Source organism: Burkholderia sp. 10_S31 (assembly GCF_056930375.1).
The window spans coordinates 3,615,772-3,672,031 of the sequence record NZ_JBXOWK010000003.1; the positions used below are offsets into that span (position 1 = coordinate 3,615,772).

Consider the following 56,260-nt stretch of genomic DNA (forward strand, 5'->3'; position numbering starts at 1 on the left):
CGAGCGGGATTTCGTCAGCTACCCGGGATTGCGACTGGAGAACTGGCTGAACGATTAGTGCCGGATGTTGGGGCCGACGGTAATGCGGGGTAAATCGATATCCCGCATTACCGTCGGGTCCCGCATCAGCACTCGACGATATTCACGGCCAGCCCGCCGCGCGACGTTTCCTTGTACTTCGTCTTCATGTCGGCGCCCGTCTCGCGCATCGTCTTGATCACCGAGTCGAGCGACACGTAGTGTGAACCGTCGCCGCGCAGCGCCATGCGCGCCGCATTGACGGCCTTCACCGATGCCATCGCGTTGCGCTCGATGCACGGGATCTGCACCATCCCGCCGACCGGGTCGCAGGTGAGGCCGAGGTTGTGCTCCATCCCGATCTCGGCCGCGTTCTCGACCTGGTGCGGCGTGCCGCCGAGCACGGCCGCGAGCGCGCCGGCCGCCATCGAGCACGCGACGCCCACTTCGCCCTGGCAGCCCACTTCCGCGCCCGAAATCGATGCGTTGAGCTTGTACAGAATGCCGATCGCGGCAGCCGTCAGCAGGAAGTCGATCACACCCTGTTCATTCGCGCCCGGCGTGAAGCGCGTGTAGTAGTGCAGCACGGCGGGGATGATGCCGGCCGCGCCGTTGGTCGGCGCGGTGACGACGCGCCCGCCTGCCGCGTTTTCCTCGTTGACCGCGATCGCATACAGGTTGATCCAGTCGACCATCGACAGCGGATCCTGCAGCGCCCGTTCGGGGTCGCCGGTCAGTGCGCGATACAGCTGCGGCGCGCGGCGCTTCACCTGGAACGGGCCGGGCAGGTTGCCGTCGGCCTCCGGGTTGCCGATCCCGCAGCCGCGCGACACGCACGACTGCATCACGGCCCAGATCTTCAGCAGCCCGTCGCGCGTCTGTTCCTCGGTGTGCCACGCGCGCTCGTTTTCCCACATCAGCCGGGCGATCGACTTGCCGGTCGACTCGGTCAGCGCGAGCAGCTCGGCGCCGGTGCGAAACGGATGCGTCATCTGCTCGGCCGCGCTCAGCACCTTCGTGTTCGGCGCGCCGGCCGTCACGACGAAGCCGCCGCCGACCGACAGGTAGGTGCGCTCGACCAGCACCGCGCCATTTGCGTCGGACGCGCGCAGCTTCATCCCGTTCGGGTGCTCGGGCAGCGCCTGCCGGTAGAACGCGATGTTCTCCTTCAGCACGAACGGCACCGGATGCGTGCCGAGCAGCGCGAGCTTCTTCGATTGGCGGACGTTTTCGAGCCGCGCGTCGATCGTATCGGGATCGACGGTGTCGGGCGCGTCGCCGAGCAGCCCGAGCATCACGCCGCGGTCGGTGCCGTGGCCCTTGCCGGTCGCGCCGAGCGAGCCGTACAGCTCGACCTTCACGTTGGCCGTCGCGTCGAGCAGCCCGTCGCGCTCGAGGCCCTGGACGAACATCAGCGCCGCGCGCATCGGTCCGACCGTATGCGAACTGGACGGACCGATGCCGATCTTGAAGAGGTCAAACACGCTGACTGCCATTTCGATTCCTGCCTTGCTTTAAGAATAGTGCTAGCGCGCCTGCAATGGCAGGCACGCGGCCAGCCATGCGGGCGGCATGACGGATAGCTGCCGCGCGACGCGGGCATAGCGCCCGTCGAGCCGCGCGGCCAGATGAAAGAGTTCGGTGGCGTTTTTCGGGTCCCACTGCCCCGTGTAGCCCGGCAGGCCGGCCTCGCGGCGCTTCGCGTCGAACGGCACCGGCGAATTCACGAATTCCTCGTGTGTTTTCTCGCCGAGCGCGTACGGCACGAGCCAGTCGAGCGCGGCGGCGAGCGTCGCGCCGTTCGCGCCCCGTTCGCGCAGCCAGTTGCGGTTGAAGCGGCGCGCGGCGAGCGCGGCCGTCACCAGCGGCTGCAGGTCGTACACCGCGTAGTGCAGCGCATCGCGCTCGTCGAAATCCCAGGTCTTGCCGTCCGGGCCGATGTTGTCGGCGAGATGCTCGACGAACAGCCGCTGCGCGGCGTTCATCATCTTGCGGTCGCCGAGCGTGAACGCGGACAGCGCGATCAGCTTGATCCGGTGGCTCTGCCAGTTGTTGCGCCACGTGCCGGTGAGCGGACGCTTCTGCGCGTCGATCTGCGCGACATAGCCGGCACCGAGCTTCGCAATGAACGCCGCGGTTGCGTTGCGCGTCTTGACCGGCAGCGCGCTCGCCGTCATGTCGTACGCGATGATCAGGCTGTCGAAGCGCGTCTCGTCGATCGGGTTGAAGCTCGGCTGGTAGGTCGAGACCCACGCGGACAGGAAGCGGTCGACGAGCTGCAGGTAGCGCGGCGCATTCGTCACGCGCCACGCGAGCGCGGCGTCGCGCATCAGCTCCATGTCCTTCAGCGCGTCGGCGCTCTGGTCGTAGATGCCTTCGTGCGGCAGCGTGCCCTCGGTGTGCACGCGCGCCATCGCTTTCGGCTGCTCGCCGATGCGCGCGTCGACGCTGCGGATCAGCGCCTGCACGCCCGGCTCGGCCTGCGTCGTCTCGCTCGCCTGCAACGCGGGCGCCGCGCAGAAATTCATCGCGGCGCGCGCACTGCCGGCCGTGCCGAGACCGGCGGCGGCAAGCGACAGCGACGCGACGAGCAGCGGCACGAAGCGGCGCGTGCGCGGCCGCTCCTGCGTTGCACCATGGCCCGGAAACATCGGACGCACCATGCGGAACTCCTTGATTGGCTGGATCGCGTGTGATGTTAGCCGGATTGGCGGACGAACGTGAACCGGATGGCCGGGCGGCGAATGCAAAAACCGCACGCAACCGGCGGTTGCGTGCGGTTCGGTCACGATCGGACTCCGGTGCGCGGCGCGCGTTATGCGTATTCCGACATCGGCACGCACGAGCAGAACAGATTGCGGTCGCCATAGGCGTTGTCCGCACGGCCGACCGGCGGCCAGTACTTGTTCGTGCCGAGCGACGCGACCGGGTACGCAGCCTGCTCGCGCGAGTACGCGTGCGGCCATTCGTTCGCGGTGACGACGGCTGCCGTGTGCGGCGCGTGACGCAGCGGGTTGTCCTCGCGGTCGGCGCGGCCTTCCTCGACCGCGCGGATTTCGTCGCGGATCGCGATCATCGCGGCGATGAAGCGGTCGAGTTCTTCCTGCGATTCCGATTCGGTCGGCTCGACCATCAGCGTGCCCGGCACCGGGAAGCTCATCGTCGGCGCGTGGAAGCCATAGTCCATCAGGCGCTTCGCGACGTCGTCGACGCTGATGCCGCTCGTTTCCTTGAGCGGACGCAGGTCGAGAATGCACTCGTGCGCGACCAGCCCGCCCGGGCCCGAATACAGCACCGGGTAGTGCGGTGCGAGGCGCTTCGCGATGTAGTTCGCGTTGAGGATCGCGGTTTCGGTGGCGGCGGTCAGGTTCTTCGCGCCCATCATCGCGATGTACATCCACGAGATCGGCAGGATCGACGCCGAGCCGTACGGGGCAGCCGACACCGCGCCGATGCCGTCTTCCGCGCGCGCGTAGCCGCTCGAACGCTGGTTCGGCAGGAACTTCGCGAGGTGCGCGCCGACCGCGACCGGGCCGACGCCCGGGCCGCCGCCGCCGTGCGGGATGCAGAAGGTCTTGTGCAGGTTCAGGTGCGACACGTCGCCGCCGAACTGGCCCGGCGCGGTCAGGCCGACCATCGCGTTCATGTTCGCGCCGTCGACGTACACCTGGCCGCCGTGCGCGTGGACGATCTCGCAGATCTCGCGGACGTTCTGCTCGAACACGCCGTGCGTCGACGGATACGTGATCATGATCGCCGCGAGGTCGTTCGCGTGCTGCTCGGCCTTCGCCTTCAGATCGGCGATGTCGACGTTGCCTTGTGCGTCGCACGCGACGACCACGACCTTCATGCCGGCCATGTGCGCGGACGCCGGGTTCGTGCCGTGCGCGGATGCCGGGATCAGGCACACGTCGCGATGCGCTTCGCCACGGGATGCGTGGTACGCGTGGATGATCAGCAGGCCCGCGTACTCGCCCTGCGAGCCGGCGTTCGGCTGCAGCGACACGGCCGCGTAGCCGGTAGCCGCGACGAGCATCTGCTCGAGCTGGTCGATCATTTCGCGGTAGCCGACCGTCTGCTCGGCCGGCGCGAACGGGTGGATGCCGCCGAACTCGGGCCACGTGACCGGCAGCATTTCCGACGTCGCGTTCAGCTTCATCGTGCACGAGCCGAGCGGGATCATCGAGCGGTCGAGCGCGAGATCCTTGTCCGACAGGCTGCGCAGGTAGCGCAGCATTTCGGTTTCGGAGTGGTGGCGGTTGAACACGTGGTGCGTCAGGTACGCGCTCGTGCGCTCGAGGCCGGCCGGCAGCGCGGCGACGCCGGCGAGGCCCGCGTCCAGCGCGTCGACGCCCGGCGCGGTGCCGCCCGCGGCCTGCGCGAACACGGCGAGGAGATCGGCGAGGTCGTCGCGGGTCGTCGTTTCGTCGACCGACACGCCGACTTGCGTGTCGCTCACGCGGCGCAGGTTGATGCGCTTGGCCTTCGCGAATTCATGGACCTGCGCGGTGCGCGTGCCGGTGTCGATCGTCAGCGTGTCGAAGAACGTGTCGTTGACGGTCGCGAAGCCGAGCTGCTTCACGCCGGCGGCGAGGAGCGCCGCGATGCGGTTCACGCGCAGCGCGATCGTCTTCAGGCCATGCGGGCCGTGGTAGACCGCGTACATGCTCGCCATGATCGCGAGCAGCGCCTGCGCGGTACACACGTTCGATGTCGCCTTCTCGCGGCGGATGTGCTGTTCGCGCGTCTGCAGCGCGAGGCGCAGCGCGGGCTTGCCCTGCGCGTCGACGGTCACGCCGACGAGGCGGCCCGGCATCTGGCGCTTGAATTCGTCGCGCACGGCCATGTAGGCGGCGTGCGGGCCGCCGAAGCCCATCGGCACACCGAAGCGCTGCGTGTTGCCGACCGCGACGTCCGCGCCCCATTCGCCGGGCGGCGTCAGTACGGTCAGCGCGAGCAGGTCCGCCGCGACGACGACATGGCCGCCGGCCGCGTGGATCGCTTCGGTGAGCGCGCGGTAGTCGCGCACGTCGCCGTTGACGCCCGGATATTGCAGCAGCACGCCGAACGCGTTGGCCTGCGCGGCGTCGGCCGCCGGGCCCGTCTTGACCTCGATGCCGATCGGCAGCGCGCGGGTGCGGATCACTTCGAGCGTCTGCGGCAGCACGTCGTCGGCGACGTAGAACACGTTCGACGCCGGCTTGCCGGTGCGCTGCAGCAGCGTCATCGCTTCGGCCGCGGCGGTGGCTTCATCGAGCAGCGACGCGTTCGAGATCGCGAGGCCCGTGAGGTCGGCGACCATCTGCTGGAAGTTCAGGAGCGCCTCGAGGCGACCCTGGGAAATTTCGGGCTGGTACGGCGTGTAGGCCGTGTACCACGCCGGGTTTTCGAGCACGTTGCGCAGGATTACGGCCGGCGTGTGCGAGTCGTAATAGCCCTGGCCGATATACGAGCGGAACACCTGGTTCTTGTCCGCGAGAACACGCAGTGCGGCGAGGGCTTCGGCCTCGCTCTTCGGCTGCGCGAACGGGCCGAACGGCAGCGTTTCGGCGCGGCGGATCGAGGCCGGGATCACGGCGTCGATCAGCGCGGCGCGCGATGCGAAGCCGAGCGTGTCGAGCATGGCCTGCTGGCTGGCGGCATCGGGGCCGATGTGGCGTTCTGCGAACGCGTCGTGCGTTTCGAGCGCGGCGAGCGAGAGGGGCGTGCGGTTCATCAGGCGGTCCGGGTGTTCGAGCTTCATGGCGTGACTCTGGTCCCGCGCGGAGCCGGCTGGCCGGCCGCGCGCGGTTCGGGTAAGAAAAATTAGTCGATCAGCTTGCTGTATGCGTCGGCGTCGATCAGCTTGTCGGTCGATGCACCGGCCGCGAGCTTGATCTTGAAGAGCCACGTGCCGTATGCATCGCTGTTCACTTCTTCCGGCGAGTCGGCGGCTTCTTCGTTGATGGCGACGACCTCGCCGGACACCGGCGAGTAGATGTCGGATGCCGCCTTCACCGATTCGACGACGCCGACCGCGTCGCCCGCATTCACCGACTTGCCGACTTGCGGCAGTTCGAGGAAGACGATGTCGCCGAGCGTGCTCTGCGCGTGATCGGTGATGCCGACCGTCAGCGTGCCGTCGGCTTCGGTGCGGATCCACTCGTGTTCGTCGGTGTACTTCAGATCGGCCGGGACGTTGCTCATCGGATGCTCCTGGATAAAAGGTGTGTTCGTTATGCTGGCGCGCCGCCGGGCGCGCCGGGTGTGGTTACGCCGGGCGCCATTTCCCGGCTTTCCGGGAGGCGGCCTCCCGGCCGCTTCTCGGTCGTTACGCAGCGAGGACCTTGCCGTTGCGCACGAACGGCAGTTTTACCACGCGCGCGGGAAGTTGCTTGTCTCGAATCTGCACATGAATGGTGTCGCCGATCTGCACAGTCGCTGGCACGCGAGCGAACGCGATCGATTCCTGCATCGACGGCGAGAACGTGCCGCTCGTGATTTCGCCTTCGCCGTGCGGCGTGACGACCTTCTGGTGTGCGCGCAGCACGCCGCCCGCCTTGCCGTTTTCCTTCTGCAGGATCAGGCCGACGAATGCGGCGCGGGTGCCGTTTGCCTCGAGTGCGGCGCGGCCGACGAAGTCGCGCGGCGTCGACAGGTCGACCGTCCACGCGAGGCCCGCGTCGAGCGGGGACACGGTCTCGTCCATGTCCTGGCCGTACAGGTTCATGCCGGCCTCGAGGCGCAGCGTGTCGCGCGCGCCGAGCCCGCACGGGCGCACGCCGTTTTGCTGCAGCGCGGTCCACAGCGCTTCGACGTGCACGGCCGGGACGATCACCTCGAAGCCGTCTTCGCCGGTGTAGCCGGTGCGCGCGACGGTGAGATCGCCGAACGGCGTGCCGGCGACCGGCGCGGCGTTGAACGGCTTCAGTTCGCTGGTCGCGGCGCGCGCGGCCGGCACCGTCGTCCAGACCTTTTCACGGGCGTTCGGGCCTTGAACGGCGACGATCGCGAAATCGCGGCGCGGTGCGATGGTCAGGCCGTAGCCGCCTTGTTCGTTGAGCTGGTTGAACCACGCGATGTCCTTCTCGGCCGTGCCGGCGTTGACGACGACGCGGAAGAAGTCTTCGGTGAAGTAATAGACGATCAGGTCGTCGATGACGCCGCCCTGCGGATTGAGCAGGCACGAGTAGAGCGCCTTGCCGGGGGTCTTGAGCTTGCCGACGCTGTTCGCGATCGCGTGCTCGAAGAACGCGCGCACGCGGCTGCCGGTGAAATCGACGACACACATGTGCGACACGTCGAACATGCCGGCGTCGGTGCGCACGGCTTCGTGTTCTTCGATCTGCGAGCCGTAGTTGACGGGCATGTCCCAGCCGCCGAAGTCGACCATGCGGGCATTGAGCGCGCGGTGCGCGGCGTTGAGCGGGGTGTGATTCAGTGCAGTCATCGAGGCCTCAGGCAAGGCGCTTGCGCGCGGGTCAGAACGGCCATGTGCCGAGCGTCGCGGCCGCAGGCCTGCGAAACGATCCGGTACATGCCCCTCTGTCCTCGATACCTGAGAGATTGCGCTGCAGGCAAGGCCGGCGAACGCGCGCCCCTTCGGTGGGCAGCTTGCCCGCGCCGCATGGGCGCAACGGGCTACTGCCGCTCTCCAGAGTGCGGGGAGTGCGGCCCGCGCAATGCGCGGAACGGGATTCCCCGACGCGGTCGGTCCTTTTGCCTGAGAGTTTGCGGGTGTGCCCCTTCGGCGGCGCGACCGGCGTTGCTAGCTACGCGGTCACACGCTCTCCCGACGCGTGCGGGCGACTGTACGCGAGCGGGTGGGCGTTGTCAATTTGAGCAAAAGAATGTCGTTTCGCGACAAGCGGCGGCGCGGGGTGCAGCCGCTTTTGCCGGCACCCGCGGGCGCCGGCGTTGCCGGCATTACTCGCCGATCGCGCGCGCGGCCGTGTCGAGTTCCTGGTTCAGCACGCGCTGCTCGTCGCCGGACAGGCCGCCGTTGTGCTGGGCCGACATGTCGCTCGCTTCCTGGCGGATCACGTCGAGGCGATGGTGCAGCTGCGCGCCGTACGGCGGCGGGTAGTAGCCGCCGTTGACGCGCGCGTCGATCCGGCGGTGCAGGTTGTCGATCCGGCCCTGGACCTCCTGCAGACGGTCGTTCGCGACGACCTGCGGATTCGGCCGCGGCGGGGGCGGCGGCACCTGTCGGGCCGGCCGCTGCGGCTGCACGACACAGGCCGCGAGCGAGGAAACCAGGACGCAGCATGCCGCTGCGCGAATCAACCGTTGCATCACATTCTCCTGACGGTTTGGTGTCGGATCGACTTTTTGAGAAACGCGTCAGACCGGACGAACGCTGACTTTCGTTCCCGCACTATTTGTAACGGAATGTTCGGGGCCGTGCCGCCGAGGCGGCTGACGCATGGCCGTTGCCGGCGTGCGGCGCGGCGCGGGATGGCGGCGGCCGGGTCGGCACCGACCCGGCTGGCGGGCCGTCAGACGATGCGGCGCACGAATGGTACCCGGCGGCCTTCATGTTCGCTCTGCGCGGCAAGCTCGATGATCGTCATCACGTCGACGGCGTCCTGCGGCGTGACCGGGAACGGCGCGCCGTCGTGGACCGACGCGGCGAGCGCGCGGTAGAACTCCGCATACTGGCCGTCGAGCGTCGGTACCGGCCGCTCGACCTCGACGTCGCCGTCGAGCGTGCGCAGTACGCCGGGCGGGTTGCCGCCGCCGAACTCGACATGGTCGGGCGTGAGGCCGGCCTTCAACTGGTCTTCCTGCGTGTCGAGCCCGAACTTCTGGTAGCTGCCGCGCGTGCCGTGCAGCGTGAAGCGCGCGGGCTCGATCGCCGACAGTGCGCTCGCGTGCAGCGCGACGTCCTTGTCCGGATAGCCGAGCAGCAGGTGCACGAAATCGGGCGCCGTGCCGTTGTCGCGGCGCGTCTTGACCGTCGCGCTGACCGTTTCCGGCAGCCCGAACAGCGCGAGCGCCTGGTCGATCAGGTGCGGGCCGAGGTCGAGCAGCAGGCCGCCGCCGCGTGCGGGCTCCTCGCGCCAGCGCGTGCGCGGGGTCGGGCGGAAGCGGTCGAAGTGCGACGCGAAATAGGTGAGCCGGCCGAGTTCGCCGGATTCGACGATGCGCCGCACGGTGAGGAAGTCGCCGTCCCAGCGGCGGTTGTGGAACGGCGCGAACAGGCGGCTGCGCGCGTTCGCGAGCCGCGCGAGCGCGAGCGCTTCGTCGGCGGTGAGCGTGACGGGCTTGTCGACGACGACGTGGCGGCCGGCTTCGAGCACCTGGCGCGCGAGCGTGAAGTGCGTGTCGTTCGGCGTGGCGATCACCACGCAGTCGATGTCGTCGAGACCGAGCAGCGCATCGAGATCGGGGACGATGCGCGCGCCCGGATACGCGGCGCGCGCACGATCGGGCTGCCCCGTCGCGATCGCGGCGACCTCGGTGCGACCGCTCGTGGCGATCACGGGCGCGTGGAATGTCGCGCCGGCGAAACCGAAACCCATCAAACCAATCCTGAGCAATGACGACATGGCAATCCCTGGCTGCGTACGAAACGAAAGGATGGCGCGCCGTGGAGGCGCGAGGACGACCGGCTATTTTGGCATGGCGCGGCGGCCCGCACCGGCGCGTTCGGCAAAATGCACGGCCGGGCACGGCGCACGCGCGGTTGCAGCCGGCGTTTGGCGCGGCACTGGCGTGCACTGCGCGCGGCCGACCGCGGAACCGGTGCTGCCGCGCCGACGAGGGTCCATTGTGGCCGATCGGGCCGTGGATGGGGCCGGATTGGCCGATCGGACAGGGGGGCGAAACGGCGGCCTGCCCGCGCGGCCCCGCCCGGCGGGGCTCCCGAAAAGCGCGCCGCCGACGTGTTAACATGCGCGTCCTGCCCGTGTGTCCGCCTGCATCCCAGGCCTGCCGCGTGCGGCATCCTCCCGGCGTTCCGCCGTCAACCGCAACATCATCCGCCATCATGTCCGCAGGCCTCAACCCCGCTCAGAACGAAGCGGTGCGCTACCTCGACGGTCCCTGCCTCGTGCTCGCCGGCGCGGGCAGCGGCAAGACCCGCGTGATCACGCAGAAGATCGCGCACCTGATCGAAGCGAAAGGCTTCGAGCCGCGCCATATCGCGGCCGTCACGTTCACGAACAAGGCCGCCGCCGAAATGCGCGAGCGCGTGTCGAAGCTGCTGGAGGGCAAGACGCTCACCACGCCCGGCAAGGAAGGCCGCAAGGTGCCCGTCAACCAGCTCACCGTGTGCACGTTCCACTCGCTCGGCGTGCAGATCCTGCGCCAGGAAGCCGAGCACGTCGGCCTGAAGCCGCAGTTCTCGATCATGGATTCGGACGACTGCTTCGGGATGATCCAGGAGCAGATCGGCACCACCGACAAGGGCCTGATCCGCAAGATCCAGAGCACCATTTCGTTGTGGAAGAACGGCCTGATCATGCCCGAGGAGGCGATGACGATCGCGGCCAACGAGGACGAGCACCAGGCGGCGCTGGTCTACCGCAACTACGTCGCGACGCTGCATGCGTACCAGGCGGTCGACTTCGACGACCTGATCCGCCTGCCGGCCGAGCTGTTCGAAAAGAACGAGCAGGTGCGCGACCGCTGGCAGAACAAGCTGCGCTACCTGCTGATCGACGAATACCAGGACACCAACGCGTGCCAGTACGAACTGGTGAAGCTGCTCGCAGGCAAGCGCGCCGCGTTCACGGCGGTCGGCGACGACGACCAGGCGATCTACGGCTGGCGCGGCGCGACGCTCGAGAATCTCGCGCAGCTCGGCAAGGATTTCCCGAACCTGCACTTGATCAAGCTCGAGCAGAACTACCGGTCGACGGTGCGGATCCTGACCGCCGCGAACAACGTGATCGCGAACAACCCGAAGCTGTTCGAGAAGAAGCTGTGGTCCGAGCACGGGATGGGCGATTCGATCACCGTCACGCCGTGCAACGACGAGGAGCACGAAGCCGAATCGGTCGTGTTCCGGCTGTCCGCGCACAAGTTCGAGCGGCGCGCGCAGTTCCGCGACTACGCGATCCTGTATCGCGGCAACTTCCAGGCGCGGATCTTCGAGCAGGTGCTGCGGCGCGAGCGGATCCCGTACGTGCTGTCGGGCGGCCAGTCGTTCTTCGACAAGGCCGAGATCAAGGACCTGTGCGCGTACCTGCGCCTGATCGCGAACGCCGACGACGATCCCGCGTTCATCCGCGCGGTCACGACGCCGCGCCGCGGGATCGGCAACACGACGCTGGAAGCGCTCGGCTCGTTCGCGGGCCAGGCGAAGGTGTCGCTGTTCGAGGCCGTGTACATGGGCGGGATCGAGGCGCGGCTGTCCGCGCGCCAGGTCGAGCCGCTGCGCATGTTCTGCGACTTCATCCAGCGGCTGACCGATCGCGCGGACAAGGAGCCCGCGACCGTCGTGCTCGACGACATGATGGAAGCGATCCACTACGAGGCCTACCTGTACGACGCGTTCGACGAGCGGCAGGCGCAGTCGAAGTGGCAGAACGTGCTCGAATTCCTCGAATGGCTGAAGCGCAAGGGCACCAAGCCCGAGACGGAGGCTGTCGACGGCGAGGCGGAAGGCTTCCACAACGCGGACGGGCTGGCGGACACCGGCAAGAACCTGCTCGGCCTGATCCAGACCGTCGCGCTGATGTCGATGCTCGAAGGCAAGGATGAGGATCCGGATGCCGTGCGGCTGTCGACCGTCCATGCGTCGAAGGGGCTCGAGTATCCGCACGTGTTCCTGGTCGGCGTCGAGGAGGGCATCATGCCGCACCGCGGCGGTTCCGAGGACGACGGCCCGATCGACAGCGAGCGGATCGAGGAGGAGCGCCGGCTGATGTACGTCGCGATCACGCGCGCGCAGCGCAGCCTGCACCTGAACTGGTGCAAGAAGCGCAAGCGGGCGAGAGAGACGGTCGTGTGCGAGGCGTCGCGCTTCATCCCCGAGATGGGCCTCGACGAAGCGCCGCCGCCGACGCCGGAGGAAGCGCCGATGACGCCGAAGGACCGGCTCGCGAGCCTGAAGGCGTTGCTGCAGAAGTGACGTGTGGCGGTGTTGCCGGGCGGTCGTCGAGTCGGACGACGCTTCGGCGGCCCGGTGATGATGGCGATCCGGCAGGCGGCCGTCGTCGCGAGGTTCGACACGATTCGGCAAAACGAAACCCCCGCGAGGCATGCGCAGCGCGGGGGTTTTTTACGGGCCGACGGCGGTGTGGCCGATAGCTGTTTGCGTTACTTCGCCGCGTTGACCATGTAGTCGACGGCGGCCTTCACGTCGGCATCCGACGCGTTCGACCCGCCCTTCGGCGGCATCGCGCCCTTGCCGTGCAGCGCGTAGTTGTAGACCGTGTCCATCGAGTCCTTCAGGCGCGGCGCCCAGTCTTCCTTGCTGCCGAACTTCGGCGCGCCGAGCACGCCGGCTGCGTGGCAGGCCTGGCAGACTTGCGTGTACAGCGCCTTGCCGGCCGATGCGGCGTCGGCGCTCGTCGGCGCGGCCGCGGGCTTTTCGCCGGCCTTCGGGATCGCGGCGATCGCGGCCTGCGCGGCGGCGATCTGCGCGCTCGCGGCATCGGCCGCGCCCGACGCGCCTGCCGCACCGCTTGCGGCCTGCTGCGCGTTGGCGGCCGGCGCCGCCGGTTCGGGGAAGTTCGCGCCGTCGTTGTTCGCCATGTAGACGATTGCGCGGGCGATCTCGTAGTCGCTGACATCGTCGGGGCTCGTGCCGCCGCGCGGCGGCATCGCGCCCTTGCCCGACAGCGCCGTCTTCAGCAGCGTGTCGAAGCCCTGCGAGATGCGCGGCGCCCAGTCGTCCTTGTTGCCGAACTTCGGCGCGCCCGCGGCACCCGTGCCGTGACAGGTCACGCACACGGCCTTGTAGACTTCCTCGCCGGTCTTGTACGTGCGGGGCGCGTTGGCGTCCTTCACGTCGACCTTGGCGAGCGGTGCGATGCGCGCGGCGACCTGTTCGTCGGAGAGCGCGTCCGTGCCCGCGCCCGAACGGAACGCGTGGTTGGCATAGGTGGCAAACAGGACGATCAGGGCGATCGGGATCGCGAACGACGCGATGATGACGGCAATCAGCTGCCCGGGGGTTTTGACGGGAGATTCGTGGGGTGCTTCGCTCATGCTTGCCTCGTCTCCATGAATAGGAATTGTGAGCGCGGTGCAACGGCAAAATGGCAGTCCAATGAAGCACGGACGATTATAGACGGAACGTTTACATCACGGCGAGCGGTGCGATGGCGCGTGTTTACCCGCACGAATCGTGGCCTGACGGGGTTTCGGCGGGCAAGGTGGACGCGTCAGGGGAAACCGGGTATCCTTGCCGTCTTGCCAATGGTGGGCGGCCGGTTTGTTGGGGTCGGTTCACTGTCATACGCGCCCGTAGCTCAATGGATAGAGTACTGCCCTCCGAAGGCAGGGGTTGCTGGTTCGATCCCAGCCGGGCGCGCCAAATGGCCTGATTCCAGGCACCGAATTTCCCGATCCGTTTTCTGAATTCGCTGAAGCGTCGCGTTGCGCAGTCGGCCGTTTACCGCGCCGCTTCGCTGCCGCGTCGTTATGCGAGAATCCCCCGCAACGACAACTCCAAGCGTCGATCGCGGCGGCCGTCCGCGCATCGCGCCGATTCTCACGATGGCAGCCAACCCGTCTCTCCCGGCCGCAGGCAATGCCCGCGCGCTGACCGACGCGCAGCAGGCGCTGCTTACGCGCCTGCTTGCCTATTCCCCCGACGACCCGCACGCCGCGCTGCCATACAGCCGCCGCCTCGCCGAAGCGGAAGGCTGGACGCATGCGCACGCGCTGGCCGTGATCGACGAATACAAGCGTTTCGCGTTCCTTGCGCAGGCGGCCGGGCACCCGGTTACGCCGTCGGTCGCGGTCGATGCCGCCTGGCATTTCCACCTGCAGTACACGGTCGAGTACTGGGACGTGTTCTGTGCCGACGTGCTGCAGGCAAGGCTGCATCACATGCCCGGCACCGGCGCGCCGGACGAGGCCGTCGTGTACGACCAGCGCTATCGCGACACGCTCGACAGCTATCGCCGGCTGTTCGGCTGCGAGCCGCCCGTGTCGATCTGGCCGCAGCCCGTGCGGTCGCGTGCCGGCCACCGGGCATCGCGGGCGGATGACAGGCCGGTCGCACGTGCGCCGGGCGAGCCCGGGCCGGAAGCCGCGGCGGCTCCCGCAGCGCGCAGAAGCTGGCGCAGCCGGCTGCCGAATCTGCCGAAGCTGCTGTGGCCCGCGGCTGTCGCAAGCGTCGCCGCGACCTGCGCGTCGGCACAGGACTTCAACGTGCTGAACTACACGGGGCCGCAGTTTCTCGCCTTCTATATACCGGCCTGCGTCGTCGCGCTGCTGGTGATCGTCTGTTTGCAGCAGATCGAATACCGTTGCCGGCGCAGGAGCGTATTCACCCGCGAAGCGATGCCGGACCTGACGGCCGAGGAGGTCGCGTACATCACGGGCGAGGAGCCGCGGGTCGTGCAGGTCATGACGCTGTCGCTGATCCAGGCGGGTGCGATCGACCTGAGGATGGCCGGACGGTTGGGCGCGCGCGTCCAGATCCGCGATCCGGCGCGTGCAGGCGACTACGCGGAAGAGTGCGCATGGCTGGCCGGGCAGCCGGACGGGGAGGTGAGTTACGGCGCGTTCTGCCGGCTTCTTGCGCATCGAGCATCGGGATATGCGAATGCGATGTGCCGGCGCGGCTGGCTCTGGGCGCCCGGCGAGATGCGCACGGCGCGGCTGGCCGCGCGCGCGATCGTGTTGGCCGTGCTGGGCACGGGCATGGCGAAACTCGCGGTCGGGCTGAGTCGCGGGCGGCCGGTGCTGCTGCTCGGCATCGGCATGGCGGTGTTCGCGATCGCGTACCGCATTATCGCGGCGCGCATGACCGGTTTCGGGCGCGGTGGCCTGTCGGTCGGCGGGCAGGCGACGCTCGCCGCGCACCGGAATGATCACCGGGACGAACACAGTACGCCGGACGATCTGTTGTGGGCCACCGCCCTGTTCGGCGCGGGCGCGCTGGCCGGCACCGTGTGGGCGATGCATGCGAGCGCGTTGATGGAGCCGCCGCCGCTGATGACGGCGGCGCGCGGGGGGGGATCGATGGGGGCGTCGTCCGGCAGCAACTCGAGCGACTTCGGGTCGAGTTGTTCGTCGTCGAGTTCATGCAGCTCCAGTTCGTGCAGTTCGAGTAGCTGCGGCGGGTGTTCGTCGAGTAGTTGAGTCGTTGAGGCGACGCATCGCGGATGGCGGGTCATGCGGTGACGGGTAGGCGAACCCGGGGCAGGCGGATTGCGGCGATTGAGCGTAGCGGCGCGGATCGAAGCAGCGATTCCGCAGCAAGTCGACGCTGAAGCGCGTGGCGGGTCGGTGTATCCGCAGAATCGGCCGGACAAAAAAATGCCCGCGCAGGGCGGGCATCGAGGCGAACGAGCACGCCCTCACTTCGGCGTGTAGTGGTTGTTGTCCGTGGGTGGCGCGCGGCGTCGGGCGGCGCGCCGGGCGGCCTTACAGGCGCGCCATGTCGTGGTATTCGCCGACGGCCTGCACGCGGCCCATTGCCCCATGATATTCGTCGGCCAGCTCGCGCTGAGCGAGATGGGCTTCGGCGAAAATCCGTTCGTTGCTGGCCTGGATGCGGCGAATCGCGGCGAGACCTTCCGGCGGCTCGTTTGCGGTCAGCGCCATCACGAGCGGCGAGCGGATTTCCGCGAGGCGCGCGGCTTCTGCCCAGTCGGCCATCGACGCTGCGTGCTCGATGTCGTCGGTGAGCGCGTTCAGCCGCGCGATCAGTTGATGCTGTTCCATGGTTCGCTCCGTCCGGGCCGCTTACTTGTTGTTCGACATCGCGCCGGCGCTGTTCTGACCGCCGAACAACTGCGTCAGGTACTGCGAATTGTTGTTCATCGTCGCCATCAACGTGTTGAGCGCGGTGAACTGCGCCTGGTACTGGTTCGTCAGTTGCGTCGCGTAGTCCGACAGGTTCGACTGCTGCTGCGCGATGCTCTTCAGATCGGCATTGAGCGCGGTCGTCCGCAGGTCGATCAGGCCGCCCGTCTTCGTGAAGTTGGTGATGGCCGTCGACATCTGCGCGCCGACGCCGTTCGTCGAATTGAACAGCGCCGCGACGCTCGCCGGGTTGTTCTGCAGTGCCGTGTTGAGCTTGGTGCTGTCGGCTTGCAGCGTGCCGTCGGCCTGCAGCGTGATGCCGATCGATGATAGCGTGAGCGTCGAGCTGCCGCTCTTCACGCCGGTCGTGACGAGCGATGCGAGCGTGTTCTTGATCGTGTTCAGCGTCGAATCGCCGAGCAGCGGGCCCTGCGTCGTCGCGCCGGACGTGAACTGGGTGAGCGTGCCCATCGTCGTGACGAGCGTGTTGTAGAGGCTCACGAAATTGTTGATCGCGGTGGCCTGCGACTTCGTGTCGGGCGCGATCGTCAGGGTTTGCGCCTGCACGTCGCCGACCGCGGCGGATGTCAGGTTCAGCGTGACGCCGGCGATCGCCGAAGTCACCGTGTTGGTCGAACTCGTCGCGCTGATTCCGTTGATCGAGAATGCGGCGTCCTGGCCGGGCGTGCTCTGCGACCACGCGGCGTTGCTGTTCGCGGACGTGAAGGTCGACGGGCCGCCGTTCTGGCCGGGGGCCGACTTGACGCCGAGATTCGACAGCCCGGCGTCGCCGCTCAGGTTGCTGACCTCGACGCTGATCGTGTTGGATGCGCCGGTCGCGGCGGAGCTCAGCACGAGGTGGGCGCCGTCGGTGCCGGTAACGACCGTCGCGGTGATGCCGGGGTTGCCCGACGCACCGTTGATTGCGGCCGCGATGCCGGCCACCGTGTTGTTCGAGCTGTCGATGTTGACGGAGAACGACTGGTTGCCGAGCGACAGCGCCAGCGTGCCGCTGCCGAGACCCTTCGTCGGATCGGTGAAGCCGACCGACGACAGCGCCTGCGCGGAGGCGATCCGGCTCACGTTCACGTTGTAGGTGCCGGCGACCGCGCCTTGGCCGGCCGTCGCGGTGAGGCCGTTGCCGCTGGCCGTCGCGGTGAAGGTGCTCTGCAGCGTGCCGTTGGTGAGCGTCGTCAGGCTCGCCTGCAGCGCGCTCAGTGCGGAAGACAACGTGCCGAACGCGGAAATCTGTGTGTTGTCGGCGGTTTGCTTCGCGGTCAGCGCGCCTGTCTGGCCGGCAGTTTTCGCGTTCACGAGCGCCGTCACGAGGGAGTTGACGTCCATCGTCGAGTTGCCGGTCGAGCCGCTGATGATCGATTGCGCGGCTTGCTGAAGCGCGCTGTTCGCGTTGGCGCTGGACGTGTTGGTGTTGACGGTGGACATATGACGGCTCCGTGCCCCGGACGAGCGATGTGTGTGTGGTTATCGGTTGCGTGTTGCGTGAAGGCCTGGGTCTGTCGCGGTGCAGCCTGTTTCGATGCGCATACGCCAAAGCGCCCGGGGCGCCGCGCGATGTTTTGCGCGATGCCCCGGGCGTGACGGCGGGAAGCGATTATTGCAGGAGCTTCAGGACCTGCTGCGGCAGCGAGTTAGCTTGCGCGAGCACCGAGATGCCGGCTTGCTGAAGCACCTGTGCCTTGCTCAGGTTCGCGGTTTCCTGTGCGAAGTTCGCGTCCTGGATCTGCGATTGGGCTTGCGACAGGTTGGTCGACTGCGCTTGCTGCGTTGTGCTGATCGCGGTGAAGCGGTTTTGCGCGGCACCGAGGTTTGCCTGCATGTTGTTCACGGTTGCCAGCGCGTTGTCGATCGATTCCATGGCGAGATTCGCGCCTGCTGCCGAGCTGATATCGATGTTTGCAACAGTGGTCGGGACATTGGTCGTATTGATCGACAGTACCTCGCTGTTGATCGAATTGCTACCAGTCTGCGCGAAACCGCTACCGGTGCCGAGCGGGCTGGCGGCCACGATGTCAAGCGACTGCCCACCATTGGCACCCGTCGTCGCGCCAACGTTGAAGAGTGCGGTCTGTGCTGTACCCGACAACTGGTTGGCGGCAACAGTCGCGTCGCTGCCATTGATGCCAAAGACGTAACCGCCGGTGCCATCACCGTAAATTTGAATCGAAGTGATTGCCGCGGGGTTCCCCGACACGTTGGCAGTGCCGTCAGCGTTCAGGTTGAGGCCGGTGATTTGACCGAGCGCGCCACTTGCCGGCGTTTGGGCTGCAATTGTTGCAGCCGATGCATTGATGTTGGCACCGCTGATCTGGTTAGCCAGATTATTTGCGGCGTTTGCAGCAGCCGTTTGCGAAGCAGTAACCGCACCGCTTGCGAGTGCGCCTTGCGGGGTGAGTTGCAGGGCAGTGCCGGCGCCTTGGGTCGTGTTGCCAAACAACGCAGTCACTGCCGTATTCGACAGAGCTTGGTTGTTTTGGTCGGTGAATGTAAATCCGCCCTTGCCGTCTGCCAGAACATTAATCGACGTGACTTGATAACCGGTCGAAGTCGCTGCGTTGTACACGCCGCCGGTCGCCGAATCGATATTCAGGTTGCTCAGCGTGCCAAGCGTCGAGCCACTCGAAACCAAGCCTTGGCCGATAGATGCTGACGACAGGCTTTGCGTAAGGTTCAGGCTAATCGTCTGTCCAACGTTGGCACCTACCTGGAACGAGACATTGCCTGCTGACCCGTCCAGCAAATTCTTGCCGTTGTAGTTGGTCTGCGAGGCAATGCGGTTCACTTCCGCGATCTGCTGCGTTACTTCCGTTTGCAGTGCTTGCTGGTCGCTCGACGACAGCGAGCCGCTCGAAGCCTGCACGGCCAGCTGGCGGATACGCTGCAGGCTCGACGTGATCTGCGACAGGCCGCTCGATGCGGTCTGGATCATCGACACGCCGTCGTTCGCGTTCGACACGCCCTGGTTCAGGCCGTTGATCTGCGTTTGCATGCGGGTCGCGATTGCCAGACCTGCCGCATCGTCGGCCGCGCTGTTGATGCGCTTGCCCGACGACAGGCGGGTGATGGCTTGCGACAGTGCGCTCTGCGAGCCGTTGAGGTTCTGCTGCGCGACCAGCGAGTTGATGTTGCTGTTGATTCCGAGCATGGAAATTCTCCTGTTTAAGCCGAAAGCCCTGGAAAGCCGTTTTGGCGTCGGCGGAAGCACTCGTTCATTGCTGGCCGCCTCAGAGCAGGATTTCGGCGGCCCGAAACAAAACTTGAGGGGCGCATGGAGATTCGGCCCGATTTTTTGTCCTTCTTTGTCATTTCGGACGGGCCCGGCTCGATACCGGATTGGCGGGTGCCGAGGCCGGCCCAGCCACGCAGTCGTTCGCCTGTGCATACGCAATCGACAAAAGGGTGGTTTTGTCTGTGATTCCCTGCTATGATGGCGGGCTGAATTGAGATTTTCTGTCAAGCCTGTGCCGTCTCGGCATTCTTGCTGGCAGTCAAACGCGGCGCTGCACGCGGCTTGTGAAGCGTACTCGCGGTGCTTTCCGCCTCTCTTTTCCGGCCTCCGAGGCCGTATTTCCGCTCGTTTCGCCTGTTTGTGGGGACGCTCGGATGGCCGGTGCGTGGCGCTTGGCCGCTACGTTTTTGACCGTTTAAGCAATTTAGGAACGACATGACGACGATTCTTCTGAAAGAAAACGAGCCGTTCGAAGTGGCGATTCGCCGCTTTCGCCGTGCTATCGAAAAAAATGGCCTGATCGCTGAACTGCGCGAACGCCAGTCCTACGAAAAGCCGACCGCAGTCCGCAAGCGCAAGAAGGCAGCAGCCGTCAAGCGCCTGCACAAGCGCCTGCGCAGCCAGATGCTGCCGAAGAAGCTCCACTAAGAGCGTCTACGGTTCGCCGCAAAACGGCGGAGCGTGCTTCGAAAGAAGCCGCTCCGCCGTTTTGCTTTTCGGGGTTGGAAAATGTTGAGGATCCTGACGGAAAAATGGCCGATCGGCTGCCGGACGGCGGCACGGCCATGTGGCGGTTCCACCGGCGGCCGATGGGTGAGGCCGTCGAAACCTTCACCCGGAAATCGATCTTCGCGCTCGCATTCGCCGTGCGCAGATCATCCCCGGCGGCGCGTTGACTCGCGGACGCGGTAAACCGGCCAGTTTGGGTGCCGTCAACCGGCCTTGCGGCGCCGTGCCGGCTGCTGTTTACCGCCGAGCGCCGCGCATTGCGCGTGACACGGGCAGCCGGCCTCGTGGTCGTTGACCATCCCGGTTGCCTGCATCAGCGCATAACAGATCGTCGAGCCGACGAACTTGCAGCCGTACGCCTTCAGCGCCTTGCTGAGCGCGTCCGACTGGGCGGTCGACGCGGGCGCGTCGCGATACGACTGCCATGCGTTCTGCACCGGCGTGTGGTCGACGAATGACCACAGGAAGTGCGCGAGTGACCCGTGATCGTCGCGAATGCGCTGCACGGCCCGTGCGTTGGTCACCGCGGACTCCACCTTCGCGCGATTGCGCACGATGCCGGGATTCTCGAGCAGTTTCTCGATGCGCTTCGGCGTGAAGCGCGCGACCGCGTCGACATCGAAGTCGGCGAACGCCTCACGATAGCCGGCGCGCTTGTTCAGGATGGTCGACCACGACAGCCCCGCCTGCGCGCCTTCCAGAATCAGCATTTCGAACAGGTGGCGATCGTCATGCGACGGCACGCCCCACTCGGTATCGTGATAGTGAGCATCCGCTTCCGTCTTTACCCAGTTGCACCGCTGCGACATCGTCCGCCTCGTTCCAGTGTCGATTCGATCGTGCCAGCATAGCGGAAGGCCCATTGACGGCATAGCTGGCCGAACGGCAGATGGGCGCGTGGCGCCGATCCGGTTAAGCTTGGCGCCTGTTCGAATCAGCAGGATCAACGCATGACGGCATTACTTTTCGCGATCGGCATCGACGGCGGCGGCACCGGCACCCGCGCGGTCCTGGCCGACCGGCACGGGCGCGAGCTCGCGCAAGGGCGCGGCGGCCCGTCGGGGCTCGGCCTCGGCATCGAGCGCGCGTGGGCATCGATCTGCGCGGCCTGTGGCGACGCGTTCACGCGGGCGGGGCTCGCGTTCAACTGGTCGCAGTGCGCGCTCGGCTGCGGGCTCGCGGGCGTCAACAATGCCGCGTGGCTCGCCGCGTTCCGTGCACTGGCGCCGCTCGACGCCATCGCGATCGAGAGCGACGCCTATACGACCGTCGTCGGCGCGCATGGCGGCGCGCCGGGGCTCATCGTCGCGCTCGGCACGGGCAGCATCGCGGCGGCGCTCGATGCGGCGGGCGACTGCCGCATCGCGGGCGGCTTCGGCTTTCCGTCCGGCGACGAGGCGAGCGGCGCGTGGCTCGGCGTGCGCGCGCTTGCATACGCCCAGCAGGCGCTCGACGGCCGCGTGCCGCGCGACGCATTCGCCGACGCGCTGCTCGCAGAAACGGGGGCGCATGATCGGGATGCACTCGTCCAGTGGTCGTGCGATGCGAACCAGACAATCTATGCGCGCCTTGCGCCGATCGTGCTCGCGCACCGCACCCATCCCTATGCGGCCGCGCTGATCGCGCAGGCCGGCGACGAGATCGGCAAGATGATCGACGCGCTTGATCCGCAGCAGGCGCTGCCGGTCGCGCTGTGCGGCGGGCTGGCCGACGCGCTTGCGCCGGCCGTGCCGGCGCGTCACGCGGCCCGGCTGCGCGCGCCGCTCGACGACTCCGCGCATGGCGCGTTGCGGCTCGCGCTGCAGGCGCTGAGGGCGGCTGAAGCGGGGTGAGTGGTTTGAAGGCGGGCAGAGCGCGGCGAGTGGGCCGAGCAGGCCGACCGTGTCAAGCAGGTCGCGCGCATTGAGCGAACTGAATGGACGGTGCAGATGAAGCGGCTCGAACAGGCTGGCCAAGTCGAATCAGCGGACCGAAGGCCCAACGCGCCCAACCGCCCGGCGCGCCCCTGAGCACGACGTTAAAATACGGGTTCCGCAGCATCCTGCGCGCCATTCCCTCGTCCCCATGTACAAAGTCATCGCCACCGATCTCGACGGCACGCTGCTGAACAGTGACCACCAGCTGGATCCGTACACGATTGAGACCGTCCGCCGGCTCGACCGCGACGGCCTGCAGTTCGTGATCGCGACGGGCCGTCACTACGCGGACGTCGCCGGCATCCGCGACGTGCTGGGCATCCGGCCGTACCTGATCACGTCGAACGGTGCGCGCGTGCACGCGCCGGACGATACGGCGATCCACGCGCAGGACATCGATCCCGCGATCGTCCGCGGCCTCGTGCAGCCGGGCGTGACCGGCGCGCACGGCCGCGTGATCGTCAACCTGTTCACCGACCAGGGCTGGCTGATCGACCGCGACGCGCCGCACCTGCTCGAATTCCACCAGGATTCGGGTTTCCGGTACGACGTGATCCACATGGCCGCGCACGACGGCGTGGATATCGCGAAGGTGCTGTACATCGGCGAGCCGGCCGATCTGGCGGTGGTCGCCGAGCAGATGCGCGTGCAGTTTGGTGATGCGCTGTACGTCACGTACTCGCTGCCCGATTGTCTCGAAGTGATGACCGCCAACGTGTCGAAGGGCCGCGCGCTGCGTGCGGTGCTTGCCCGGCTCGGCGTCGACGCCGGCCACTGCATCGCGTTCGGCGACAACATGAACGACATCGACCTGCTCGAAACGGCCGGTCACGCGTTCATGATGAACAACGCGAACCCCGATCTGATCGCGCACCTGCCGCACATCCCGCGGATCGGCAACAACTTCGACGCGGGCGTCGCCCGCCACCTGCGCACGCTGTTCGCACTCGAGGACACCCTCGATGGCGTCGCCGCTTCCTGAGCGGACATGAAAAACGGGCGCCAGCGGCGCCCGTTCAAATTACCTGCCTCGATATTGTTTGACAGCGTGAGGCTCGCTGTTCTGCTCGCGTGACCCCGTAGTGTTTTATTCGCTTGTGCGAGCGGATGCGGGCAGCAGGCCGACGGCATCGTCGCGCCCCGCGATCAGCGGGTAGACGACCCCCGCGATTGCCGCGCCGATGATCGGTGCGACCCAGAACAGCCACAGCTGGCCGATCGCGTCGCCGCCCACGAACAGCGCGGGGCCGGTCGAGCGGGCCGGATTCACCGACGTATTGGTGACCGGGATCGAGACCAGGTGAATCAACGTCAGGCACAGGCCGATCGCGATCGGCGCGAAGCCGGCCGGCGCGCGCTTGTCGGTGGCGCCGAGAATCACGAACAGGAAGAAACCCGTCATCACGACTTCGCAGATGAACGCCGCGCCAAGCGCGTAGTGGCCGGGCGAGCGCTCGCCAAAGCCGTTCGTCGCAAAGCCGCTGCCGACGACGTCGAAGCCCGGCTTGCCGGTCGCGATCAGGTACAGCACGAACGCACCGATCGTCGCACCGACCACCTGCGCAACGATGTACGGCGCGAGATCGCGTGCCGGGAAGCGGCCGGCGACCGTCAGGCCCACACTCACCGCCGGATTCAAATGGCACCCCGAAATATGGCCGATCGCGAATGCCATCGTCAGCACGGTCAGGCCGAATGCAAGTGCGACGCCGGCAAAGCCGATGCCGAGGCCCGGAAAGGCGGCGGCCAGCACGGCGCTGCCGCACCCGCCAAGCACGAGCCAGAACGTCCCGAATGCCTCTGCAGCCAGACGCTGAGAAAGATTCATGTAAGAACCTCGTTCAAGTGAGGTGACGACAATCGGACGACCGGGCGATTTATTCGACGCCGGGAATTGGTCTGGATTATAGGAAATGAATCGGCTTGGGGAGGGTCAACGATTGTTAAATTTGAATAGCTGACGAATGCCCTTTATTAGAATAAGTCCGCATTCTCGATATAGCCGAATCGGTTAAAGATGGCAGCATTAATTTCGAAGAGCAGGGCGGCAGTGGGGATGACGTAACGGATGCTGGTGTTCCGGCCGGACTCGCCGGAGCCGCATCATGGAAAAAAGGGAGTCGAAAAATGTCTCAATACGCGAAACTCAAGGCGCAGATCGCCGATCTGCAGGCTCAGGCGGATGACGTGCGTCGCCAGGAAGTGGCGGCGGTGATCGCCGACGTCCAGCGAATGATTGCCGAATATGGGCTGACGGCCCAGGACCTGGGCTTCGCGGAGCGAGCGCGGCGCGGCCGTCCGCCGAAAAAGGCGCCGCTACCCGCGAAATACCGCGACCCGAAGTCGGGTGCAACCTGGAGCGGGCGCGGCAAGCCGCCGAATTGGATCGTCGGGAAAAACCGCGATCGTTTCCTGATCGAATGACCGCGCAAAAAGAAAGAGCCGCATCGACGATGCGGCTCTTTGGCTTTTTCGCGCCGATTTCGACGCGAATTTTCGGGAATATTTCCTGACGAATTTCGGCGTCAGGCGCCCGCGACTTGACGCAGGGTCGGCTGTTTTGCCGTCGTGCAAAGCGATTCGTAAGTTTCGACGTAGCGTCGCGCCATCGCTTTCGAGCTGAAGCGCGTATCGAAGCGTGCGCGGATCGCGTCGCGCGACAGGCTGTCGATCCGGTGCAGCGCGCCGACCGCGCCCTGCACGTCCTCGACGATGAAGCCGGTCACGCCGTCCTCGATCACCTCCGGCACCGAGCCGCGGTTGAAGGCGACGACCGGCGTGCCGCAGGCCATCGCCTCGATCATCACCAAGCCGAACGGCTCCGGCCAGTCGATCGGGAACAGCAGCGCCTTCGCGCCGGACAGGAACGCCGGCTTTTGTGCCTCGTTGATCTCGCCGATGAATTCGACATGCGCTTCGCCGAGCAGCGGCTCGATCACTTCCTTGAAATAGTCGGCGTCGGCCTTGTCGACCTTCGCGGCGATCTTCAGCGGCAGCCCGCTTTGCGCGGCGATCCGGATCGCGGTGTCGACCCGCTTTTCGGGGCAGATCCGGCCCAGGAACGCGAGGTATTCGGGCTTCACGTCCGGTTGCGGCGTGAGCAGCGTGTCGGGCAGCCCGTGATATACGGTGCCGGCCCAGGCGGCCTGCGGCAGCGGCTTGCGCTGCGAATTCGAGATCGAGACGACCGGCGCGTCCGGGAACGCGTCGAACACCGGCTGCAGCTCCGGCAGGTCGAGGCGGCCGTGCAGCGTCGTCACGTAAGGCGTATCGAGGCGCGACATCAGCGGGAACGGCAGGTAGTCGAGGTGAAAGTGCAGCACGTCGAATTCGTGCGCGACACGGGCGACCTGCTCGATCAGGCGCATATGGGGCGCCATCGAGTCGCGAATCGACGGGTCGAGCCGCAGTGCGCGCGGCCATGCCGCCTCGAGACGGGCGGACGTGACGGAGTCGCCGCTGGCGAACAGCGTCACGTCGTGGCCGAGTTCGACGAGCGCCTCGGTGAGGTAGGACACGACACGCTCGGTGCCGCCGTAGAGTTTCGGCGGGACGGCTTCGTAAAGCGGCGCGATCTGGGCAATACGCATGGGCGTTCTCCGGTGTCGACCAGCGTGGGCGCTCGAGTGCGCATGCTGGTCCGATACAAGGTTGCGGAACTCGCCGACGTACGCTTTCTGCGGTACGTGGCCGGGTCCGTGGCGCGATGCGCGGGACGCCGGGCGGCAAGCTTCGGGGGCGGGCCGGCACGGCTCCCGCCGCCGCCCATTGGAGTCCATTATCGATATCGCCTTCAGGGGTTCGAGTGTTTTTTCAAACACTTAAGGCTTGTTACACGATGAAATACGCGAAAACCCCGATAAAAAGGGCGCATAAACATGGATCGAGATGGCCGCAACTATTGTTGCGCTATGGTGAAAAACCACTATAATTTTTACCGACTCACGCGCCGGCAGCCTTGCCGGACGGCCTCCAGCCGGATTCGACCCCTGCAGCACCGCATCGCTGACGAATTCGCGCCCCATTTGCCCCCGTCTTTTGTCCCCTTTCAATTCGCCTTGTCGGAAAAATTCCTACACGGTTTACAGACAAATCCTGCATGGCATACGTCACTTCGCTGATACCGGCGCAAATGCCGTTTGGCCAAAATTCGCCCTGTAAGACTGATAAACGTGCCGGCGGACGCCAAGAATCGACCTGTTCGAGCAAACGTTTTCATAATGAAAGGCCAAAGCAAAAGCTCTTAACGGGGGAATCATGAGCGCCACCAGCGAAATGCTCAGTGAGATCAAAGAGGTCAACCTGTCGTACCTCCTCCTCGCGCAGCGCCTGCTGCGGGAAGACAAGGCGATGGGCATGTTCCGCATGGGCGTGTCCCAGGAACTGGCCGACGTGCTCGCGAACCTCACGCTCGCCCAGACCGTGAAGCTCGCCGCATCGAATCAGTTGTTGTGCCGTTTCCGCTTCGACGATCACGCGTTGCTGTCCTCGCTCGCCGACAAGGGGCGCAGCGACGTCGTCACGCACGCGCACTCGGCCATCCTGATGGCCGGCCAGCCGGTCGAAAGCGTCCGCTGATCCTTTTCCGCCTTGCGTTCGTCCCGGCGTGGCGCGCCGGCGGGCGACGTATTGGCCACGCATCCGAACAACGTCAAGCGGACGGTTATTCACCATGGCAAGCAAAAGCGTCGTGATCGAGGTGAAGGAAATCACCCTCGCCATCGAACTGATCGAACTGGGTGCCCGGCTGCAGCTGCTGGAGGCGGAGACGAGCCTGTCGCGGGACCGTCTGATCAAGCTGTACAAGGAGCTGAAGGGGGTGTCGCCGCCCAAGGGGATGTTGCCGTTCTCGACCGACTGGTTCATGACGTGGCAGCCGAACATCCACTCGTCGCTGTTCTACAACATCTACCGGTTCATGCAGGATCACGGCCGCTGCGAGCCGATCCAGTCGATCGTGAAGGCGTACCGGCTGTATCTGGAGCACGTAAACCTCTCCGGCGACGAGGCTGCGCTGAGCCTCACGCGCGCGTGGACGCTCGTGCGCTTCTTCGACTCGGGGATGCTGCAGACGACCCCGTGCACGCGCTGCGGCGGCCACTTCGTCGCGCATGCGCATGATCCGCATCAAGGTTTCGTCTGTGGCCTCTGCCAGCCGCCGTCGCGCGCGGGCAAGACCCGCAAGGCCGCCGCCGCACGCGCGGAGCTGGCCGCCGCGGCCGCCTGAACCCCGCCGGGCGCGGCTCGGGCGGCGCCGGCCGGCTCCCGCGCGCCGCGCGAACCGGCCGGGATTGCTGGTAAACACCGCCGCGCCGCCGTCCCACGACCGCCAAAGTTTTCCTGACGACTGCCGTAAACCTGTTTAACGGCGGTCTCCCCGCCGGTCTTTCGTGAGGGACAGGCAGTGCTGATTATCGTGGGAACACTCGTGACGCTGTTGTCCGTCTTCGGCGGTTATGCGCTGGCAGGCGGGCATCTGGGCGCACTGGTCCAGCCGCTCGAGATCCTGATGATCGTGGGCGCGGGCGTCGGCGCGTTCCTTCTCGGCAACGGCATGAAGACCATCAAGGCGACGCTGCGCGTGCTCCCGACGCTCTTCAAGAGCTCGAAGTACACGAAGGATGTCTATATGGAGCTGATGGCGCTCTTGTACGTCGTGCTCGCGAAGGCGCGCAAGGAAGGCACGCTGACGCTCGAGGCCGACATCGACGATCCGGACAAGAGCCCGATCTTCACGCAATACCCGAAGATCCTCGCCGATCGCCACATCGTCGAATTCCTGACGGACTACCTGCGCCTGATGGTGGGCGGCAACATGAACGCGTTCGAGATCGAGAGCCTGATGGACGAGGAGATCGAGACGCATCACACGGAAGGCGAAGCGCCCGCGCATGCGCTGATGCGCGTCGGCGACGCGATGCCGGCGTTCGGGATCGTCGCGGCCGTGATGGGTGTCGTGCACACGATGGCGTCGGCCGACAAGCCGCCCGCGGTGCTCGGCGCGATGATCGCGCAGGCGCTGGTCGGCACGTTCCTCGGGATCCTGCTGTCGTACGGACTGATCGGGCCGCTCGCGAGCCTCGCGGAGCAGCGCGTCGCCGAATCGACCAAGATGTTCCAGTGCATCAAGGTGACGATCCTCGCGAGCCTGAACGGCTATGCGCCGGCGATCGCTGTCGAGTTCGGCCGCAAGGTGCTGTTCTCGACCGAGCGTCCGTCGTTTGCCGAGCTCGAAGAGCACGTGCGCCGCGTGAAAGCGAAGTGATGCGGAGCGCCCGATGAGCAAGAACACGGATCGCGCGATCGTCGTGAAGCGGGTGGCGCCGCAGAAGAAGGGCCACCACGGCGGCGCATGGAAGCTCGCGTATGCGGATTTCATGACCGCGATGATGGCGTTCTTCCTGCTGATGTGGCTGCTGGGCTCGGTCACGACGGTGCAGCTGAAGGGCATCGCCGACTATTTCAACACGCCGCTGAAGACCGCGCTGTTCGGCAGCGGCGATCGCAGCTCGCAGGACTCCAGCATCATCAACGGCGGGGGGCGCGACCTGTCGAGCCTCGACGCGGGCACGCTGCGCCGCGCGGACGGCACGACGTCGCTCGCGGAGCGCATCGCGAAGCCGACCGACGAGCAGGCGCGCGCGCAGGTGCAGGGCGCGCTCGAGCGGCTCGAGCAGGTGCGCCTGCACGACCTGCAGATCAAGCTGATGGCGGCGATCGAGGCGAATCCGACGCTGCGCCAGTTCAAGCAGCAGATCCGCATCGATTCGACGCTGATGGGGCTGCGCATCGAGATCGTCGATACGCAGAAGCGGCCGATGTTCGCGATGTCGAGCGACCAGGTCGAGCCGTACATGCGCGACATCCTGCGCGAGATCGGCAAGACGCTGAACGACGTGCCGAACCGGATCATCGTCCAGGGCCACACCGACGCGGTGCCGTACGCGGGCGGCGAAGGCGGCTACAGCAACTGGGAGTTGTCGGCCGACCGCGCGAACGCGTCGCGCCGCGAGCTGATCGCGGGCGGCATGGACGAGGCGAAGGTGCTGCGCGTGCTCGGCCTCGCATCGACGCAGAACCTGAACAAGGCCGATCCGCTCGATCCGGAAAACCGTCGGATCAGCGTGATCGTGTTGAACCGCAAATCCGAAGACGCGCTGATGCGCGACGACCAGACGACCACGACGCTGTCGGCCGACGCGGCGGGCTCGAAGCTGCTGGCCCAGCAGCTCGGCGGCCCGTCGCCGGCCGCGCGACCGGCGCTCGCGAGCGCCGCCGCCGTGGCGCCGAAACCCTGACGTTTCCCAGATGCCGAGACACGCATGCAACAACCCCCACGCTCACTTTGTTCGCTGCCCCTCGAGGGGGCGGTCAGCCGCCTTGGGGCGGCCCTGCGGAGGCTGACATGATCCGAACCATTCTCGCCATCGACGACTCCGCGACCATGCGTGCGCTGCTGCAGGCGACGCTTGCGCAGGCCGGCTACGACGTGACGGTGGCGCCGGACGGCGAAGCCGGCTTCGACATGGCGGCCACGGTGCCGTACGACCTGGTGCTGACCGACCAGAACATGCCGCGCAAGAACGGGCTCGAGGTGATCGCCGCGCTGCGCAAGCTGGGCGCATACACGGACACGCCGATCCTCGTGCTGACGACCGAAGGCAGCGACGCGTTCAAGGACGCCGCGCGCGACGCGGGCGCGACCGGCTGGATCGAGAAGCCGATCGACCCGGCCGTGCTGGTCGACCTGGTCGCGACGCTGTCCGAGCAGACAGCCCCCTGACATGAACGCGACGAATCCAACCGGTGACCGGGCATGACTCTCGACATCACGCAGTTCTACCAGACCTTTTTCGACGAAGCGGACGAGTTGCTCGCGCAGATGGAGCAACTGCTGCTGAACCTCGACGTCGGCTCGCCCGACCCCGAGGACCTGGCCGCGATCTTCCGCGCCGCGCATTCGATCAAGGGCGGCGCGGCGACGTTCGGCTTTTCCGCGCTGACCGAGACGACCCACATCCTCGAGTCGCTGCTCGACCGCGCACGCAATCATGAGCTGACGCTGACCAAGGAAATGGTCGACGCGTTCCTCGAGACCAAGGACGTGCTGTCCGACCAGCTGGTCGACTATCGCGCGAGCGCGGAACCGGACGCGGCGGCTGCCGCGGCGATCTGCGCGAAGCTCGAACGCCTGAAGGCCGAGAGCGGCGGTGCGCCCGCGGACATTGCGCCGGCCGTGCCGGCTACTCCTGCAGCGACGACTGCACCGGCGACTGCACCGACACCGCCCGCCAGCAGCGACCGCGCGCCCGATCACGTGGTCGAACAGGCCGTCGCGGCCGCGCATCCGGTGGCCAATCCGGCCGACGCCGGCGCGGACGGCCCGCACCTGAAGATCACGCTCGTCGGCGTCGACGCGAAGGATCAGGCGCTGCTCACCGAGGAGCTCGGCAATCTCGGCCGGATCGTCGGCCGCGAGGAAGCGGGTGCGGACCTGACGCTGTGGCTCGAATCGGACGTGCCGTCCGACGACATCGTCGCCGTGTGCTGCTTCGTGATCGACGACAGCCAGATCCGCATCGCGCGCGGCACGGCGCCGGCTGCACCGGTGGCGCCTGCCGCCGCGCCGGCCGCAGCCGGACCGGCTGCCGCGCCGGAACCGGCCGCGCGGGTCGAGGTGTTCGCGCAAGCCGCCGGTGCCGCACCGGCCGCCGCGGCACCGCAAGCTCAACCGCAGCCGCAGCCGAGCGCCGCCGTGCAACCTGCGCCGCAACCGCACGCCGAACCCGAGGGGCAGGCCGCCCAGGCTGGCGCGCACCACGACGACAAGCGCGCGCGCCCGGCTGCCGCCGCGGCGGGTGCCGAGGGCAGCTCGATTCGCGTCGGCGTCGAGAAGGTCGACCAGCTGATCAACCTGGTCGGCGAGCTCGTGATCACGCAGGCGATGCTCGCGGAAACGGCGAGCGCGTTCGATCCGGCGCTGCATGACCGGCTGTTCAACGGGATGGCGCAGCTCGAGCGCAACGCGCGCGACCTGCAGGAAGCGGTGATGTCGATCCGCATGATGCCGATGGACTACGTGTTCAGCCGCTTCCCGCGGCTCGTGCGCGACCTGGCCGGCAAGCTCGGCAAGCAGGTCGAGCTCGTCACGTTCGGCCAGGCGACCGAGCTGGACAAGAGCCTGATCGAGCGGATCATCGACCCGCTCACGCACCTCGTGCGCAACAGCCTCGATCACGGGATCGAAACCGTCGACAAGCGCGTCGCCGCCGGCAAGGACGGGGTCGGCCAGCTCGTGCTGTCGGCCGCGCATCACGGCGGCAACATCGTGATCGAGGTCAGCGACGACGGCGCGGGCCTGAACCGCGAGCGGATCCTCGCGAAGGCGGCGAAGCAGGGCATGCAGGTGTCCGACAGCATCAGCGACGACGAAGTCTGGCAGCTGATCTTCGCGCCGGGCTTCTCGACCGCCGAGACGGTGACCGACGTGTCGGGCCGCGGCGTCGGGATGGACGTCGTGAAGCGCAACATCCAGTCGATGGGCGGCCACGTCGAGATCTCGTCGCAGGCCGGCCGCGGCACGACCACGCGGATCGTGCTGCCGCTCACGCTCGCGATCCTCGATGGGATGTCGGTGAAGGTCGGCAGCGAGATCTTCATCCTGCCGCTGAACTTCGTGATGGAGTCGCTGCAGCCGTCGAACGACGACATCTACACGGTCGGCAACGGCGAGCGCGTGGTGCGCGTGCGCGGCGAATACCTGCCGCTCGTCGCGCTGCACGAGGTGTTCTCGGTCGAGGACGCGCGCACCGATCCGACCCAGGGGATCGTCACGATCATGGAAACCGAGGGGCGCCGCTTCGCGATGCTGATCGACGAGCTGGTCGGCCAGCAGCAGGTGGTCGTGAAGAACCTCGAAACCAACTACCGCAAGGTGCACGGCATCTCGGCGGCGACCATCCTCGGCGACGGCAGCGTCGCGCTGATCGTCGACGTCGCGGCGCTGAACCGCGAAACCCGTGCGATGCACGGCGCCCGAGCCGGCGCCGAGCTCGCGATCTTCTGACTCTCGCCATTCAACCGATTGGGGGCAAACGTGTCTGCTGAAGTCCAAATGATCAATCCGGCCGCGGCGAACGCGGCTCATAGCCGCCGCGACGCCGAGCATGGCGATGCGACGGGCCAGGAATTCCTCGTCTTCACGCTCGGCGACGAGGAATACGGGATCGACATCCTGAAGGTGCAGGAAATCCGCGGCTACGACAGCGTCACGCGCATCGCGAATGCGCCGGACTTCATCAAGGGCGTGATCAATCTGCGCGGGATCATCGTGCCGATCGTCGACATGCGGATCAAGTTCCATCTCGGCCGCGTCGAGTACGACCACCAGACCGTCGTGATCATCCTGAACGTGTCGAACCGCGTGGTCGGGATGGTGGTCGACGGCGTGTCGGACGTGCTGACGCTGCAGACGGACCAGATCATGCCGGCGCCGGAATTCGGCGCGACGCTGACGACCGAGTACCTGACGGGCCTCGGCACGGTCGACGGCCGGATGCTGATCCTGATGGACATCGAGAAGCTGATGTCGAGCCGGGAAATGGCGCTGATCGAGTCGCTCGGCGCATAAGCGCGCCGCGCGCGCAGGAACTTCGGGAGAATCCGCAATGTTGCATAACTGGTCGATCCGCACGACGCTCACGGCGGTCGGACTCATCCTCGTGGCGCTGGCCGCAGCCGTCGGCGGGCTCGGCCTGGTCGCGCTGAATCACGCGAGCCGTTCGCTCGACGAGATCGCGCACGTCGATCTGCCTGCGATCCACATGCTCGACGACACGTCGTCGTACCTGCTGCGTGCGCGCGTGTCGCTCGACCGCTTCCGCTCGCTGACCGAGGCTGGCAACACGGCCGAGGCGAGCAAGGTGCTCGACCGCGCGCAGGAGCTGTACGCGAAGTCGAACCAGAACTGGCAGGCGTTCCAGTCGACGCCGAAGCGCGGCGTCGAGCAGGCGCTCGTCGACGAACTCGCCGCGCGCTACGCGACGATCGTGAAGGAAGGCGTCGAGCCCGAGTTCGCGGCCGCGCGCGCGGGCGACATGGCGGCGTACCACGCGGTCGCCGATACCAGGATCAGCCCGATGTTCGTCGCGTACGACCAGGCGGCATCGGCCGTGATCGCATCGCTGCAGAAGCGCGCGGAAGAACGCCAGGCCGCGACGCAGTCGCAGATCTCGATGATGATCGGCCTGATCGCGGCCGGCATCGCGATCGCGTTCGTCGTCGTGATCGCGATCCGCTTCGCGCTGCGCGGGCTGATCGTGAAGCCGCTCGAGGACGCGATCGCGCACTTCGAGCGCATCGCCGGCGGCGACCTCACGCAGCCGGTGAACGTGTTCAGCACCAACGAGATCGGCCGCCTGTTCGGCGGCATCAAGCGAATGCAGGACGCCGTGACGACGATGGTGCAGGCCGTGCATCGCGGCACCGAGTCGATCGACGTCGGCGCGCATGAGATCTCGACCGGCAACACCGACCTGTCGCAGCGCACCGAGGAGCAGGCCGCATCGCTGCAGGAAACCGCATCGAGCATGGAGCAGCTGACCGGTACCGTGCGGCAGAACGCGGAGAACGCGCGGCAGGCGAGCCAGCTTGCGGTGAACGCGTCCGACATCGCGACGCAGGGCGGCGAGGTGGTCGGCCAGGTCGTGTCGACGATGCAGGACATCGCGGCGAGCTCGGGCAAGGTCGTCGACATCATCGGCACGATCGAAGGCATTGCATTCCAGACCAACATCCTCGCGCTGAACGCGGCGGTCGAAGCCGCGCGTGCGGGCGAGCAGGGCCGCGGCTTCGCGGTGGTCGCGGGTGAAGTGCGCTCGCTGGCCCAGCGCAGTGCGAGCGCCGCGAAGGAGATCAAGCAGCTGATCGGCGATTCGGCCGAGAAGGTCGAAAGCGGGTCGGCGCTCGTCTCGCGGGCCGGCTCGACGATGGACGAGATCGTGCAGGCCGTGCGCCGCGTGACCGACATCATGGGCGAGATCAGCGCCGCGTCGGACGAGCAGTCGACCGGCATCGAGCAGGTCAATCGCGCGGTCGGCCAGATGGATTCGGTCACGCAGCAGAACGCGGCGCTCGTCGAGCAGGCCGCGGCGGCGGCCGCGTCGCTCGAGGAGCAGACGCGCCAGATGAAGTCGATCGTGTCGGCGTGGCGCGTCGCGGGCGGCATCGCGCTCGCGCCGGCGCGCAGCGCCGTGCGCCCGGCCGCGCACGCACCGGCCGCCGCGCCGGCGTTGCCGTCGGAGAGCCGTTTCGAAGCCGCGCCGGCCGCACTGCCGGCACCGCAGGGCGCCGCCAAGCCGGCCCGTCGTGCAACGCCTGCGCCGCATGCCGCGGCACCGGCCACGAGCCACGAAGCGAAGCGCGCGGCGGATTCCACTGCACGCGCAGCGAAGGAAGCGCCGGCTGCGGGCGGCTACGGCCCGCGTCTCGCGAAGGCGGCCGCACCGGCGCACAAGCCGGCCGAGAAGCCCGCACTGGTACGTCCGGCGCTGAACGGCGAGAAGCCGGCGCTGGCTGCGGCCGGTACCTCCGACGACGATTGGGAGACCTTCTAAGCCATGCCGTCCGCGCGCGCACCGTTTCGACCCGATGCACCGGATAGCTCGCTTCGCGCGGGCGAGCCGGGGCGCGACTTCGCGTTCACCGGCGCGGATTTCGCACGCATCCGCGCGCTGATCCATCAACGCGCGGGTATCTCGCTGTCCGAGCACAAGCGCGACATGGCGTACAGCCGGCTGGCCCGCCGGCTGCGCGCACGCGGCCTCGACACGTTCCGCGACTATCTCGACCTGCTCGAGCAGGAGAACGATCCGCTCGAGTGGGAGGCGTTCACCAACGCGCTGACGACGAACCTGACCGCGTTCTTCCGCGAGTCGCACCATTTCCCGATCCTCGCCGACTTCGTGAAGGGGCGCGCGGCGCCCGTGTCGGTGTGGTGCTCGGCGGCGTCGACCGGCGAGGAGCCTTACTCGATCGCGATCACGCTGATCGAGGCGCTCGGCGAATCGGCCGCGCGCGGCGCATCGATCCTCGCGACCGATCTCGACACGCAGGTGCTCGCGAAGGCCGAGGCCGGCATCTATACGGTCGACCAGGTCAAGCACCTGAGCCCGGAGCGGCTCAAGCGCTTCTTCCTGAAGGGCACCGGCGCGCAGGCCGGCCGCGTGAAGGTGCGCCCGGAACTGCGCGCGATGATCCGCTTCGAGCAGCTGAACCTGACCGATGCCGACTACGGGATCGCGAAGCCGTTCGACGCGATCTTCTGCCGCAACGTGATGATCTATTTCGACAAGCCGACGCAGGGGCAGGTGCTGTCGCGCTTCGAGCCGCTCGTGAAGCCGGGCGGGCTGCTGTTCGCCGGGCATTCGGAGAATTTCACGTACGTCACGCAGGCGTTCCGGCTGCGCGGGCAGACGGTGTACGAACTGACGCGCGATGCCGCGGCGCTCTCGCGCCCGCGCGGCGCGGCGCCCGCCGCGGCCGTGGCGCCGCGCACCCATGCGCGTGCCGCGCCCGCTTACGGAGACCGCGGATGAGCGCCCTGCCGATCGCGACCAATCGCTACTTCGACACCCACTTCGAACGCCCCGGCGTGAAGCTGCTGCCGAACGAGTTCTACACGACGTCCGAGGACATGGTGCTGATGACCGTGCTCGGCTCGTGCGTCGCCGCGTGCCTGCACGACCCGTTCGCGGGCATCGGCGGGATGAATCACTTCATGCTGCCCGACGACGGCGCCGATGCCGGCGCGGCCGCGTCGGAGTCGATGCGCTACGGCGCGTACGCGATGGAAGTGCTGATCAACGAACTGATCAAGGCCGGCGGGCGCCGCGAGCGCATCGAGGCGAAGGTGTTCGGCGGCGCGGCCGTGCTGGCCGGGATGACGACGATCAACATCGGCGATCGCAATGCGGATTTCGTGCGCCGCTATCTCGCGCTCGAACGCATCCGCATCGCCGCGGAGGATCTGCAGGGCGTGCACCCGCGCAAGGTCGCGTTCATGCCGCGCACCGGGCGCGCGATGGTGAAGAAGCTGCGGCTGCAGGTGCCGGGCGTGACCGAGCGCGAAGCCGCGCTGGCGCGCGAGGCCGACCGCGTGCGCGCCGTCCGGCCGCGCGCGCACGTCGAGCTGTTCGCGGCGAAACGGCCGGCCGCGCCGCCGCCGCCGGCGCGCCCGCGCATCGAGCTGTTCGGCGCCCGCGGTGCCGGCGCCGCGCAGGCGACGAACACGAAGACCGGCAGCCCGAACGCCGGCAGCCCGTATGCGGCCAACCTTTCGAGAAAGCAGGAGGCATGACCGCAGTGCAGAAGATCAAAGTGTTGTGCGTCGACGACTCGGCGCTGATCCGCAGCCTGATGACGGAGATCATCAACAGCCAGCCCGACATGACGGTGTGCGCGACCGCGCCCGATCCGCTCGTCGCGCGCGAGCTCATCAAGCAGCACAACCCGGACGTCCTGACGCTGGACGTCGAAATGCCGCGCATGGACGGGCTCGACTTCCTCGAGAAGCTGATGCGCCTGCGGCCGATGCCGGTCGTGATGGTGTCGTCGCTCACCGAGCGCGGCTCCGAGATCACGCTGCGCGCGCTCGAGCTCGGCGCGGTGGATTTCGTGACGAAGCCGCGCGTCGGGATTCGCGACGGCATGCTCGAGTACGCGGAAAAGCTCGCGGACAAGATCCGTGCCGCGTCGCGCGCCCGCGTGCGCCAGGCGCCGCAGCCGCAGGCCGTCGCGCGCACGGCGAGCGGCCAGCCGGCCGCGCCGATGATCAACAACCCGCTCGTCAGTACCGAGAAGCTGATCATCATCGGCGCGTCGACGGGCGGCACCGAGGCGATCCGCGAGGTGCTGACGCCGCTGCCGCCGGATGCGCCGGCGGTGCTGATCGCGCAGCACATGCCGCCCGGCTTCACGAAGTCCTTCGCGCAGCGGCTGAACGGCCTGTGCCGGATCGCGGTGAAGGAAGCCGAGCACGGCGAGCGCGTGCTGCCGGGGCATGCGTACATCGCGCCGGGCCATGCGCACCTGCTGCTCGCGAGGAGCGGCGCGAACTACATCGCGCAGCTCTCCGACGAGCCGCCGGTGAACCGTCACCGGCCGTCGGTCGACGTGCTGTTCCGCTCGGCGGCGCAGCACGCGGGCAAGAACGCGATCGGCGTGATCCTCACGGGGATGGGCCGCGACGGCGCGGCCGGCCTGCTGGACATGAAGCGCGCGGGCGCCCACACGTTCGCGCAGGACGAGGCGAGCTGCATCGTGTTCGGGATGCCGCGCGAGGCGATCGCGCTCGGCGGCGCGGACGAGATCGCGCCGCTTTCCGAGATGAGCCGGCGCGTGATGGCGCGACTGGCGACGATGGGCGACCGCGTGCAGCGCGTCTGAATGAAATGTCATGGGGCACGTGCGATGCTGCGCGCGCCGACGGTAACGAATCTGCAAAGGAACGACGATGGACAAGAGCATGAAAATCCTGGTGGTGGACGATTTCCCGACGATGCGCCGGATCGTCCGCAACCTGCTCAAAGAACTGGGCTACACGAACGTCGACGAAGCCGAGGACGGCGCGGCAGGCCTCGCGCGGCTGCGCGGCGGCAGCTTCGACTTCGTGATCTCCGACTGGAACATGCCGAACCTCGACGGCCTCGCGATGCTGAAGGAAATCCGCGCGGACGCGACGCTCACGCACCTGCCGGTGCTGATGGTCACGGCCGAGTCGAAGAAGGAGAACATCATCGCGGCCGCGCAGGCGGGTGCGAGCGGCTACGTCGTGAAGCCGTTCACGGCCGCGACGCTCGACGAGAAGCTGAACAAGATCATCGACAAGATGGTCAAGGCCGGGAGCTGACGTGAACGAGCCGATCCATGCGGCGCTCGCCGGCGCGGCGATCAATGCCGACGGCCACGCCGAAGGCGCCGATTACGCGAGCGACCGGATCCTCGCGCGCATCGGCCACGTCACGCGCACGCTGCGCGATTCGATGCGCGAGCTCGGGCTCGACAAGCACGTCGAGCGCGCGGCGGAGGCCGTGCCCGATGCACGCGACCGGCTGCGCTACGTCGCGACGATGACCGAGCAGGCGGCCGAGCGCGTGCTGAACGCGATCGAGATCGCCAAGCCCGTGCAGGAGCGCATCCAGAACGAGGCCGAGGCGCTCGATGCGCGCTGGGCGCAGTGGTACGCGGCGCCGATCGAGCACGCGGAAGTGCGCGAACTGATGGACGACACGCGCACGTTCCTGCATACGCTGCCCGAAGCGACGTCCGCGACCGGCGCGCAGCTGCTCGAGATCATGCTCGCGCAGGATTTCCAGGATCTGACCGGGCAGGTGATCAAGAAGATCATGGACATGGTCTACCTGATCGAGCAGCAACTGCTCACCGTGCTCGTCGAGAACATCGCGCCCGAGCGGCGCGAGCAGTTCGCGGCGACCGCCGCCGCGCTCGCGGCCGAGCAGGTCAGCACGACCGGCAGCCCGGAGTCGCTGCTGAACGGTCCGCAGGTCGCGCCGGAAGGCAAGTCCGACGTCGTGCAGGACCAGGCGCAGGTCGACGACCTGCTCGCGAGTCTCGGCTTCTGACCCCGACACATCGCACCGGGCCGCTCCGTGTCGCGGAGCGGCCCGGGCCCGGTGCGTATGGCCGTCGCCGGTTTCCCCCACCCGCCGTGAGCGGGCGTCGCCGCACGTCATGCCGCGACGATTTGACACTCGGACACACTCCGCAGGCATACTACGCGTCAGCAGCAACGAAGCGTCATTCTTGAGACTTTCATTTGTTGACCTGCGAGGCCGAGCCTGACAGCGGCGGCGGGCAACGAAGCCAGTCCCTTGGGGGGGAACGTGAAGCTGAAACGCTTGGGCTGGGCCGCCGCGCGCGCGATGGCGGCAATGGGTGTGCTGTGGACCGTCCACGCACACGCCGAACTGGGCGGCGCGCCGATGTCGCCACCGGCGGACGATCACGCCGCCACCGTGCGCGCGATGCAGCGCGCGATGCGCTCGGCCGACGGTGCGCAGGCGAGTACGGCCGCCTACACCGTCCCCTACACCGTCCGCGAGATCACACTCGGATCGGGCACCGTCATCCACGAATACACGAGCGCCGCGGGCACCGTGTTCGGTCTCGCCTGGCGCGGGCCGAGCATGCCGGACCTGGCGTCGCTGCTCGGCAGCTATTTCCCGCAGTACACCGCCGGCGTCCAGGCCGCGCACGCGGCGCGCGGCTGGCGCGCGCCCGTGTCCGTCGATACGAGCGGTCTGGTGATCCGTACGGGCGGCCACATGGGCGCCTTCGCGGGCCAGGCGTGGCTGCCGGCGGCGCTGCCGGCCGGCCTGTCCGGCCCCGACATCCAGTGACAGCGGGAGAGCGATCTTGAGAATTCCTCGTACCTTCAAGCACTGGCTCGGCCTGCTGAGCCTGGCGGCTGCCACGGCCATGCTCGTAACGGCATGTGGCGGCGGCGGCGACGGCGGCGGTGGTGGTAGCGGCGGCGGCAATGGCGGCGGCTCCAGCGTATCGGACGGCAATACCGCGAACACGGCCGTGATCACGGTCGGCACCGGCGTCGCGCGCGTGATCAACATCCCGACCGTCAACGTGAAGATCTGCGCGCCGGGCACGTCGAACTGCCAGGTGGTCAGCAACGTGCTCGTCGACACCGCGTCGTACGGGCTGCGACTGGTCGGCAGCGCCGTGTCGGGCGTGCTGAACAACCTGCCGAAGGTGACGAGCGGCGGCGCGCCGGTCGCCGAATGCGGGAAGTTCGTGTCGAGCTACACGTGGGGCACGGTGCGTACCGTCGACCTGTCGATCGGCACCGAGCAGGCGAGTTCGCTGCCGGTTCAGATCATCGGTGACCTCGGCACGTCCAACGTGCCGAGCTCGTGCACGAACGGCGGCATGTCGGCCAACACGGCGAGCGACCTCGGCGCGAACGGCATCCTCGGCATCGGGCCGGCGCCGTTCGATTGCGGCACGAGTTGTACGACGTCGACGTCGCCAAGTAGCAACAACTATTATGCGTGCCCGAACGGCAACGCGAGCTGTGCCGTGTCGCCGGTGTCGCAATCGCAGTTGGTCGCCAATCCCGTCCATCGCTTCGCGACCGACAACAACGGCGTGATCGTGCAGATGCCGAACATCTCGAGCAGCGGGCAGGGCAGCGCGACGGGCCTGCTGACGTTCGGGATCGGCACGCAGAGCAACAACGCGCTCGGGGCGTCGACGGTGCTGACATCGACGACGACGGGCGACGTGAGCGCGACCTTCCTCGGCGGCAGCGTGACCGCGTTCTTCGATACGGGCTCGAACGCGTACTTCTTCAACGATTCGTCGCAGAAGATCTGCTCGACCAACACGCAGTTCTACTGCCCGTCGTCGACGACCACCTACACGGCGACGCTGACCGGTCAGAACGGTACGTCGGGCGGCGTGTCGATGCCCGTCGCGAACGCCGACACGCTGTTCGCGAACGCGTCGACGTTCGCGTTCAACGACATCGCCGGCCCGTTCGGCACGGCCGGCTGGCTCGATCTCGGTCTGCCGCATTTCTACGGCAAGACGATCTACTTCGGGATGGACAAGACCGCGAGCGGCGGCGCGCAGCCTTACGTCGCGTTCTGACCGCGCACGAACGGCGGCAGCAAGAGGGGGCGAGCGATCGCCCCCTTTTTTCGCCTTCGGCCGGGCGGCGGGCAGACTACGTTCCGGGCGGTCGCACCGTGCCGATACAGCGCCTACGATATAAGGCCGGCATCGGTGCCGGCACGACATCGAGGAGACAGCGCCATGAGCCAGCGAATCCAACGCATCACGCCGTTTCTGTGGTTCGACCAGGACGCCGAGGCGGCCGCCAGCTTCTACGTGTCGGTGTTCGACGACGCGCGCATCCTGCACGTCGCCCGCTACGGCAAGTCGGGCGCGCAGGCGTCCGGGCGGGCCGAGGGCACGGTGATGACGGTGTCGTTCGAACTGGACGGGCAGGCGTTTCTCGCGCTGAACGGCGGCCCGGCGTTTCCGCTCACGCCGGCCGTGTCGTTCGTCGTCAACTGCCGCGACCAGCGCGAGATCGACCGCTACTGGGCGGCGCTCGCCGAAGGCGGCGACGAGCGCGCGCAGCAGTGCGGCTGGCTGCGCGACCGCTTCGGCGTGTCGTGGCAGGTGGTGCCCGTGCAGATGCCCGAACTGATGGCGGGCGACCCGGCACGCGCCGAGCGCGTGATGGCGCAGGTGATGAAGATGAAGAAGCTGGATCTCGATGCGCTGCAGCAGGCGGCGGCCGGCTAGCGCAGAGGCCGGCCGGGATGCGCGGCTTGCGATGTATGCGCGCGACGCCCGGCGCGATTTTCCTGCTGCTGGCGATCGTCGCACTGGTCGTGTCGCTCGCGCGGGTGCCGCCGGGCCTCGCGGTCACTGTTCGCCGCCTGCACGATAAGGGCTGCTCCGGCTGGTTCCTGCCGATCGCGTTCATTCCGATCGTCGGCGGGATCCTGCTGCTCGTGTGGATGTGCTCGCGCGGCACCGACGGCCCGAACCGCTACGGCTTGGATCAGACTCCGGCAATCTGAGCGCCGCCCGCCCCGACGCGCGGCCGGCGCGTCGGGGCGATCCGATGATCGCTTCACGGCTGCTTCGATTCCCCGCTTCCCCCGTCATCTGCTTCTCCCCACCTGCCCGCGGACGCGTTGTTCACAGCCTCCCCTGCCTGCCGCCCCCCGCCGTACCGCCTTCCCCGATTCCCCGAAATACCCCCCTTTCCCGGCTTTGCTCGACCGATCGGCGTTTGACGTGCGCATGAATAATCGGTGTCACTGGAAAGCGGCATCCCGCCGTACCCGACTGGAGGCCCCGTGGCAGACGAGAGCGATCTCGACAGAACCGAAGCCGCCACTCCCAGGCGCCGCGAGAAGGCGCGCGAGGAGGGGCAGGTCGCGCGTTCGCGCGAGCTGGCTTCGTTCGCGCTGCTCGCGGCCGGGTTCTACGGCGCGTGGCTGCTCGCGGGTCCGTCGGGCGCTCACCTGAAGACGATGCTGCGTGGCGCGTTCACGTTCGATCGCGCCACCGCGTTCGATACACACCGGATGCTGTCGGCGGCCGGCAGCGCGAGCCTGGAAGGTTTCGCCGCGCTGTTGCCGATCCTCGCGCTCACCGGCCTGGCCGCGCTGCTCGCGCCGATGGCGCTCGGCGGCTGGCTGATCTCGCAGAAGACCTTCGAGCTGAAGTTCGACCGCCTGAACCCGATCTCGGGTCTCGGCCGGATCTTCTCGATCCAGGGGCCGATCCAGCTCGGGATGTCGCTCGCGAAGACGCTCGTCGTCGGCGGGATCGGCGGGATCGCGATCTGGCGCAGCAAGGACGAGCTGCTCGGTCTCGCGACCCAGCCGCTCGGCTCGGCGCTCGCCGATGCGATGCACCTGGTCGCCGTGTGCTGCGGCACGACGGTCGCCGGGATGCTGGTGGTCGCCGCGCTCGACGTGCCTTACCAACTCTGGCAGTACAACAAGAAGTTGCGCATGACGAAGGAAGAAGTGAAGCGCGAGCATCGCGAGAACGAAGGCGATCCGCACGTGAAGGGCCGCATCCGCCAGCAGCAGCGCGCGATCGCGCGGCGCCGGATGATGGCCGCCGTGCCGAAGGCCGACGTGGTCGTCACGAACCCGACGCACTTCGCCGTCGCCTTGCAGTACACGGACGGCGAGATGCGCGCGCCGAAGGTCGTCGCGAAGGGCGTGAACCTCGTCGCCGCGCGCATCCGCGAGCTCGCGGCCGAGCACAACGTGCCGCTGCTCGAGGCGCCGCCGCTCGCGCGTGCGCTGTATCACAACGTCGAACTCGAACGCGAGATTCCCGGCTCGCTGTACTCGGCCGTCGCCGAGGTGCTCGCGTGGGTCTACCAGCTGCGGCGCTTCCGCTCGGAAGGCGGCGCGTTCCCGGCCGCGCCGGTCGAGCTCGACGTGCCGGCGGAACTCGACAAGGGGGCGTCGGTATCGGCCGGCGACGAGCGTGAAGAAGCCGAAGACACGCTCGGCAAGCAAGGGAACGCAGCATGAGCACCCCGACCACCGGCCTGTTCGCCAAACGCCCGAACCCGTTCGCGGGCACCAACCTGCGCGCGCTCGCGGGCCCGATCCTCATCTGCATGATCCTGGGGATGATGATCCTGCCGCTGCCGCCGCTGCTGCTGGATCTGCTGTTCACGTTCAACATCGCGCTGTCGGTGATGGTGCTGCTCGTCAGCATGTACACGATGAAGCCGCTCGACTTCGCGGCGTTCCCGAGCGTGCTGCTGTTCTCGACGCTGTTGCGCCTGTCGCTGAACGTCGCGTCGACGCGCGTCGTGCTGCTCGAGGGCCACACCGGCCCCGACGCGGCCGGCCAGGTGATCGAGGCGTTCGGCCACTTCCTCGTCGGCGGCAACTTCGCGGTCGGCATCGTCGTGTTCGTGATCCTGATGATCATCAACTTCATGGTGATCACGAAGGGCGCGGGGCGGATCGCCGAAGTGTCCGCGCGCTTCACGCTCGACGCGATGCCCGGCAAGCAGATGGCGATCGACGCCGACCTGAACGCGGGCCTCATCAACGAGGAGCAGGCGCGCAAGCGCCGCCAGGCCGTGTCGCAGGAAGCCGAGTTCTACGGGTCGATGGACGGCGCGTCGAAGTTCGTGCGCGGCGACGCGATCGCCGGCCTGATCATCATGGCGATCAACGTGATCGGCGGGCTGATCGTCGGGATGGTCCAGCACGACATGACGTTCGTTGCGGCCGGCACCAACTACACGCTGCTGACGATCGGCGACGGCCTCGTCGCGCAGATCCCGTCGCTCGTGATCTCGACGGCGGCCGGCGTGATCGTGTCGCGCGTCGCGACCGACGAGGACATCGGCACGCAGATCACCGGCCAGCTGTTCACGAACCCGCGCGTGCTGACCATCACCGGCGCGATCATCGTGCTGATGGGGCTGATTCCGGGCATGCCGCACTTCGCGTTCCTCGCACTCGGCGGCGGCGCGATCTGGCTGGCCCGCACGCAGACCAGGCGCGCGGCGGCCCGCAAGGCGGCCGGCGATGTGACCGACATCGCACCGCCCGCCGTGCTGCCGTCCGACAGCCACGAGGCGACCTGGGACGACGTGCAGCTGATCGACCCGCTCGGCCTGGAAGTCGGCTACCGGCTGATTCCGCTCGTCGACAAGAACAGCGACGGCGAGCTGCTCAAGCGCATCAAGAGCATCCGCAAGAAATTCGCGCAGGAAATCGGCTTCCTGCCTCCGGTGATCCATATCCGCGACAACCTCGAACTGCGGCCGAACGCGTACCGGATCGCGCTGAAGGGCGTCGAGATCGGCACGGGCGAAGTGTTCCCGGGCCAGTGGCTCGCGATCAACCCGGGCCAGGTGACGGCCGCGCTGCCGGGCGCCGCGACGCAGGATCCGGCGTTCGGGCTGCCGGCCGTGTGGATCGACGTCGCGATGCGCGAACAGGCGCAGGTGTACGGCTACACGGTGGTCGACGCGAGCACGGTCGTCGCGACGCACCTGAATCATCTGGTCGTCCAGCACGCGGCCGAGCTGCTCGGCCGCCAGGAAGTGCAGGCGCTCGTCGAGCGCACCGGCAAGGACGCGCCGTCGCTCGTCGAGGACCTCGTGCCGAAGACGATCTCGCTGACGACGCTGCAGAAAGTGCTGCAGAACCTGCTCGAGGAAGGCGTGCCGATCCGCGACATGCGCACGATCCTCGAGGCCGTGTCCGAACACGCCGGCCGCGGCGACGCGTATGAGATCACCGCCGCGGTGCGGCTGTCGCTCGGCCGCGCGATCACCCAGCAGTGGTATCCGGGCTCGGGCGAGATGCAGGTGATGGGCATCGATTCGAATCTCGAGCGCGTGTTGTCGCAGGCGCTCGCCACTGGCGCGAACCCGGGCCTCGAGCCCGGCCTCGCGCACAACCTTCTGACCGGCACGCAACAGGCGATGCTGCGTCAACAGAATCTCGGGCTGCCGCCCGTGCTGCTGGTGCAGCACGCGCTGCGCGCGATGCTCGCGCGCTTCCTGCGCCGCAGCCTGCCGCAACTGAAAGTGCTGTCGTATGCCGAAGTGCCGGACACGCGCACGATCAAAGTCGTTAACGTCATCGGGGGTTCCGCTTGAACATTCGCAAATTCACCGGCGCGACCAGCCGCGACGCGCTTCGCCTCGTGCGAGAGGCACTGGGCGCCGACGCCGTCGTGCTGTCGAACCGCACGCTCGATGACGGCAGCGTCGAAATCGTCGCACTCGCCGACTCGGATCTCGCCGCGGTCACGCCGCAGGCCGCCGCGCGGGCACGCACGCTTGCGCCGCGCGCACCGGAATCCGTGCCGGCCGCCGCTGTGCCGGGCATCGTGCCGCGCCCCGGCGCCGCACGCGCGCGCCCGGCCGCCAATCCGTATGCGGCAGGCGACGGCGGGCTGCCGGACGTGTTCTCGTCGGTGTTCGGCGCGAGCGCCGAAGCGATGGAACCGGCTGCAGAACCGGCCGCCTTCGATGCCGACGCGCACGCAACGGAGCCCGCATCGCCGTCGTCGGCGGCGCCCGCTGCCGGCGCAGCGGCGGCAGGCACGCCGGCCGCATCGTCCGAACCTGCACCGTGGCTCGTCGAGCATGCGAAGCGCCTGACGCAGCAGCGCGAAGCGCTGATCGCCCGCGCGCAGGCGGCGCAGGCCGCACCGCAGGCGCCGGTCCGCACGCAGCAGGACGCCGCGTCCGCGACGCCGGCCGGCTGGGCGCGCGACATCGTGCGCGACGCCGAGCGCCGGATGCCGTCCGCCGCCGCCGCCGCCGCCGCCACCCGCGCGAGCGAAACCAGTGCCGCGAAGCCGGCCGAGCGCGCGGGCCTGTCCGCCGAGGCGGCCGCTGCGGTGGCCGACGCGCTGAAGGCGCGCATCGAGAGCATCGTCAACGACACGGTGATGCACGAGCTCGGCGCGATGCGCGGGATGATGCAGGAGCAGTTCGACAGCCTGATGTGGCACGACCGCCAGCGCCGCAGCCCGGTGCACGGCGCGCTGACCAAGCACCTGTTCTCGGCCGGCTTCTCCGCGCAACTGGTGCGCATGCTGGTCGACAACCTGCCGTCCGGCGACAGCACGCAAACCTTCGACCAGGCCGCCGAATGGGCGCAGTCGGTGCTCGCGGCGAACCTGCCGGTGCTCGAGAGCGAGGACGCGCTGATGGAGCGCGGCGGCGTGTTCGCGCTGATGGGGCCGACCGGGGTCGGCAAGACGACCACCACCGCGAAGCTTGCCGCGCGCTGCGTGATGCGCTTCGGCGCGAGCAAGGTCGCGCTGCTGACCACCGACAGCTACCGGATCGGCGGCCACGAGCAGCTGCGCATCTTCGGCAAGATCCTCGGCGTGCCGGTGCACGCGGTGAAGGATGCGGGCGACCTCGAGCTCGCGCTGTCCGAGTTGCGCAACAAGCACATCGTGCTGATCGACACGATCGGCATGAGCCAGCGCGACCGCGCGCTGTCCGACCAGATCGCGATGCTGCACGGCGCGAACGCGCCGGTGCAGCGCCTGCTGCTGCTCAACGCGACGAGCCACGGCGACACGCTCAACGAAGTCGTGCAGGCGTACCGCAGCGCGGGCGAGCATCCGGACCTCGCCGGCTGCATCCTCACCAAGCTCGACGAGGCGACCCACCTCGGCGGCGTGCTCGACACGGTGATCCGCTACAAGCTGCCCGTCCACTACGTGTCGACCGGCCAGAAGGTGCCGGAGAACCTGTACGTCGCGTCGACCAAATTCCTGCTGAAGAGCGCGTTCTGCGTACCGCGCGACGGCTCGCCCTTCGTGCCCCAGGACGAAGACATGCCGACGCTGCTGTCCGCACTGGCCGCACGTTCCACCGCCGAGCTGCACGAGGTGCGATTTGGATAAACGGATCATCGACCAGGCCGAAGGGCTGCGACGCCTGCTGGCCGGGCGCGCGTCGCGCATCGTCGCGGTGACGGGCGGCCCGGCGGGCGTCGGCTGCACGTCCACCGTCGTGAACGTCGCGGCCGCGCTGACCGCGCTCGGCAAGGACGTGCTCGTCGTCGACGAGCGTGCCAACGTGCATTCGAGCGTGGCGACGCTCGCGGGCGCATGGCTGCGCGACGGCGAACGCACGCGTGTTGCCGCCGGGTTCGGCCTGTGCGCGGCCGCGCGGCTCGCGCGCGACGGCTACAGCGACGCGCAACTGAGCGACTTCATCGACGGCCAGGCGGACATCGTGCTGGTCGACGCACAGCTCGGCGCGGACGGCACGCTCTCCGCACTCGCGCGCGAGGCGCACGACGTGCTGATCGTCACGCGGGTCGCCGCGCAGGCGATCACCGAGGCGTATGCATGCATGAAGCGCCTGCATTTCGCGCACGCGGTCGCGCAGTTCCGCTTGCTGACCAACCACGTCGGCAGCCACACCGACGCCAGGACCGCATTCGACAATCTCGCGGGCGTCGCGAGCCGCTACCTGACGGTGTCGATCGCCGATGCCGGCTGCGTGAGCGCCGATCCGCTCGTCGAGCATGCACGCGACCTGATGCATACCGTGGTCGACGCGTTCCCGTCGTCGGCCGCCGCGCGCGATTACCGGCAGATTGCCGCCGACCTGCTGTACTGGCCGATGCGCCCGGGCTCGGGCGCGGGGCGCGCCGTGCATGCGGGCGGCAAGCCGTCGTACGAGGCGGGTGCGGCCCACGCCGCGTGAGACCGGAAGGAGAGAGCCATGATGTACAACGCTCAAGGAAAGATGACCCAGGCCGACGTGCTCGCGCAATACGCGCCGCTCGTGCGGCGCCTGGGCCTGCAGCTCGTCGCGAAGATGCCGGCGAGCGTCGACCTCGACGACCTGATCCAGGCCGGCATGATCGGCCTGATGGACGCGGCCGGCCGCTACAAGGAAGACCAGGGCGCGCAGTTCGAGACCTACGCGACCCAGCGCATCCGCGGCGCGATGCTCGACGAGCTGCGCAGCAACGACTGGCTGCCGCGCAGCCTGCGCAAGACGTCGCGCGAGGTCGAGCACGCGGTGCACCAGGTCGAGCAGCAGCTCGGCCGCTCGGCGAGCGAGACCGAGATCGCGCAGCACCTGAAGATGCCGCTCGACGAGTACCAGGGGATGCTGCAGGACCTGCACGGCAGCCAGCTCATCTACTACGAGGATTTCGACCGCGCGGCCGACGACGAGCCGTTCCTCGACCGCTATCGCGTCGATCACGCCGATCCGCTGTCGGCGCTGCTCGACGAACACCTGCGCGAGGCGCTCGTCGACGCGATCGAGCGGCTGCCCGAGCGCGAGAAGCTGCTGATGTCGCTGTACTACGAGCGCGGGCTGAATCTGCGCGAGATCGGCGCGGTGCTCGAAGTGAGCGAATCGCGCGTGTGCCAGCTGCACAGCCAGGCCGTCGCGCGCCTGCGCGCGCGGCTGCGCGAACAGGCGTGGGTCGGCGCGGAGAACTGACCCTTTCATTGTGCCCACGCGCGCCGACGCGGCGCGCGGCGCGCATTTCCCGCGCCGATTTGCTACAATCCCTCCCGTTTTCCGAGGAGCGTTGCGACGGACCTTCTGCGTTCGCCAGGCTCGGAGAGCTTCACCAAGCAGCCGTGCGGCGAGATTCGCGCCGGCCCCGCTTCCTGAACGGCGCTCACGTCACCAATTTCTAGAACTTTTTTAGAAAGGAGGGCGTGATGAACGCCATTATCGATTCGCAAGCTTCCAAGGATTACATCGTCGCCGACATGGCGCTTGCCGGCTGGGGCCGCAAGGAACTGAACATCGCCGAGACCGAAATGCCGGGCCTCGTGCAGATCCGCGACGAATACAAGGCGCAGCAGCCGCTGAAGGGCGCGCGCATCGCGGGTTCGCTGCACATGACGATCCAGACCGGCGTGCTGATCGAGACGCTGAAGGCGCTCGGCGCCGATGTCCGCTGGGCGTCGTGCAACATCTTCTCGACGCAGGACCACGCCGCCGCCGCGATCGTCGAAGCCGGCACGCCGGTGTTCGCGTTCAAGGGCGAGTCGCTCGACGAATACTGGGAGTTCTCGCACCGCATCTTCGAATGGCCGAACGGCGAATTCGCGAACATGATCCTGGACGACGGCGGCGACGCAACGCTGCTGCTGATCCTCGGCTCGAAGGCCGAGAAGGACCGTTCGGTGATCGCGAAGCCGACCAACGAGGAAGAAGTCGCGCTGTACAAGTCGATCGCGACGCACCTCGACGCCGACCCGACCTGGTACTCGACGCGCCTCGCGCACATCAAGGGCGTGACCGAAGAAACCACGACCGGCGTGCACCGCCTGTACCAGATGGAAAAGGACGGCCGCCTGCCGTTCCCGGCGTTCAACGTGAACGATTCGGTCACGAAGTCGAAGTTCGACAACCTGTACGGCTGCCGCGAGTCGCTCGTCGACGGCATCAAGCGCGCGACCGACGTGATGATCGCGGGCAAGGTCGCGGTCGTCGCGGGCTACGGCGACGTGGGCAAGGGCTGCGCGCAATCGCTGCGCGGCCTGGGCGCGACCGTGTGGGTCACCGAAATCGATCCGATCTGCGCGCTGCAGGCGGCGATGGAAGGCTACCGCGTCGTGACGATGGAATACGCGGCCGACAAGGCCGACATCTTCGTGACGGCGACCGGCAACTACCACGTGATCAACCACGATCACATGAAGGTGATGCGCCACAACGCGATCGTCTGCAACATCGGTCACTTCGACTCGGAAATCGACGTCGCGTCGACCCGCCAGTATCAGTGGGAAAACATCAAGCCGCAGGTCGACCACATCATCTTCCCGGACGGCAAGCGCGTGATCCTGCTGGCTGAAGGCCGCCTCGTGAACCTCGGCTGCGCGACCGGCCACCCGTCGTTCGTGATGTCGAACTCGTTCGCGAACCAGACGCTCGCGCAGATCGAGCTGTTCGTGCGCGGCGGCGAGTACGAGAACAAGGTGTACGTGCTGCCGAAGCATCTCGATGAAAAGGTCGCGCGCCTGCATCTCGCGCGCATCGGCGCGAACCTGTCCGTGCTGTCGGACGAGCAGGCGTCGTACATCGGCGTGCAGAAGGACGGCCCGTTCAAGCCGAACCACTACCGCTACTGATGCGCCGAGGCCGCGGCCGTGCCGTGCGCGCCCCGCTGCGGGGCACGCGGCGCGGCGGCGGCACGGCGCCGGATCGCCGGCCCGCCGCGCTGCGCCCCCGGGCACGCGCGGCGGCCGGCGGCGGCCACTGACCGACCAGATCGACAACCGAACCGGAGCCCTCCATGAGCGTCATCCTCACCTGGGTCATCAACGCCCTCGCGCTGCTGATCATCACGTACCTCGTGCCGTCGATCCACATCAAGAGCTTCGGCACCGCGCTGATCATCGCGGTCGTGCTCGGCCTGATCAACACGGTGATCCGTCCGGTGCTGATCCTGCTGACGCTGCCCGTCACGATCGTCACGCTCGGGGTGTTCATCCTCGTCGTGAACGCGCTGTGCTTCTGGTTCGCGTCGTCGCTGCTGAAGGGCTTCGAGGTGTCGGGATTCTGGTCCGCGTTCTTCGGCTCGATCCTGTACAGCATCGTGTCGTGGCTGCTGTCCGCGCTGATCTTCGGGCAGCGCGACATCGGCTGACTTTATCGAATCATGAAACCGATCGAACTCTCGTTTGAATTCTTCCCGCCGAAAACGGCGGAAGGCGTCGAGAAGCTGCGCGCCACGCGTGCGCAGCTGCTGCCGCTGAAGCCGAAATTCGTCTCCTGTACGTTCGGCGCCGGCGGCTCGACCCAGCAGGGCACGCTCGATACCGTGCTCGACATGCAGAAGGACGGCCTCGAAGCCGCGCCTCACCTGTCGTGCATCGGTTCGTCGCGCGACAACCTGCGTGCGATCCTCGACCAGTACCGCTCGCACGGCATCCGGCACATCGTCGCGCTGCGCGGTGACCTGCCGTCGGGGATGGGCGAGGTGGGCGAGCTGCGCTACGCGTCCGAGCTCGTCAGCTTCATCCGCGCCGAGCATGGCGACTGGTTCCACATCGAAGTCGCCGGCTACCCGGAGTACCACCCGCAATCGCGCTCGCCGAAGGCCGATCTCGAGAACTTCGCGCGCAAGGTGAAGGCCGGCGCGAATTCCGCGATCACGCAGTACTTCTTCAACGCCGACGCGTATTTCCGCTTCGTCGACGATGTGCGCAAGCTGGGTGTGGACGTGCCGATCGTGCCGGGCATCATGCCGATCACGAACTTCTCGCAGCTGATGCGCTTCTCGGAGATGTGCGGCGCGGAAGTGCCGCGCTGGGTCGCGCGCCGGCTCGAGAGCTTCGGCGACGATCGCGACGCGATCCGTGCGTTCGGCGCGGACGTCGTCACGAGCCTGTGCCAGCGCCTGATCGATGCGGGCGTGCCGGGGCTGCACTTCTATACGCTGAACGCGGCGTCCGCGACGCGCACCATCTGCGAACGGCTCTCCATGTAAGCGTCATCACGCGGTTGCATGCGAAAAGCCCCGCCGGCAAAACCGGCGGGGCTTTTTTATCGCGGCGGCCGATGGCGCATGCGTCAGCGTTGCGCCTGCATCAGCGGCGGGCGCCGGTCGAACCACGGCCGCGCCTGTTCGAGCTGGCGCGCGAGTCTCAGCAGCAATGCATCGTCGGCGTGGCGCGCGACGAACTGCACGCCGATCGGCAGCCCGCGTGCGTTCCAGTAGAGCGGCACCGACATCGCCGGCTGGCCCGTCAGGTTGAACAGCTCGGTGCAGCCGGCCCACGCGAATGCCTTCTCCGAGGCCTTCGCGAGCATTTCCCGCAGCAGCGGCTTCACCGGCAGCGCGCCGAGCAGCTTCATCTGCGCGGCTTCGAACGGCGTCGGCTGCAGCTCGCCGATCTTGACCGGCGGCCCCGCGAGGGTCGCGCACAGAATCGCGTCGTAGCGCGACACGAGGCCCGCGACCTGCACGGTCAGCTGGCGCTGCCATTCGAGCACGTCCGGCAGGCGCGCGCGGGCGACGCGCCGGCCGACCACGGCCATCGCCCACGTCGCCGGTTCGAACTCGGCGCGTTTCGGCGCGCGCCCGGTCAGCGCGCGCGCGCCGAGCACCATCTCCTCGGCGATCGTCGCCCACAGCGTGAGAAAGGTTTCGGCCGCGCGCGCATAGTCGATGTGCAGCGTCGCCGGTTCGACGTGGTGGCCGAGCGATTCGACGAGCGCGGCCGCGTCGTCGAGCGCCGCGCGCGTGTCGTCCGCGAGCGCCGGCGCGAGCATCGGGTCGACGACGAGGCCGATGCGCAGCGGGCCGGGCGGCGTGTCCAGCTCGCCCAGAAAGGTGCCCGGTGCGCCGGGCGGCAGCGTCTGGCCGGTCGTCACGTCGAGCAGCAGCGCGCTGTCGCGCACGCTGCGCGAAACCGCGTGCTGGACGACCAGCTCGCCGTTCGACGGCTGGTCGACCAGCACCGGGTTGCGGCTCGGCTTGAAGCCGAACAGCCCGCAGCACGACGCCGGGATCCGGATCGAGCCGCCGCCGTCCGACGCATGCGCAAGCGGCACGATGCCGGCCGCGACGGCCGCGGCCGCGCCGCCGCTCGAGCCGCCGGGCGTGTGATCGAGGTTCCACGGATTGCGGCACGCGCCGAACAGTTCGGGCTCGGTGTACGGCATCTGGCCGATTTCCGACGTGTTGGTCTTGCCGAACACGTTGAGCCCCGCCGCGCGGCTGCGCGCGATCAGCGGCGAATCGTCGGCGGGCACGAAGTAACGGTAGTGGCGGCTGCCCATCGACAGCGGCAGCCCGGCGACCGCCGCGCCGAGATCCTTGACCAGATACGGGACGCCGGCGAACGGCGCGTCGGTGCCGGTGTCGACGGCCGACGCCGCGCGCTTGCGTGCGGCGTCGTAGTCCTGCAGCACGATCGCGTTGACCGCGCCGTTCACCGCTTCGGCCTGGCCGATCGCGGCGTCGAGCAGTTCGCGCGGGCTCGTCTTGCGCTCGCGCACGAGTGCGGCGAGGCCGATCGCGTCATGCGCGAGATAGTCCGAGTGCATCGCTGTCACCCCCGTTGTGACCTGTGGCGATGAAAGGAGGATAACGCGGGCCCGGCGCACCGGGCCCGCCACCGGCTGCCTTTACAGGTGCTCGGCGAGGAACGTCAGCGTGCGGCCGTGCGCGAGGGCCGACGCGCGCTGGTTGTAAGACGCGCGGTCCGTGCAGTTGAAGCCGTGCTCCGCGCCCGGGTACAGGTGGAACGACGCGTTGTGGCGGCCCGCGAACGCGGCCTTCACCTGCTCGACGGCGTCGAGCGGGATGCCGTGGTCGTTCTCCGCGTAGTGGAACAGAATCGGCTGCGTGACCTTGCCGGCGAGGTCGAGCGCATTCTGGATGCCGCCGCCGTAATAGGCGACCGCCGCATCGACGTTGCCGGCCGCGGCCGCGCGGTACGCGAGCTGGCCGCCGAAGCAGTAGCCGATCGCGGCGATCTTGCCGGCGACTTCCGGGCGGGCGCGCAGCGCGTCGGCCGCCGCGCCGATGTCCGCGACCGCGAGGCCGACGTCGGTCTTCTTCATCAGTTCGATGCCTTTGTCGCGATCGGCGCCTTCGTAGGTCAGCTCGACGCGCGGCTGCGTGCGCCAGAACACGTCCGGTGCGAGCGCGACGAAGCCGTCGGCCGCGTACTGATCGGCGACTGCGCGGATGTGCGAGTTCACGCCGAAGATCTCCTGGATGATGATGACGGCAGGGCCCTTGCCGCGCTTGGGCAGCGCGAGATAGCCGCCGAAGCTGTCGTTACCGGTCGGGATGTCGATCCATTGGGCAGTCACGTTTGAACTCCTGGCGAACGGGCGCGCGACACGCGCACCGCGGGTGAAAAGGGGCGGCCTAGTGTGCCACCAATCCTGTGACACTGCAGTGCGCGCAAGCGGCGCGCCTGCCGGGTGTGCGCTTGTCGAGCCCGCGTCCCGCACCTGCTTCTCGCGCAGCGATCGTTTCGATCTCGATTATTCATTTTTCGGCGGTGCACCGCTTCGATAGAGTCGATGTGTCGGCCTTTACAAAGCGCTTTCGCACATCGTCATCGAAGGATCTGCCATGTCCGCCCGTGCATTTTCCACCCCGTTTTCCGAACGCTTCGGCCTGCGCCTGCCGCTCGTGCAGGCGCCGATGGTCGGCGCGACCACGGCCGCGATGGTTGCGGCCGCGTCCAATGCCGGCGCGCTCGGCAGCCTCGGCGCAGGCGCGTTCGAGCCGGACCGTCTCGCGACCGAAGTCGCCGCGATTCGTGCAGCGACCGCGCGGCCGTTCGCCGTGAACCTGTTCGTGTTGCCCGAGACCGCGCCCGACGCGGCGACCGTCGCGCGCGCGCTCGCCGCGATCGATCCGCTGAACGCGACGCTCGGGCTGCCGCCCGGCACCGCGCCCGCGCGCTATGCGCCCGACTTCCGCGCGCAGCTCGATGCGCTCGTCGCGCTGCGCGTGCCGGTCGCGAGCTTCACGTTCGGCGTGCTCGACGCGGCCGACGTCGCGCGGCTGAAGGCTGCCGGCACCTACGTGATCGGCACCGCCACACACGTCGCCGAAGGGCGCGCGTGGCAGGCGGCCGGCGCCGACGCGCTGTCCGCGCAGGGCGCCGAAGCAGGCGGCCATCGCGGCACCTTCATCGGCTCGGCCGACGATGCGCTGGTCGGCACGCTCGCGCTGGTGCCGCAGCTCGTCGATGCAACCGGCCTGCCGGTGCTCGCCGCGGGCGGCATCATGGACGGCCGCGGGATCGCCGCCGCGCTCGCGCTCGGCGCGCAGGGCGCGCAACTCGGCACCGCATTCCTCACCTGCGCGGAAAGCGCGATCGCGGCGGACTGGAAGGCGCGGCTGCTCGCGAGCGCCGACACGTCGACGCAGGTCACGCGCGCGATCACCGGGCGTCATGCGCGCGGACTGCGCAACGCGCTGATGGCGCGGCTCGGCGAACGCGCGGCCGATGCCGCGCCGTATCCGGTGCAGAATGCGCTGACGCAGCCGCTGCGCCAGGCCGCCGCGCGCGCGAACGACGGCGACTACCTGTCGCTGTGGGCCGGGCAGGGCGCGCCGCTCGCGCGGCGGCGCGACGCCGGGCTGACGACGTCGCAACTCGTCGACGCGCTCGACGCCGAATGGCGCGCGATAACCGCATGAACGGCTCGACAGCCGCATGATGGATTCATGCCGGCGCGCGTCTCGCGCCAGAAACGCGCGTGTTGTCACGCGCGTTTCATTCAACGATGCCGCGCACAAAATACCGAATCGAAATGACGCGGGAATGCTTTAAATCAACCTTTCGGCGAGGTTGTCCGGAATTAGCGGAAACCCTTATCTGGCGGGGCTTGCAGCGATATTCGAGTAGTCATTCCAAAGCGGCCATATCGGTAGTGTTCCCACTACCCCAAAAAAGTCCCACAAATTAATTTGATCACCTACACTTGCGCGCAAGTACGGGCGGGCGGCTGCTAAAAGCGGCTGTTTCCACGTGCTTGAGGCCAAGTGCATGAACGATGCAACCGGCGAATCGTCCAGTGATTGCAAACACAGGGATGGCAGCGGGGCACCGGGCGATGGCGTTTATTGGGACCGAAACTGGAGACTTACATGAATATCAAGATGCAAAAGCTGTTGCCGATCACCGCAGCTGCGATGCTGTGTGCTGCAGCTGCAGGCAACGCAGCCGCCGATCAAGTCGTCAAGATCGGCCACGTCGCGCCGTTGACGGGCGGCATTGCACACCTGGGCAAGGACAACGAAAACGGTGCACGTCTCGCAGTCGAGGAGATCAACGCCAAGGGTCTCACGATCGGCGGCCAGAAAATCACGCTGCAACTCGATGCGCAGGATGACGCGGCCGACCCGCGCCAGGCCACGCAGGTTGCGCAGAAGCTCGTCGACGACAAGGTCGTCGCGGTGGTCGGCCACCTGAACTCGGGCACGTCGATCCCGGCCTCGAAGATCTACAGCGATGCGGGCATCGTGCAGATCTCGCCGTCGGCGACCAACCCGGCTTACACGCAGCAAGGCTTCAAGACCACGTATCGCGTGGTGGCGACCGATGCGCAGCAGGGCCCGGCACTCGCGAACTACGCGCACTCGAAGGGCATCAAGAGCGTTGCGGTGGTCGACGATTCGACCGCCTACGGCCAGGGTCTCGCGAACGAGTTCGAGAAGAAGGCGAAGGCGCTCGGCCTGAAGGTGATGTCGCACGACGCGACCAACGACAAGGCGGTCGACTTCCGCGCGATTCTGACCAAGATCAAGGGCGAGAATCCCGACGCGATCATGTACGGCGGCATGGACGCCACCGGCGGCCCGTTCGCGAAGCAGGCGAAGCAGCTCGGCCTGCGCGCGAA

The 56,260-nt window shown here is 67.7% G+C and carries 51 protein-coding genes, 1 tRNA gene and 3 riboswitches (2 of these 55 running past the window's edge); of the genes, 36 read left to right on the top strand and 16 right to left on the bottom strand.

The window, feature by feature from the left end; all coding sequences use genetic code 11:
* On the top strand, positions 1-58 hold the end of the coding sequence (locus AC1Z3W_RS36975; RefSeq protein WP_124834633.1) for a type II toxin-antitoxin system VapC family toxin. Its footprint begins 344 nt before the window's first position; the window shows 58 of its 402 coding nt (coding positions 345-402); its start codon lies beyond the left edge, outside the window; the stop codon is at positions 56-58.
* 67 nt (positions 59-125) lie between these two features.
* Here AC1Z3W_RS36975 and AC1Z3W_RS36980 read toward each other — a convergent pair whose 3' ends face one another.
* The 7 genes from AC1Z3W_RS36980 to AC1Z3W_RS37010 all read right to left on the bottom strand — a co-directional run bounded on the left by AC1Z3W_RS36980 (position 126) and on the right by AC1Z3W_RS37010 (position 9,548).
* Complete coding sequence (locus AC1Z3W_RS36980; protein WP_124834632.1) at positions 126-1,514, bottom strand: L-serine ammonia-lyase; 1,389 nt, start codon at positions 1,512-1,514, stop codon at positions 126-128.
* Positions 1,515-1,544: 30 nt separating this feature from the next.
* Complete coding sequence (locus AC1Z3W_RS36985) at positions 1,545-2,681, bottom strand: alginate lyase family protein (RefSeq protein ID WP_057926422.1); 1,137 nt, start codon at positions 2,679-2,681, stop codon at positions 1,545-1,547.
* Between the two features lie 152 nt (positions 2,682-2,833).
* Positions 2,834-5,761, bottom strand: a complete 2,928-nt coding sequence (gene gcvP / locus AC1Z3W_RS36990) for an aminomethyl-transferring glycine dehydrogenase (RefSeq protein WP_483509505.1) — start codon at positions 5,759-5,761, stop codon at positions 2,834-2,836.
* Between the two features lie 62 nt (positions 5,762-5,823).
* Positions 5,824-6,204 carry a glycine cleavage system protein GcvH gene (gene gcvH, locus AC1Z3W_RS36995; RefSeq protein WP_057926424.1) on the bottom strand — a complete coding sequence of 127 codons (381 nt, stop codon included), beginning with the start codon at positions 6,202-6,204 and terminating at the stop codon, positions 5,824-5,826.
* Positions 6,205-6,328: 124 nt separating this feature from the next.
* The gene (gene gcvT, locus AC1Z3W_RS37000) at positions 6,329-7,447 is read right to left on the bottom strand and encodes a glycine cleavage system aminomethyltransferase GcvT (RefSeq protein ID WP_483509506.1); all 1,119 of its coding nucleotides are present in this window, start codon (positions 7,445-7,447) and stop codon (positions 6,329-6,331) included.
* Between the two features lie 85 nt (positions 7,448-7,532).
* Positions 7,533-7,665, bottom strand: a riboswitch (glycine riboswitch).
* Between the two features lie 33 nt (positions 7,666-7,698).
* A riboswitch (glycine riboswitch) is annotated at positions 7,699-7,802 on the bottom strand.
* Between the two features lie 121 nt (positions 7,803-7,923).
* Positions 7,924-8,292, bottom strand: a complete 369-nt coding sequence (locus AC1Z3W_RS37005; RefSeq protein ID WP_057926426.1) for a hypothetical protein — start codon at positions 8,290-8,292, stop codon at positions 7,924-7,926.
* A gap of 203 nt (positions 8,293-8,495) precedes the next feature.
* Positions 8,496-9,548, bottom strand: coding sequence for an oxidoreductase (locus AC1Z3W_RS37010; protein ID WP_057926427.1), 1,053 nt, complete (start codon positions 9,546-9,548; stop codon positions 8,496-8,498).
* A 440-nt stretch (positions 9,549-9,988) separates the two neighbouring features.
* On the opposite strand from AC1Z3W_RS37010, the gene AC1Z3W_RS37015 reads away from it, so the two are divergent.
* Positions 9,989-12,076, top strand: a complete 2,088-nt coding sequence (locus tag AC1Z3W_RS37015; protein WP_057926428.1) for a UvrD-helicase domain-containing protein — start codon at positions 9,989-9,991, stop codon at positions 12,074-12,076.
* 188 nt (positions 12,077-12,264) lie between these two features.
* On the opposite strand, the gene AC1Z3W_RS37020 is transcribed toward AC1Z3W_RS37015, so the two are convergent.
* A complete protein-coding gene (locus tag AC1Z3W_RS37020; protein WP_057926429.1) occupies positions 12,265-13,158 on the bottom strand; it encodes a c-type cytochrome in 894 nt (297 codons plus the stop codon).
* A 252-nt stretch (positions 13,159-13,410) separates the two neighbouring features.
* Between AC1Z3W_RS37020 and AC1Z3W_RS37025 the strand changes: the two genes are divergently transcribed.
* Together AC1Z3W_RS37025 and AC1Z3W_RS37030 are read left to right on the top strand one after the other, a co-directional pair.
* Positions 13,411-13,486 (top strand) — tRNA-Arg (locus AC1Z3W_RS37025).
* A gap of 182 nt (positions 13,487-13,668) precedes the next feature.
* Complete coding sequence (locus tag AC1Z3W_RS37030) at positions 13,669-15,264, top strand: TIGR04222 domain-containing membrane protein (protein ID WP_483509507.1); 1,596 nt, start codon at positions 13,669-13,671, stop codon at positions 15,262-15,264.
* Positions 15,265-15,549: 285 nt separating this feature from the next.
* On the opposite strand, the gene fliT is transcribed toward AC1Z3W_RS37030, so the two are convergent.
* From fliT to AC1Z3W_RS37045, 3 genes are all read right to left on the bottom strand, one after another.
* Positions 15,550-15,849, bottom strand: a complete 300-nt coding sequence (gene fliT, locus AC1Z3W_RS37035) for a flagellar protein FliT (protein ID WP_483509508.1) — start codon at positions 15,847-15,849, stop codon at positions 15,550-15,552.
* 21 nt (positions 15,850-15,870) lie between these two features.
* The gene (fliD, locus tag AC1Z3W_RS37040) at positions 15,871-17,373 is read right to left on the bottom strand and encodes a flagellar filament capping protein FliD (protein ID WP_057930156.1); all 1,503 of its coding nucleotides are present in this window, start codon (positions 17,371-17,373) and stop codon (positions 15,871-15,873) included.
* Between the two features lie 169 nt (positions 17,374-17,542).
* The gene (locus tag AC1Z3W_RS37045) at positions 17,543-19,093 is read right to left on the bottom strand and encodes a flagellin N-terminal helical domain-containing protein (RefSeq protein WP_057930157.1); all 1,551 of its coding nucleotides are present in this window, start codon (positions 19,091-19,093) and stop codon (positions 17,543-17,545) included.
* A gap of 519 nt (positions 19,094-19,612) precedes the next feature.
* On the opposite strand from AC1Z3W_RS37045, the gene rpsU reads away from it, so the two are divergent.
* The gene (gene rpsU, locus AC1Z3W_RS37050) at positions 19,613-19,825 is read left to right on the top strand and encodes a 30S ribosomal protein S21 (RefSeq protein WP_006401410.1); all 213 of its coding nucleotides are present in this window, start codon (positions 19,613-19,615) and stop codon (positions 19,823-19,825) included.
* A gap of 104 nt (positions 19,826-19,929) precedes the next feature.
* Positions 19,930-20,073, top strand: coding sequence for a hypothetical protein (locus tag AC1Z3W_RS37055; protein WP_160327502.1), 144 nt, complete (start codon positions 19,930-19,932; stop codon positions 20,071-20,073).
* A gap of 36 nt (positions 20,074-20,109) precedes the next feature.
* On the opposite strand, the gene AC1Z3W_RS37060 is transcribed toward AC1Z3W_RS37055, so the two are convergent.
* A complete protein-coding gene (locus AC1Z3W_RS37060) occupies positions 20,110-20,715 on the bottom strand; it encodes a DNA-3-methyladenine glycosylase I (protein ID WP_057930158.1) in 606 nt (201 codons plus the stop codon).
* Between the two features lie 141 nt (positions 20,716-20,856).
* On the opposite strand from AC1Z3W_RS37060, the gene AC1Z3W_RS37065 reads away from it, so the two are divergent.
* Both AC1Z3W_RS37065 and AC1Z3W_RS37070 read left to right on the top strand, forming a co-directional pair.
* Positions 20,857-21,738 (top strand): glucosamine kinase nucleotide-binding domain-containing protein, encoded by an 882-nt coding sequence (locus tag AC1Z3W_RS37065; RefSeq protein WP_483509509.1) that lies wholly within the window; start codon positions 20,857-20,859, stop codon positions 21,736-21,738.
* Positions 21,739-21,970: 232 nt separating this feature from the next.
* A complete protein-coding gene (locus AC1Z3W_RS37070) occupies positions 21,971-22,804 on the top strand; it encodes a Cof-type HAD-IIB family hydrolase (RefSeq protein WP_483509510.1) in 834 nt (277 codons plus the stop codon).
* 105 nt (positions 22,805-22,909) lie between these two features.
* On the opposite strand, the gene aqpZ is transcribed toward AC1Z3W_RS37070, so the two are convergent.
* Positions 22,910-23,650, bottom strand: a complete 741-nt coding sequence (gene aqpZ, locus AC1Z3W_RS37075) for an aquaporin Z (RefSeq protein WP_124834623.1) — start codon at positions 23,648-23,650, stop codon at positions 22,910-22,912.
* Between the two features lie 299 nt (positions 23,651-23,949).
* Between aqpZ and AC1Z3W_RS37080 the strand changes: the two genes are divergently transcribed.
* Positions 23,950-24,246, top strand: a complete 297-nt coding sequence (locus AC1Z3W_RS37080) for an H-NS histone family protein (protein ID WP_057930162.1) — start codon at positions 23,950-23,952, stop codon at positions 24,244-24,246.
* Between the two features lie 101 nt (positions 24,247-24,347).
* On the opposite strand, the gene AC1Z3W_RS37085 is transcribed toward AC1Z3W_RS37080, so the two are convergent.
* Positions 24,348-25,412, bottom strand: coding sequence for a glycosyltransferase family 4 protein (locus tag AC1Z3W_RS37085; protein WP_124834622.1), 1,065 nt, complete (start codon positions 25,410-25,412; stop codon positions 24,348-24,350).
* Between the two features lie 667 nt (positions 25,413-26,079).
* Here AC1Z3W_RS37085 and flhD point away from each other — a divergent pair.
* From flhD to metF, 25 genes are all read left to right on the top strand, one after another.
* Entirely contained in the window at positions 26,080-26,400 is a 321-nt protein-coding gene (gene flhD, locus AC1Z3W_RS37090; RefSeq protein ID WP_057930164.1) for a flagellar transcriptional regulator FlhD, read from the top strand.
* A gap of 94 nt (positions 26,401-26,494) precedes the next feature.
* Positions 26,495-27,049, top strand: coding sequence for a flagellar transcriptional regulator FlhC (flhC, locus tag AC1Z3W_RS37095; protein ID WP_057930165.1), 555 nt, complete (start codon positions 26,495-26,497; stop codon positions 27,047-27,049).
* A 177-nt stretch (positions 27,050-27,226) separates the two neighbouring features.
* Positions 27,227-28,087, top strand: a complete 861-nt coding sequence (gene motA / locus AC1Z3W_RS37100; protein WP_057930166.1) for a flagellar motor stator protein MotA — start codon at positions 27,227-27,229, stop codon at positions 28,085-28,087.
* Positions 28,088-28,100: 13 nt separating this feature from the next.
* Complete coding sequence (gene motB, locus AC1Z3W_RS37105; RefSeq protein ID WP_483509511.1) at positions 28,101-29,120, top strand: flagellar motor protein MotB; 1,020 nt, start codon at positions 28,101-28,103, stop codon at positions 29,118-29,120.
* A 107-nt stretch (positions 29,121-29,227) separates the two neighbouring features.
* Entirely contained in the window at positions 29,228-29,605 is a 378-nt protein-coding gene (locus AC1Z3W_RS37110; RefSeq protein ID WP_057930168.1) for a response regulator, read from the top strand.
* 33 nt (positions 29,606-29,638) lie between these two features.
* Positions 29,639-31,888: a chemotaxis protein CheA gene (gene cheA, locus AC1Z3W_RS37115; protein WP_483509512.1), complete on the top strand. Its 2,250-nt coding sequence runs from the start codon at positions 29,639-29,641 to the stop codon at positions 31,886-31,888.
* 48 nt (positions 31,889-31,936) lie between these two features.
* The gene (gene cheW / locus AC1Z3W_RS37120; protein ID WP_057930170.1) at positions 31,937-32,452 is read left to right on the top strand and encodes a chemotaxis protein CheW; all 516 of its coding nucleotides are present in this window, start codon (positions 31,937-31,939) and stop codon (positions 32,450-32,452) included.
* Between the two features lie 37 nt (positions 32,453-32,489).
* Positions 32,490-34,436, top strand: coding sequence for a methyl-accepting chemotaxis protein (locus AC1Z3W_RS37125; protein ID WP_057930171.1), 1,947 nt, complete (start codon positions 32,490-32,492; stop codon positions 34,434-34,436).
* A 3-nt stretch (positions 34,437-34,439) separates the two neighbouring features.
* Positions 34,440-35,417: a CheR family methyltransferase gene (locus tag AC1Z3W_RS37130; protein ID WP_124834619.1), complete on the top strand. Its 978-nt coding sequence runs from the start codon at positions 34,440-34,442 to the stop codon at positions 35,415-35,417.
* Positions 35,414-36,178 (top strand): chemoreceptor glutamine deamidase CheD, encoded by a 765-nt coding sequence (gene cheD, locus AC1Z3W_RS37135; protein WP_057930173.1) that lies wholly within the window; start codon positions 35,414-35,416, stop codon positions 36,176-36,178. Before AC1Z3W_RS37130 ends, cheD begins: the two co-directional genes overlap by 4 nt.
* Positions 36,175-37,266 (top strand): protein-glutamate methylesterase/protein-glutamine glutaminase, encoded by a 1,092-nt coding sequence (locus AC1Z3W_RS37140; protein WP_057930174.1) that lies wholly within the window; start codon positions 36,175-36,177, stop codon positions 37,264-37,266. Before cheD ends, AC1Z3W_RS37140 begins: the two co-directional genes overlap by 4 nt.
* A 67-nt stretch (positions 37,267-37,333) precedes the next feature.
* Positions 37,334-37,729, top strand: a complete 396-nt coding sequence (gene cheY / locus AC1Z3W_RS37145) for a chemotaxis response regulator CheY (RefSeq protein WP_057930175.1) — start codon at positions 37,334-37,336, stop codon at positions 37,727-37,729.
* Position 37,730: 1 nt separating this feature from the next.
* Positions 37,731-38,462: a protein phosphatase CheZ gene (gene cheZ / locus AC1Z3W_RS37150; protein ID WP_057930176.1), complete on the top strand. Its 732-nt coding sequence runs from the start codon at positions 37,731-37,733 to the stop codon at positions 38,460-38,462.
* 261 nt (positions 38,463-38,723) lie between these two features.
* Complete coding sequence (locus tag AC1Z3W_RS37155; protein WP_057930177.1) at positions 38,724-39,239, top strand: DUF2844 domain-containing protein; 516 nt, start codon at positions 38,724-38,726, stop codon at positions 39,237-39,239.
* 16 nt (positions 39,240-39,255) lie between these two features.
* A complete protein-coding gene (locus AC1Z3W_RS37160; RefSeq protein ID WP_483509513.1) occupies positions 39,256-40,506 on the top strand; it encodes a DUF3443 family protein in 1,251 nt (416 codons plus the stop codon).
* A gap of 165 nt (positions 40,507-40,671) precedes the next feature.
* Positions 40,672-41,169 (top strand): VOC family protein, encoded by a 498-nt coding sequence (locus AC1Z3W_RS37165; protein ID WP_124834616.1) that lies wholly within the window; start codon positions 40,672-40,674, stop codon positions 41,167-41,169.
* Positions 41,170-41,204: 35 nt separating this feature from the next.
* On the top strand, positions 41,205-41,450 hold the full coding sequence (locus AC1Z3W_RS37170; protein WP_483509514.1) for a DUF805 domain-containing protein: 246 nt from the start codon (positions 41,205-41,207) through the stop codon (positions 41,448-41,450).
* A 282-nt stretch (positions 41,451-41,732) separates the two neighbouring features.
* Positions 41,733-42,932: a flagellar biosynthesis protein FlhB gene (flhB, locus tag AC1Z3W_RS37175; RefSeq protein WP_483509515.1), complete on the top strand. Its 1,200-nt coding sequence runs from the start codon at positions 41,733-41,735 to the stop codon at positions 42,930-42,932.
* On the top strand, positions 42,929-45,031 hold the full coding sequence (flhA, locus tag AC1Z3W_RS37180) for a flagellar biosynthesis protein FlhA (RefSeq protein ID WP_057930030.1): 2,103 nt from the start codon (positions 42,929-42,931) through the stop codon (positions 45,029-45,031). Before flhB ends, flhA begins: the two co-directional genes overlap by 4 nt.
* The gene (gene flhF, locus AC1Z3W_RS37185) at positions 45,028-46,803 is read left to right on the top strand and encodes a flagellar biosynthesis GTPase FlhF (RefSeq protein ID WP_483509516.1); all 1,776 of its coding nucleotides are present in this window, start codon (positions 45,028-45,030) and stop codon (positions 46,801-46,803) included. The genes flhA and flhF overlap by 4 nt, the downstream gene beginning before the upstream one ends.
* Positions 46,796-47,614, top strand: a complete 819-nt coding sequence (locus AC1Z3W_RS37190; RefSeq protein ID WP_057930028.1) for a P-loop NTPase family protein — start codon at positions 46,796-46,798, stop codon at positions 47,612-47,614. The genes flhF and AC1Z3W_RS37190 overlap by 8 nt, the downstream gene beginning before the upstream one ends.
* An 18-nt stretch (positions 47,615-47,632) precedes the next feature.
* Positions 47,633-48,367 (top strand): RNA polymerase sigma factor FliA, encoded by a 735-nt coding sequence (locus AC1Z3W_RS37195; RefSeq protein WP_057930027.1) that lies wholly within the window; start codon positions 47,633-47,635, stop codon positions 48,365-48,367.
* A gap of 77 nt (positions 48,368-48,444) precedes the next feature.
* A riboswitch (S-adenosyl-L-homocysteine riboswitch) is annotated at positions 48,445-48,560 on the top strand.
* Between the two features lie 34 nt (positions 48,561-48,594).
* The gene (gene ahcY / locus AC1Z3W_RS37200; protein WP_483509517.1) at positions 48,595-50,013 is read left to right on the top strand and encodes an adenosylhomocysteinase; all 1,419 of its coding nucleotides are present in this window, start codon (positions 48,595-48,597) and stop codon (positions 50,011-50,013) included.
* A 164-nt stretch (positions 50,014-50,177) separates the two neighbouring features.
* Positions 50,178-50,531, top strand: a complete 354-nt coding sequence (locus AC1Z3W_RS37205; protein WP_006477367.1) for a phage holin family protein — start codon at positions 50,178-50,180, stop codon at positions 50,529-50,531.
* Positions 50,532-50,543: 12 nt separating this feature from the next.
* Positions 50,544-51,374 (top strand): methylenetetrahydrofolate reductase [NAD(P)H], encoded by an 831-nt coding sequence (metF, locus tag AC1Z3W_RS37210; protein WP_057930025.1) that lies wholly within the window; start codon positions 50,544-50,546, stop codon positions 51,372-51,374.
* Between the two features lie 83 nt (positions 51,375-51,457).
* On the opposite strand, the gene AC1Z3W_RS37215 is transcribed toward metF, so the two are convergent.
* Both AC1Z3W_RS37215 and AC1Z3W_RS37220 read right to left on the bottom strand, forming a co-directional pair.
* Positions 51,458-52,936: an amidase gene (locus tag AC1Z3W_RS37215; RefSeq protein ID WP_483509518.1), complete on the bottom strand. Its 1,479-nt coding sequence runs from the start codon at positions 52,934-52,936 to the stop codon at positions 51,458-51,460.
* Between the two features lie 81 nt (positions 52,937-53,017).
* On the bottom strand, positions 53,018-53,710 hold the full coding sequence (locus tag AC1Z3W_RS37220) for a dienelactone hydrolase family protein (protein ID WP_057930023.1): 693 nt from the start codon (positions 53,708-53,710) through the stop codon (positions 53,018-53,020).
* Positions 53,711-53,978: 268 nt separating this feature from the next.
* Here AC1Z3W_RS37220 and AC1Z3W_RS37225 point away from each other — a divergent pair, with 268 nt between their 5' ends.
* Complete coding sequence (locus AC1Z3W_RS37225; protein ID WP_483509519.1) at positions 53,979-55,058, top strand: NAD(P)H-dependent flavin oxidoreductase; 1,080 nt, start codon at positions 53,979-53,981, stop codon at positions 55,056-55,058.
* Between the two features lie 450 nt (positions 55,059-55,508).
* On the top strand, positions 55,509-56,260 hold the 5' portion of the coding sequence (locus AC1Z3W_RS37230; RefSeq protein WP_057930021.1) for a branched-chain amino acid ABC transporter substrate-binding protein. 391 nt of this gene lie beyond the right edge of the window; only the first 752 of its 1,143 coding nucleotides appear in the window; its start codon is at positions 55,509-55,511; the stop codon falls past the right edge of the window.

What these genes read in the sequence shown, in the direction of transcription:
- AC1Z3W_RS36980 (WP_124834632.1), bottom strand. Translation starts at nt 1,514, where the DNA reads ATGGCAGTCAGCGTGTTTGACCTCTTCAAGATCGGCATCGGTCCGTCC.
- AC1Z3W_RS36985 (WP_057926422.1), bottom strand. Translation starts at nt 2,681, where the DNA reads ATGGTGCGTCCGATGTTTCCGGGCCATGGTGCAACGCAGGAGCGGCCG.
- gcvP (WP_483509505.1), bottom strand. Translation starts at nt 5,761, where the DNA reads ATGAAGCTCGAACACCCGGACCGCCTGATGAACCGCACGCCCCTCTCG.
- gcvH (WP_057926424.1), bottom strand. Translation starts at nt 6,204, where the DNA reads ATGAGCAACGTCCCGGCCGATCTGAAGTACACCGACGAACACGAGTGG.
- gcvT (WP_483509506.1), bottom strand. Translation starts at nt 7,447, where the DNA reads ATGACTGCACTGAATCACACCCCGCTCAACGCCGCGCACCGCGCGCTC.
- AC1Z3W_RS37005 (WP_057926426.1), bottom strand. Translation starts at nt 8,292, where the DNA reads ATGCAACGGTTGATTCGCGCAGCGGCATGCTGCGTCCTGGTTTCCTCG.
- AC1Z3W_RS37010 (WP_057926427.1), bottom strand. Translation starts at nt 9,548, where the DNA reads ATGTCGTCATTGCTCAGGATTGGTTTGATGGGTTTCGGTTTCGCCGGC.
- AC1Z3W_RS37015 (WP_057926428.1), top strand. Translation starts at nt 9,989, where the DNA reads ATGTCCGCAGGCCTCAACCCCGCTCAGAACGAAGCGGTGCGCTACCTC.
- AC1Z3W_RS37020 (WP_057926429.1), bottom strand. Translation starts at nt 13,158, where the DNA reads ATGAGCGAAGCACCCCACGAATCTCCCGTCAAAACCCCCGGGCAGCTG.
- AC1Z3W_RS37030 (WP_483509507.1), top strand. Translation starts at nt 13,669, where the DNA reads ATGGCAGCCAACCCGTCTCTCCCGGCCGCAGGCAATGCCCGCGCGCTG.
- fliT (WP_483509508.1), bottom strand. Translation starts at nt 15,849, where the DNA reads ATGGAACAGCATCAACTGATCGCGCGGCTGAACGCGCTCACCGACGAC.
- fliD (WP_057930156.1), bottom strand. Translation starts at nt 17,373, where the DNA reads ATGTCCACCGTCAACACCAACACGTCCAGCGCCAACGCGAACAGCGCG.
- AC1Z3W_RS37045 (WP_057930157.1), bottom strand. Translation starts at nt 19,093, where the DNA reads ATGCTCGGAATCAACAGCAACATCAACTCGCTGGTCGCGCAGCAGAAC.
- rpsU (WP_006401410.1), top strand. Translation starts at nt 19,613, where the DNA reads ATGACGACGATTCTTCTGAAAGAAAACGAGCCGTTCGAAGTGGCGATT.
- AC1Z3W_RS37055 (WP_160327502.1), top strand. Translation starts at nt 19,930, where the DNA reads ATGGCCGATCGGCTGCCGGACGGCGGCACGGCCATGTGGCGGTTCCAC.
- AC1Z3W_RS37060 (WP_057930158.1), bottom strand. Translation starts at nt 20,715, where the DNA reads ATGTCGCAGCGGTGCAACTGGGTAAAGACGGAAGCGGATGCTCACTAT.
- AC1Z3W_RS37065 (WP_483509509.1), top strand. Translation starts at nt 20,857, where the DNA reads ATGACGGCATTACTTTTCGCGATCGGCATCGACGGCGGCGGCACCGGC.
- AC1Z3W_RS37070 (WP_483509510.1), top strand. Translation starts at nt 21,971, where the DNA reads ATGTACAAAGTCATCGCCACCGATCTCGACGGCACGCTGCTGAACAGT.
- aqpZ (WP_124834623.1), bottom strand. Translation starts at nt 23,650, where the DNA reads ATGAATCTTTCTCAGCGTCTGGCTGCAGAGGCATTCGGGACGTTCTGG.
- AC1Z3W_RS37080 (WP_057930162.1), top strand. Translation starts at nt 23,950, where the DNA reads ATGTCTCAATACGCGAAACTCAAGGCGCAGATCGCCGATCTGCAGGCT.
- AC1Z3W_RS37085 (WP_124834622.1), bottom strand. Translation starts at nt 25,412, where the DNA reads ATGCGTATTGCCCAGATCGCGCCGCTTTACGAAGCCGTCCCGCCGAAA.
- flhD (WP_057930164.1), top strand. Translation starts at nt 26,080, where the DNA reads ATGAGCGCCACCAGCGAAATGCTCAGTGAGATCAAAGAGGTCAACCTG.
- flhC (WP_057930165.1), top strand. Translation starts at nt 26,495, where the DNA reads ATGGCAAGCAAAAGCGTCGTGATCGAGGTGAAGGAAATCACCCTCGCC.
- motB (WP_483509511.1), top strand. Translation starts at nt 28,101, where the DNA reads ATGAGCAAGAACACGGATCGCGCGATCGTCGTGAAGCGGGTGGCGCCG.
- AC1Z3W_RS37110 (WP_057930168.1), top strand. Translation starts at nt 29,228, where the DNA reads ATGATCCGAACCATTCTCGCCATCGACGACTCCGCGACCATGCGTGCG.
- cheA (WP_483509512.1), top strand. Translation starts at nt 29,639, where the DNA reads ATGACTCTCGACATCACGCAGTTCTACCAGACCTTTTTCGACGAAGCG.
- cheW (WP_057930170.1), top strand. Translation starts at nt 31,937, where the DNA reads ATGATCAATCCGGCCGCGGCGAACGCGGCTCATAGCCGCCGCGACGCC.
- AC1Z3W_RS37125 (WP_057930171.1), top strand. Translation starts at nt 32,490, where the DNA reads ATGTTGCATAACTGGTCGATCCGCACGACGCTCACGGCGGTCGGACTC.
- AC1Z3W_RS37130 (WP_124834619.1), top strand. Translation starts at nt 34,440, where the DNA reads ATGCCGTCCGCGCGCGCACCGTTTCGACCCGATGCACCGGATAGCTCG.
- cheD (WP_057930173.1), top strand. Translation starts at nt 35,414, where the DNA reads ATGAGCGCCCTGCCGATCGCGACCAATCGCTACTTCGACACCCACTTC.
- AC1Z3W_RS37140 (WP_057930174.1), top strand. Translation starts at nt 36,175, where the DNA reads ATGACCGCAGTGCAGAAGATCAAAGTGTTGTGCGTCGACGACTCGGCG.
- cheY (WP_057930175.1), top strand. Translation starts at nt 37,334, where the DNA reads ATGGACAAGAGCATGAAAATCCTGGTGGTGGACGATTTCCCGACGATG.
- AC1Z3W_RS37165 (WP_124834616.1), top strand. Translation starts at nt 40,672, where the DNA reads ATGAGCCAGCGAATCCAACGCATCACGCCGTTTCTGTGGTTCGACCAG.
- AC1Z3W_RS37170 (WP_483509514.1), top strand. Translation starts at nt 41,205, where the DNA reads ATGCGCGCGACGCCCGGCGCGATTTTCCTGCTGCTGGCGATCGTCGCA.
- flhA (WP_057930030.1), top strand. Translation starts at nt 42,929, where the DNA reads ATGAGCACCCCGACCACCGGCCTGTTCGCCAAACGCCCGAACCCGTTC.
- AC1Z3W_RS37195 (WP_057930027.1), top strand. Translation starts at nt 47,633, where the DNA reads ATGATGTACAACGCTCAAGGAAAGATGACCCAGGCCGACGTGCTCGCG.
- ahcY (WP_483509517.1), top strand. Translation starts at nt 48,595, where the DNA reads ATGAACGCCATTATCGATTCGCAAGCTTCCAAGGATTACATCGTCGCC.
- AC1Z3W_RS37205 (WP_006477367.1), top strand. Translation starts at nt 50,178, where the DNA reads ATGAGCGTCATCCTCACCTGGGTCATCAACGCCCTCGCGCTGCTGATC.
- metF (WP_057930025.1), top strand. Translation starts at nt 50,544, where the DNA reads ATGAAACCGATCGAACTCTCGTTTGAATTCTTCCCGCCGAAAACGGCG.
- AC1Z3W_RS37215 (WP_483509518.1), bottom strand. Translation starts at nt 52,936, where the DNA reads ATGCACTCGGACTATCTCGCGCATGACGCGATCGGCCTCGCCGCACTC.
- AC1Z3W_RS37225 (WP_483509519.1), top strand. Translation starts at nt 53,979, where the DNA reads ATGTCCGCCCGTGCATTTTCCACCCCGTTTTCCGAACGCTTCGGCCTG.